The following is a 51,450-nucleotide window of genomic DNA, read 5'->3' on the forward strand; positions in this document are numbered from 1 at the left end:
TGTGGCCCCCCCGCTGTGGGTGGGGCCCGCGGGTTCCGGGGGGGGGGGGGGGGGGGGGCCCCCCCGCCCCCCCCCGGGCCCCCCGGGGGGCGCGCCCCCCCCCCGGGGGCCCCCCCCCCCGCCGGAACTCCAGGACCTGCCGCTTCGCGGTGTAGATCCGCTCCGCGGTGTTCGACGCGGTGCCGCCGGTCGGCGCGAACACGTCCGCCTCCAGCTCCTCCAGGTCCACCTGGAGCTCGCCCGCCACGTCGAGGTAGTGGTCCACGACCGCGTCGCTCACCGCGTACAGCACCGCCGTCGGCCCGTGCCTCAGCACCGCCGGCTCCGCCTCCAGCCGGGTGCGCACCGCCGCCAGCGCGGCTCCCTCGCCGTGCCGGACCGTCACGACGAAGGAGTCGCCGACGAACAGCATCAGCTCGCCGGAGGAGACCCGGTCGCTCTCCGGCTCGTAGACGACCGGCTTGAGCACCACGAACAGCGAGTCGTCGTAGACCTCCAGCTTGGGCCGCTGATGGGCCTTCAGGGCGTCCTCGACGGCCAGCGGGTGCAGCGCGAACTCCGAGGCGACATGGGCGAACTCGGCCTCCGACGGCTCGTGCAGTCCCACCCAGAGAAAGGCGTCCCCCGTCGCCCGTGCCTCGTCCAGCGCGTCGGACAGGTCGGCGGGCCCGGGGGTCCGGCGCCCGTCCCGGTAGATGGCTGAGTCGACGATCACGCGCCGTATTCTCCCCCGCCGTCCCCGACCACGCACGCGCGCGTGCCCGCACCACCCTCTCCCCGCCGTCCACGCGCGCGTGGACGGCGCCGCGAGCCCGGCCTGATCGCCAGGACACCCCCTAGGCTGGCCGGCATGGCCACGTTGATCCTCGTCCGGCACGGACGCTCCACCGCCAACACCTCCGGAGTCCTCGCCGGGCGCATGCCCGGGGTCGCGCTCGACGAGCGCGGTGCGGCGCAGGCCGCCGCGCTCCCCGGGCGGCTCGCGGGCGTTCCGCTCGCCGCCGCCGTCTCCAGTCCCCTCCAGCGCTGCCGCGAAACCCTGCGGCCGCTCCTCGACGCCCGCCCCGAGCTCCCGCTCCACGTCGAGGAGCGGATCAGCGAGTGCGACTACGGCGACTGGTCCGGCCGCAAGCTGGCCGAGCTGAGCGACGAACCCCTCATGGAGATCGTCCAGGCCCACGCCTCCGCGGCCGCGTTCCCCGGCGGCGAGTCCATGCGCGCCATGCAGGCCCGCGCCGTCGAGGCCGTACGGGACTGGAACGCCCGGATCGAGGCCGAGCACGGCGAGGACGCGACGTACGTCATGTGCTCCCACGGGGACATCGTCAAGTCGATCGTGGCGGACGCCCTCGGCCTTCACCTCGACCTCTTCCAGCGCATCCACGTCGACCCCTGCTCGGTCACCGTCATCCGCTACACGCGTCTGCGGCCCTTCCTCCTCCGGCTCGGCGACACCGGCGACTTCGCCGGGCTCGTCCCCCGAGAGGCTCCCGACAGCAGTGGTGCGGCGGAGGTCGGGGGTGGTGCGGGCGCACCGTGATCCCTTCGCGCAGTAGGGTGGACGCGCCGCTGTCGTACGACTGTCGAGACCTTAGGGAGCCGGGAACGTGTCGCGTCAGGTGTTCCTCTACGACCCACCGGAGCGTTTCGTGGCCGGTACGGTCGGATTGCCTGGCCGTCGTACGTTCTTCCTCCAGGCGTCCGCGAGCGGCCGGGTCACGAGCGTCGCCCTGGAGAAGGCGCAGGTCGCCGCGCTCGCCGAGCGCATCGACGAGCTGCTGGACGAGGTCGTGCGCCGTACCGGCGGCAACGCCCCGGTCCCCTCGATCGCGCCCGCCGAGATCGCGGACACCGCCCCGCTCGACGCCCCCGTCGAGGAGGAGTTCCGGGTCGGCACCATGGCGCTCGCCTGGGACGGCGAGGAGCAGCGCCTGATCGTCGAGGCGCAGGCGCTCGTCGAGCTCGACGTGGAATCCGAGGAGGACCTCGCCGAGGCCGAGGAGCGGCTGCTCCAGGACGAGGAGAACGGCCCGCCGATGCTCCGCGTCCGGCTCAGCGGCGCCCAGGCCCGGTCCTTCGCCAAGCGGGCCCTGGACGTCGTCAACGCCGGCCGGCCGCCGTGCCCGCTCTGCAGCCTGCCGCTCGACCCCGAGGGGCACGTCTGCCCCCGCCAGAACGGATACCGCCGCGGAGCATGAGCAGCAGCCCCGAGACCCTGTCGGCCGCCGAGCTGCTCGCCCACGGTGAGCTGACCGTGCGCGGCCGGGTCGGCGAGGCGTCCAACGCCGTGCTCTACTGCTCCGTCGCGTACGAGGGCCGTGAGGCCGCCTGCGTGTACAAGCCGGTCGCGGGGGAGCAGCCCCTGTGGGACTTCCCGGACGGCACCCTCGCGCAGCGCGAGGTCGCCGCGTACGAGATCTCCGAGGCCACCGGCTGGGGCCTGATCCCGCCGACGGTGCTCCGCGAGGGCCCCTACGGGGAGGGCATGGTCCAGCTGTGGATCGAGGCCGACCCCGAGGCGCGGCTCCTCGCCCTCACCGAGGACGACGAGGCCGGGGAGGGCTGGAAGGCCGTCGGGCCCGCCCAGATCGCCGAGGACCGCACCGCGCTCCTCGTCCACGCCGACACCCCGGAGCTCCGCCGCCTCGCCGTCCTGGACGCCGTCATCAACAACGGCGACCGCAAGGGCGGACACCTGCTGCCGGCCCCCGACGGGCGCCTGTACGGCATCGACCACGGGGTCAGCTTCCACGTGGACGACAAGCTGCGGACGCTCCTCTGGGGCTGGGCCGGCGAGGAGCTGCCCGCCGAGTCGGCCGCCGTCCTCGACGGCCTCGACCGCTCCCTGGCGCCCGGAGGGCCGCTCGCGACCCGTCTGGCGGAACTGCTGACCGGGGCCGAGGTGGCGGCGGTACGCGTCCGCGTGGCCGCGCTGCGGGCGAGCGGGCGGCACCCGGAGCCCTCGGGGCTGTGGCCGCCGATCCCCTGGCCGCCGGTCTGAGGCCGAGGTTCCGGCCCCGGCCCCGGCCTTCCGGTTGGCGCGAACAGACCGAAAAGATTCGGCCATCACACGCCGGGCGGGTCTGGACCCCTGGGGGGTATGCACGCACGCCTCCGACCCGCAAGAGCGCCTAATCGGTCAAGATCCCGGATCCGGTTCGTATCCGGAACACCTGTCCGGTTACGCTCGGGTCATGCATGCCTGGCCCGCTTCTGAGGTCCCCGCCCTTCCTGGCAAGGGCCGCGACCTCCGGATCCACGACACCGCGACCGGCGGACGAGTCACCCTCGCCCCCGGCCCCGTCGCCCGTATCTACGTCTGCGGCATCACGCCGTACGACGCGACCCATATGGGTCACGCGGCGACCTACAACGCGTTCGACCTCGTTCAGCGCGTGTGGCTCGACACCAAGCGGCAGGTGCACTACGTCCAGAACGTGACGGACGTGGACGACCCGCTGCTGGAGCGCGCCATCCGTGACGGCATCGACTGGGTCGGCCTCGCCGAGCGGGAGACCGCCCTCTTCCGCGAGGACATGACCGCCCTGCGGATGCTGCCCCCGCAGCACTACATCGGCGCGGTCGAGGCCATACCGGGCATCGTCCCGCTCGTCGAGCGGCTCCGTGACTCCGGCGCCGCGTACGAACTCGAAGGCGACGTCTACTTCTCCGTCGACGCCGACCCGCACTTCGGTCAGGTCTCGAACTACTCCACCGAGCTGATGCGCCACCTCTCCGCCGAGCGCGGCGGAGACCCGGAGCGCCCCGGCAAGAAGAACCCGCTCGACCCGATGCTGTGGATGGCCGCCCGCGAGGGCGAGCCGAGCTGGGACGGCGCCAGCCTCGGCGCCGGGCGCCCCGGCTGGCACATCGAGTGCGTCGCCATCGCCCTCGACCACCTCGGCATGGGCTTCGACGTGCAGGGCGGCGGCTCCGACCTGATCTTCCCGCACCACGAGATGGGCGCCTCCCACGCCCAGGCCCTCACCGGCGAGTTCCCCATGGCCAAGGCGTACGTCCACGCCGGCATGGTCGCCCTGGACGGCGAGAAGATGTCCAAGTCCCGGGGCAACCTCGTCTTCGTCTCGCGCCTGCGCCGGGACGGCGTCGACCCGGCCGCCATCCGGCTCGCGCTCCTCTCCCACCACTACCGCGCCGACTGGGAGTGGACCGACCAGGTCCTCCAGGACGCCGTGGAGCGCCTCGACCGCTGGCGCGCCGCGGTCTCCCGCCCCGACGGCCCGTCCGCCGACGCGCTCGTCGAGGAGCTCCGCGAGGCCCTCTCCGACGACCTCGACGCCCCGGCCGCCCTGGCCGCCGTCGACCGCTGGGCCGCGCTCCAGACGGCCGAGGGCGGCACCGACGAGTCCGCCCCCGGTCTCGTCTCGCGCGCCGTCGACGCGCTCCTGGGTGTCGCCCTGTAGCGAGCCCTGCGGGGTGACTCGCTCGTGCGCAACCGCCCCCGGACTTCCTGACGAAGTCCGGGGGCGGTCGCTTTTTCGCCCCGGAGGCCCGGCGGCCCCGGCCGCCCCGGCTGACGGGCGACTCCGCGACCCTGACGCCCTGACGCCCCGACACGCGAACGGGAGGGGCGCCCCCGGGCACCCCTCCCGTACCGCTGTCTACTTCTCGGAGTCGCCGCTCCCGCTCTCGTCGGACGAGTCGTCGGCGGATCCCTCGGCGGTCCCTCCGGGACCCGGCTCCGCACCGGGCTCGGCACCGGGCTCCGGTACGGAGTCCGGCGGTGTCGACTCCGGACCCGGAGCCGGAGCCTGAGCCGGTCGCTCCGGCTTCGGCGGCCTCGGCCGGCCGCTCCCGGGGTCCCGCAGGAACGGCGAGTCGCCGCCCTCCGTCGCCACCCCGGGGCCGCCCCCGGGCCCGGTGCCCGGTTCACGCCGCCGCAGATAGCGCTCGAACTCGCGGGCGATCGCCTCGCCCGAGGCCTCCGGCAGCTCCGCCGTGTCCCGCGCCTCCTCCAGGGTCTGCACGTACTCGGCGACCTCGCTGTCCTCGGCGGCCAGCTGGTCCACGCCCAGCTGCCACGCCCGCGCGTCCTCGGGCAGCTCGCCCAGCGGGATGCGCAGACCGATCAGGTCCTCCAGGCGGTTGAGGAGCGCCAGCGTCGCCTTCGGGTTCGGCGGCTGCGACACGTAGTGCGGCACCGCCGCCCAGAGGCTCACCGCCGGCACGCCCGCGTGCGTGCACGCCTCCTGGAGGATGCCGACGATGCCCGTCGGACCCTCGTACCGGGTCTCCTCCAGATCCATCGTCCGCGCCAGGTCCGGATCGGACGTCACCCCGCTGACGGGGACCGGCCGGGTGTGCGGGGTGTCCCCGAGCAGCGCGCCCAGGATCACGACCATCTCCACCCCCAGCTCGTGGGCGAAGGCGAGCAGCTCGTTGCAGAAGGAGCGCCAGCGCATCGACGGCTCGATCCCGCGCACGAGCACCAGGTCACGCGGCTTGTCGCCGCCGATCCGGACCACGGAGAGCCGGGTCGTCGGCCAGGTGATCTTCCGGACGCCGTTGTCCAGGAAGACCGTCGGCCGGTTGACCTGGAAGTCGTAGTAGTCCTCGGCGTCGAGGGCCGCGAACACCTCGCCCTTCCATTCCCGGTCCAGATGGGCGACCGCGGTGGAGGCGGCGTCGCCGGCGTCGTTCCAGCCCTCGAACGCGGCCACCATGACCGGGTCGATCAGCTCGGGTACCCCCTCGAGCTCGATCACCCAGCGCCTCCTTTTCGAAGTTCCTGTCGTACGGACCAACCTTACGGCTTTCCGGCGGTCCGTCCGCAGCCCCCGGACGTCCCCGAAAACCCGTGCGGCCTTGATCGACTACCCAGGAACTCGCCTCCGCACACGGCGGTCTCACTCCTCCCAGAGCGTGCTCGGCGCCTCCCTCCGCACGACCGGCGCGATCTCCTCGGCGAAGCGCTGGAGCGTCTCGGTCTGCTCGGCCGTGGACTGGCCGAACGCGTCGACCGTGATGGACTGGAGGTCGTGCCCGTAGTGCTCGTGGTAGCCGAGGATCTTGTCGATGATCCGCTGCGGCGAACCGATCAACTGGGGTCCGCCCGCGATCGCGTCCTCGATCGTGCGGAACGGGGTGTTGTAGCCGGCCTTCCCCTCCAGATGCGGTCGGAAGCTCTGCCGGACCTTCGCCTCGTACAGGTCCCGGTAGCGGGTGACCGCCTGCTCGGTGGTGTCGGCGATGAGCAGCCCGCCCGAACCGGCCGCCACGCGCGCGTGGGCCGGGTCGTGCCCGTACTCCTCGAACTTCTCGCGGTAGTGGGCGATGAGCCGCGCGTACGCCTCCCTCGGCTGGATCGCGTTGGCGGTGAACAGCGGATCGCCGTGCTTCGCCGCGAGCTCGGGGGAGTTGAGGCTGGTCGCCGAGCCGTGCCAGATCCGGGGCGGACCGGCGTACGGGCGCGGCACCGTGGTGACGTTCTTCAGCGGAGGCCGGAACTCGCCCTCCCAGTCGACGCCCTCCTCCGACCAGAGGCGGCGCAGCAGCTCGTACTTCTCCTTCTGGAGGTCCCACTGCCGCTCCTCGTCCAGGCCGAAGAGGTCGAAGTGACCGGCCTCCGCGCCCTTGCCGACGACGAGTTCGAGCCGGCCGCGCGAGAGCTGGTCGAGGGTGGCGTAGTCCTCGGCGACCCGGACGGGGTCGAGGATCGCGACGACGGTGACGCCGGTGAGCAGACGGATCCGGGTCGTACGGGCCGCCAGCGCGGCGAGCAGCACGGTCGGCGCCGAGGAGAGGAACGGGCCCGCGTGGCGCTCGCCGATCGCGTACGCGTCGAAGCCGAGGCGCTCGGCGGTCTCGCCGAGCGTGACGACCTGCTCCAACCGGTCTGCGGCGGAGGGCAGTTCGCCGGTGAGCGGGTGCGGGGAGTGGGGGACGATCGAGAGGACCTGGAATTTCATGCGTCCACTCTGCGCGCGGAGTGTTGCGGCCGTGTGGACGGAGCATGGCACGCCTCGGGGGCGGCCCCTCCAAGAGGAACCGCCCCCGAGAACCGCGGAGTTACTTCCGCAGCATGGACTCGACCCCGGCGCGGACCTCGTCCGTGGCCAGGCCTCGTATCGTCAGCGTCGTGCGGCGGCGCAGGACGTCGTCCGCCGTCTCGGCCCACTCGTGGTCGCGGGCGTAGGCGACCTGCGCCCAGATCTCCGGCGCGTCCGGGTGGATCCGCCGGGCGAGCTCCGGGTTCTCGTTCGCCATGCGGGCGATGTCGAAGGAGAGCGAGCCGTAGTGCGTCGCCAGGTGCTTGGCGGTGTCGGCGGCCATCCGCGGGCCGGGCGCCGGGCCGTCGGAGAGCAGCCGGTGCGCGACCGCGTTCGGGTTGGCGATGCCGGGCAGCGGGAGCCGCTTCGGCAGCGTGGAGACCGACTCGTAGTCGTCGCCCAGCGGGTGGCCCGGGAGGGCCTCCAGCTTCTTCATCACCGTACGGCCGATGTGACGGAAGGTCGTCCACTTGCCGCCGGCCACCGACAGCATGCCGCCGCGGCCCTCGGTGACGACCGTCTCGCGCTTGGCCTTCGAGGTGTCGCCGGGACCGCCCGGGAGCACCCGCAGACCGGCGAAGGAGTAGGTGATCAGATCGCGGGAGAGCTGCTGGTCGCGGATGGAGAAGGCGGCCTCGTCCAGGATCTGGGCGGTGTCCTTCTCGGTGACCTCGACCTGGCCGGGGTCGCCCTCGTACTCCTCGTCGGTGGTGCCGAGGAGCAGCATGTCCTCCCAGGGGAGGGCGAAGGTGATGCGGTACTTGTCGATCGGGGTGGCCAGCGCGGCCTTCCACGGCGAGGTCCGCTTGAGGACCAGGTGCGCGCCCTTGGAGAGCCGGATGGAGGGGGCCGCGTTCGGGTCCTCCATCTTGCGCAGGTGGTCGACCCACGGGCCGGTCGCGTTCAGCACGAGGCGGGCGGTGACGCCGAACTCGTCGCCGCTGGTGCGGTCCTTCAGCTCGGCGCCCGTGACCCGGCCGCGGGTGAAGCGCAGGCCGGTGACCTCGGCGTGGTTGAGGACGGTGGCCCCGGCGTCGACCGCGGCGCGGACCGTCATCAGCGCCATGCGGGCGTCGTTCATCTGGTCGTCGCCGTAGACGGCCACGGCCTTCAGGTTGTCCGTCCGCAGCTCCGGCACGTCCTGCGCGGCCTTGGCGGGGGAGAGCAGGTGCCCGACGCCGTCGCCGAAGGCGGACAGGGCGGAGTACGCGAAGACGCCGGCGCCCAGCTTGGCCGCGCCGTGCGGGCCGCCCTTGTAGACGGGCAGGTAGAAGGTGAGCGGGTTGGCGAGGTGCGGTGCCACCTGGCGGGAGACCGCACGCCGCTCGAAGTGGTTCTCCGCCACCAGCTTCACCGCGCCGGTCTGCAGGTAGCGCAGACCGCCGTGGAGGAGCTTGGAGGAGGCGGAGGAGGTGGCGCCGGCGAAGTCGCCGGCGTCCACCAGGGCCACCCGCAGGCCCGACTGCGCGGCGTGCCAGGCGGTGGAGATGCCCAGGATGCCGCCGCCGATCACCAGGAGGTCGTACGTCGCCTTGGAAAGCTGTTCCCGGGTCTCGGCGCGGCTCGGGAGGGAGCCGGACGCCGGGTGCGTCCCAAGGGCAGGGACGCTCTGCAGGGTGGTCATGTCGATCTACTCCTCGGATGCGTCTTCGAGCCAGCCCATGGAACGTTCCACGGCCTTGAGCCAGCTCTTGTACTCGCGGTCGCGCTTGTCGGCGTCCATGCGAGGGGTCCATTCCGCCGCGCGGCGCCAGTTGGCGCGCAGGGCGTCGGTGTCCGGCCAGAAGCCGACGGCCAGGCCGGCGGCGTAGGCGGCACCGAGGCAGGTGGTCTCGGCGACCATCGGACGCACGACCGGCGCGTCGAGGAAGTCCGAGAGCGTCTGCATGAGCAGGTTGTTGGAGGTCATGCCGCCGTCGACCTTGAGCGCGGTCAGCTCGACGCCGGAGTCCTTCGTCATGGCGTCGGTGATCTCGCGGGTCTGCCAGGCGGTGGCCTCCAGGACGGCGCGGGCGATGTGCGCCTTGGTGACGTACCGGGTGAGGCCGGCGATGACACCGCGGGCGTCGGAGCGCCAGTAGGGGGCGAAGAGGCCGGAGAAGGCCGGCACGAAGTAGGCGCCGCCGTTGTCCTCGACCGAGGACGCGAGGGTCTCGATCTCGGCGGCGGACTTGATGAGGCCCATCTGGTCGCGCATCCACTGCACCAGCGAACCCGTGACGGCGATCGAGCCCTCCAGGGCGTAGACCGGCTTCGCGTCGCCGATCTGGTAGCCGACCGTGGTCAGCAGGCCGCTGTAGGAGTTGATGATCTTGTCACCGGTGTTCATCAGCATGAAGGTGCCGGTGCCGTACGTGGACTTGGCCTCGCCCTCGGCGAAACAGGTCTGGCCGAACAGGGCGGCCTGCTGGTCGCCGAGCGCGGAGGCGACCGGGACGCCGTCGAGGACGCCGCCCCTGACCGTGCCGTACACCTCGGCGGAGGAGCGGATCTCGGGGAGGACGTTGAGGGGGACCCCCATCGACTCGGCGATCTTCTCGTCCCAGGCCAGCGTGTGCAGGTTCATCAGCATGGTGCGCGAGGCGTTGGTGACGTCGGTGACGTGCACACCGCCGTCGGCGCCGCCCGTGAGGTTCCAGATGACCCACGAGTCCATCGTGCCGAAGAGGATGTCGCCGGCCTCGGCGCGCTCGCGCAGGCCCTCGACGTTGTCGAGCATCCAGCGGATCTTCGGACCGGCGAAGTAGCTCGCCAGGGGCAGTCCGGTCTCGCGGCGGAAGCGGTCCTGGCCGACGTTGCGGCCGAGCTCCTTGCAGAGGGCGTCGGTGCGGGTGTCCTGCCAGACGAGGGCGTTGTGGACGGGCTCACCGGTGTTCTTGTCCCAGAGCAGCGTGGTCTCGCGCTGGTTGGTGATGCCCACGGCCTTGACGTCGGAGGCGGCGATGCCGCCCTTCGTCAGGGCGCCGGCGACGACCTCCTGGACGTTGGTCCAGATCTCGGCGGCGTCGTGCTCGACCCAGCCCGGCTTCGGGAAGATCTGCTCGTGCTCCTTCTGGTCGACCGAGACGATCCGGCCGTCCTTGTCGAAGACGATGCAGCGCGAGGAGGTGGTGCCCTGGTCGATGGCCGCGATGAAGGGGCCGGACGTGTGTGCGTCGGTCACGGTGTGCTCCAAGGGGGTCTGGAAGAAGGACGGCTCAGGCGAACGCGATGTTGTAGATACCCGCGGCGATGGCGCCACCGATCAGCGGACCGGCGACCGGGATCCAGGCGTAGCTCCAGTCGGAGCCGCCCTTGTTCGGCAGCGGGAGCAGGGCGTGCACGATGCGCGGGCCGAGGTCACGGGCCGGGTTGATCGCGTAGCCCGTCGGACCGCCGAGCGAGAGGCCGATGGAGACGACGACGAAGGCGGTGATGAGCGCGCCTATGACGCCGAGGCCCTTGCCGCTGTCGTTGAGGCCCTGGGTGAGCACGGCCAGGACCAGCACGACGGTGCCGATGATCTCGGTGGCCAGGTTCTGCCAGGTGTTCCGGATCTCGGGGCCGGTGGAGAAGATGCCGAGCACCGGGCCGGGGCCCTCGACCGGCTTCTCGCCGACCGTCTCCGGGTCCCTGAGGTGGGCCTGGAACTGTCCGTAGTAGGCCACCCAGACCAGCGCCGCGCCGATCATCGCGCCGAGCATCTGGCCGGCGATGTAGACGGGGACGTTGTCCCACTCCCCGTCCTTGATCGCGATTCCGACCGTGACGGCGGGGTTCAGATGGGCGCCGGAGAGGGAAGCCGTCATGTAGACGGCCGTCATGACGGCGAAGCCCCACCCGAAGGTGATCGCGAGCCAGCCCGCGTTGCGGGCCTTCGAGCTCTTGAGCGTGACGGCGGCACAGACGCCACCGCCGAGCAGGATGAGTACGGCGGTACCGATGGTCTCGCCGAGGAAGATGTCGGAGCTGGACACCCGCGACTCCTTTGTCCTTCGTCCAGGGGAAGGCGAACCCCGGGTCCCACCGGTGGTCCGCGCCCTCGTGTGAGGGCGTTACCGGCCCTTGGCACTGCCACACTCTAGCGTGTGATTGCCGTTAGGTGTTCGGCAATGCCGACCGGTGAACGGAAGTTTTGCCCCCGGGTTAACAGCGCGTCAAGGGTCCGGGATGCGAAAAACCCGCCGATAACGGGATCGTTACCGACGGGTTCGGTCGTACGGGTTCAGTTGTGGAGGGACGGGTGCCCGGCCGGGTCGGAAGCGCCGGGTCGCGTCAGAAGCGGCCGGCCCCCAGGTCCCGGGAGACCGCGCGGGCGCAGTCCCGTACCGCCGCCACCAGTTCGGGCCGCAGCTCCCCGCCCGGACAGAGCCGCTCCACCGCGCCCGTGACAGCCACCGCGCCCACCGGCATCCGCCGCCGGTCGTGGATCGGCGCGGCCACCGAGGCCACGCCCTCCCAGGTCTCCTCCACGTCCGCCGCCCAGCCCTTGGCCCGGGTGAGGTCGAGCAGGGACTCGAAGGCGGGGAGCTCCGTCGTCGTCCGGGGCGTGAACGCCTCCCGGTCGACCTCCAGCACCTCGCTGTGCGCCACCGGGTCGTAGGCCGAGAGGACCTTCCCGAGCGCGGTGGAGTGCAGCGGCTGCATGGCCCCCACCTCCAGGACCTGACGGCTGTCGTCGGGCCGGAAGACGTGGTGCACGATCAGGACGCCCCGCTGGTGCAGCACCCCCAGGTGCACGCTCTCGCCGCTCGACCGCGCGAGGTCGTCCGTCCAGACGAGGGCCCGGGCCCGCAGCTCGTGCACGTCCAGATAGCTGTTGCCGAGCCGCAGGAGCTCCGCCCCCAGCTGGTAGCGGCCCGAGGTCGGCTCCTGCTCCACGAAGCCCTCCGCCTGGAGGGTGCGCAGGATCCCGTGGGCCGTGCCCTTCGCGAGCCCCAGCGAGGACGCGATGTCGGACAGGCCGAGCCGGCGCTCGCCGCCCGCGAGCAGTCGCAGCATCGCAGCCGCCCGTTCAAGCGACTGGATGTTCTTCGCCATCGCCCGGCCCTCTCCCTCTTAACGCTGTTCGACAATGCTGAACACTATCGGTCGATGCCGACCTTGGCTCACACATGACAGTGTCGGTCAAGAACGGGCCTTACCGGGAGTCCCCGCACACAGGATGCCGTCCGCCCCGTGGGACACCATGTCCACCCCGGGGTAAGCACGGTTACGCTGGCCCCGTGCACCCTCCACCGAGAGTGCAAAGCCGACAGCCGTCGCATCCCAGGGAGCTCATCCATGGCCTCGTTGCCGACCCCTTCCGCTGACAGCCGGAACCGCGCCGCAGCCCTCCGTGAGGCACTCGCCACCCGAGTGGTCGTCGCCGACGGAGCCATGGGCACCATGCTCCAGGCCCAGGACCCCACCCTCGAGGACTTCCAGGACCTCGAAGGCTGCAACGAGATCCTGAACGTGACCCGGCCCGACATCGTCCGTTCGGTCCACGAGGCGTACTTCGAGGTCGGCGTCGACTGCGTCGAGACGAACACCTTCGGCTCCAACCACTCGGCGGCCGGCGAGTACGAGATCGCCGACCGCATCTTCGAGCTCTCCGAGGCCGGCGCCCGGATCGCCCGCGAGGTCGCCGACGAGTACGGCGCCAAGGACGGCCGCCAGCGCTGGGTGCTGGGCTCCATCGGCCCCGGCACCAAGCTGCCCTCCCTCGGCCACACCACGTACGACGTGCTGCGCGACGGCTACCAGCAGAACGCCGAGGGCCTGCTGGCCGGCGGCGCCGACGCCCTGATCGTCGAGACGACCCAGGACCTGCTCCAGACCAAGTCGAGCCTGATCGGCGCGCGCCGGGCGATGAACGCCCTGGGCGTGGACGTCCCGCTGATCTGTTCGCTCGCCTTCGAGACCACGGGCGTCATGCTGCTCGGCTCGGAGATCGGTGCGGCGCTGACCGCCCTGGAGCCGCTCGGCATCGACATGATCGGCCTGAACTGCTCCACCGGTCCGGCCGAGATGAGCGAGCACCTGCGCTACCTCGCCCGTCACTCGCGTACGCCCCTGATGTGCATGCCCAACGCCGGCCTGCCCGTGCTGACCAAGGACGGCGCGTACTTCCCGCTGACGCCGCCGGAGATGGCCGACGCCCAGGAGAACTTCGTCCGCGACTACGGCCTGTCGCTGATCGGCGGCTGCTGCGGCTCGACGCCCGAGCACCTGCGCCACGTCGTCGAGCGCGTGCAGGGCGTCACGCCCCCCGAGCGCACTCCCCACCCCGAGCCCGGCGCCGCCTCGCTCTACCAGACCGTGCCGTTCCGCCAGGACACCGCGTACATGGCGATCGGCGAGCGGACGAACGCCAACGGCTCGAAGAAGTTCCGCGATGCCATGCTCGAAGCCCGCTGGGACGACTGCGTCGAGATGGCCCGCGACCAGATCCGCGAGGGCGCGCACATGCTCGACCTCTGCGTGGACTACGTCGGCCGCGACGGCGTCGCCGACATGGAGGAGCTGGCCGGCCGCTTCGCCACCGCCTCCACCCTGCCGATCGTCCTCGACTCCACCGAGGTCGACGTCATCCAGGCCGGCCTGGAGAAGCTCGGCGGCCGGGCCGTCATCAACTCGGTGAACTACGAGGACGGCGACGGCCCCGAGTCCCGCTTCGCCAAGGTCACCCGCCTGGCGCAGGAGCACGGTGCCGCGCTCATCGCGCTCACCATCGACGAGGAGGGCCAGGCCCGTACCGTCGAGCACAAGGTCGCCATCGCCGAGCGGCTCATCGACGACCTCACCGGCAACTGGGGCATCCACGAGTCGGACATCCTCATCGACACCCTGACCTTCACCATCTGCACCGGTCAGGAGGAGTCGCGCAAGGACGGCATCGCCACGATCGGGGCGATCCGCGAGCTGAAGCGGCGCCACCCGGACGTCCAGACCACGCTCGGCCTGTCGAACATCTCCTTCGGCCTCAACCCGGCCGCGCGCATCCTCCTCAACTCGGTCTTCCTCGACGAGTGCGTGAAGGCCGGTCTCGACTCGGCGATCGTGCACGCCTCGAAGATCCTGCCGATCGCCCGCTTCGACGACGAGCAGGTCACGACCGCTCTCGACCTGATCTACGACCGGCGACGCCCCCAGCAGGGGGACGAACCCGCCTACGACCCGCTGCAGAAGCTGATGGCGCTCTTCGAGGGCGTCAACACCAAGTCGATGAAGGCCGGCAAGACCGAGGAGCTCCTCGCGCTGCCGCTCGACGAGCGGCTCAAGCGCCGGATCATCGACGGCGAGAAGAACGGCCTGGAGGCGGACCTCGACGAGGCCCTCACCTCGCGGCCGGCCCTCGACATCGTCAACGAGACCCTCCTCGACGGCATGAAGACCGTGGGCGAGCTCTTCGGCTCCGGCCAGATGCAGCTGCCGTTCGTGCTCCAGTCGGCCGAGGTCATGAAGACCGCGGTCGCCCACCTCGAACCGCACATGGAGAAGTCGGACGCCGAGGGCAAGGGCACCATCGTCCTCGCCACCGTCCGCGGCGACGTCCACGACATCGGCAAGAACCTCGTCGACATCATCCTCTCCAACAACGGCTACAACGTCGTCAACATCGGCATCAAGCAGCCCGTCTCCGCGATCCTGGAGGCCGCCGAGGAGCACCGGGCCGACGTCATCGGCATGTCGGGTCTCCTGGTGAAGTCCACCGTGATCATGAAGGAGAACCTCCAGGAGCTGAACCAGCGCGAGCTGGCGGCCAAGTACCCCGTGATCCTCGGCGGCGCGGCCCTCACCCGGGCCTACGTCGAGCAGGACCTCCACGAGATCTACCAGGGCGAGGTGCGGTACGCCCGCGACGCCTTCGAGGGCCTGCGCCTCATGGACGCCCTCATCTCCGTCAAGCGCGGCGTCCCCGGAGCCGCCCTGCCCGAGCTCAAGCCGCGCCGCGTCGCCAAGCGCGACACGCCGGCCCTCCAGGTGGAGGAGCCGGAGGAGCCCGGCGGCCGCTCCGACGTGGCCGTCGACAACCCCGTCCCCACCCCGCCGTTCTGGGGCACCCGCGTGGTCAAGGGCATCCCGCTCAAGGACTACGCCTCCTGGCTCGACGAGGGCGCCCTCTTCAAGGGGCAGTGGGGCCTCAAGCAGGCCCGCGCGGGCGGAGCCACGTACGAGGAGCTCGTCGAGAGCGAGGGCCGGCCGCGGCTGCGGGGCCTCCTGGAGAAGCTGCACACCGAGAACCTGCTCGAAGCGGCCGTGGTCTACGGGTACTTCCCCTGCGTCTCCAAGGGCGACGACCTGATCATCCTCGACGAGGCGGGCAACGAGCGGACCCGCTTCACCTTCCCGCGCCAGCGCCGGGGCCGCCGCCTGTGCCTCGCGGACTTCTTCCGCCCGGAGGAGTCCGGCGAGACCGACGTCGTCGGCCTCCAGGTCGTCACCGTCGGCTCGAAGATCGGCGAGGCCACGGCCAAGCTCTTCGCGTCCGACTCCTACCGCGACTACCTGGAGCTCCACGGCCTGTCCGTCCAGCTCGCCGAGGCCATGGCCGAGTACTGGCACGCCCGGGTCCGCGCCGAGCTCGGGTTCGGCGGCGAGGACCCGGCCAAGGTCGAGGACATGTTCGACCTCAAGTACCGGGGCGCGCGCTTCTCCCTCGGGTACGGGGCCTGCCCCGACCTGGAGGACCGCGCGAAGATCGCGGACCTGCTGCAGCCGGAGCGGATCGGTGTGCACCTGTCGGAGGAGTTCCAGCTCCACCCCGAGCAGTCGACCGACGCCATCGTGATCCATCACCCCGAGGCGAAGTACTTCAACGCACGGTGACCGTCTCCGGAGGCGGCGACGCCGACCGGCGAGGCGACTACGCCTACCGGTGTGGCGACGACGACCGGCGAGGCGACTACGCCCACCGGTGTGGCGACGACAGCGACCGTCGCGGCGACGACCGGGCGTAAATCTCGGCGTCGCCGCTGATCGAGACGTACACTTGTCGGTCCAGTGCAGGCCGGTCCTCCTCCCCGTACCGGGGAGGGAGGCCGGCCTTCTCGTCCCTCCAAGGAAGGTGTGCCGGATGACCAGTACGGTCCCCGCGTCCCTGTTCCGCACGAACGGAAGCTCCGCGCTGCAGGCGGTCTTCCTCGACATGGACGGGACCCTCGTCGACACGGAGGGGTTCTGGTGGGACGCCGAGGTGGAGGTCTTCGCCGATCTCGGGCACCGGCTGGACGAGGCCTGGCGCGACATCGTCGTCGGCGGCCCGATGACCCGCAGCGCGGGCTACCTCATCGAGTCCACCGGCGCCGACATCACCATCGAGGAGCTGACGGTCCTGCTCAACGAGAAGTTCGAGCAGCGCATCGGGCGGGGCGTCCCGCTCATGCCCGGCGCCGAGCGTCTCCTCGCCGAGCTGGCCCGGCACAACATCCCCACCGCCCTGGTCTCCGCCTCGCACCGGCGGATCATCGACCGGATCCTCGCCTCGCTCGGCCGGGACCGCTTCGCGCTCACCGTCGCCGGGGACGAGGTCGTCCGCACCAAGCCGCACCCCGAGCCCTACCTGACGGCCGCGCGCGGCGTGGGCGCCGACCCGACCCTGTGCGCCGTCATCGAGGACACGGCGACCGGTGTGGCGGCTGCGGAAGCGGCGGGCTGCCGGGTCGTCGCGGTGCCCTCCGTCGCCCCGATCGCGCCCTCTCCCGGCCGGGTCGTCGTGCGTTCGCTGGAGGAAGTCGACGTGCCCTTCCTGCGCACTCTGATCACCGGAATCTGAGCTTCTTCTGAGCTTTCTCCGTTGAATGCGCTTTCACGCGCAGAAATCACCCAGGCCATTCACCGATAAAGCCTCCACGTGACCTTCGTCACCCAGAGTGCTCGACGGTGGGTGGCCTGGTCGCGTTTCGCGCCCGGAATCGCCTGGTTTCGCCGATCCCATGTGTCCCGGTTCGAGGGTCCCCGTCCGCATCACGGCGCCGCATGACTATCGAGCCTCCCGCATTCCGATCACCGTGCGATTACCCCCGAGCCTGCCCGCGGTCGGGCAATAGCGGCGGCGCCCACTAATCTTTTCCGAGTACTTCGCCGCATAACCGCGTGCACCGGCGCATACCCAAGTCGCCGTGAACACAGGACCGATCGCAACACCCGGCCCGATCGCTCCCGCCCCGACCGGGCGGCCGGCGGCGGAGTGTCCACAGACCACTGCATCCCAGTGCCGGATGAGGAGAACGTCCCTGATGAACCGCAAGACCCTGGTGCTGCCCGCCGCGGCCGTACTGCTGACCCCCCTGCTCGCCGCCTGTGGCGGAGCCGAGGACGGCAGAGCCATCGTTGTCGGCACCACGGACCAGTTCATCGCGACCGGGGACGCCCCCGCCCCCCTCGACCCGGCCTTCGCCTACGACACCGGCACCTGGAACATCCTGCGGCAGACCGTCCAGACCCTGCTGCACGTGCCCCGCGGCGGCGGCGAGCCCGTCCCCGAGGCCGCCCAGACCTGCGGCTTCTCCGACAAGGCCAGCGAGAGCTACCGCTGCAAGCTCCGCTCCGGCCTCACCTTCGCCGACGGCACGCCGGTCACCGCCGAGGACGTCAAGTACTCCATCGAGCGCGTCCTGCGGATCAAGTCGGACAACGGAACGGCCGCGCTGCTCTCCAACGTCGACACCGTCGAGACCAAGGGCGCCGACGAGGTCGTCTTCCACCTCAAGGCGCCGGACGCCACCTTCCCGTACAAGCTGGCCACCCCGGTCGCCGGCATCCTCAGCAAGGACAAGTACGCCGCAGGGAAGCTCCGTGACGGCTTCGACGTCGACGGCTCGGGCCCGTACACCATGAAGGTCGAGCGTGAGGGCGAGAAGGCCGCCCGCTTCGTCTTCACCAAGAACCCGAAGTACAAGGGCGACATCGTCCCGCGCAACGACAAGGTCGAACTGCGCGCCTTCGCCGACGCCGGCGCCATGGGCAAGGCCCTGGAGAGCGACGACATCGACATGATGGCCCGCTCCCTGTCGCAGAAGCAGATCAAGGACCTCACCGAGACCCCCAAGGAGAGCATCCGGGTCACCGAGGTCCCCGGTCTGGAGATCCGCTACCTCGGCTTCAACACCAAGGCCCCCTCCGTCAAGGAGAAGGCCGTGCGCCAGGCCATGGCCGCCGTCGTCGACCGGGGCGCTCTCGTCAACGGCGTCTACGGCCCCACCGCCCAGCCGCTCTACTCGCTGATCCCCTCCAGCATCACCGGCCACGCGACCCCCTTCTACGACGCGTACGGCGACCCCGACACCCAGCGCGCCGCCAAGATCCTCAAGGACGCCGGCGTCACGACCCCGGTCAAGGTGACCCTCAACTACACCACCGACCACTACGGTGCCGAGACGGCCCAGGAGTTCGAGGCGCTCAAGAAGCAGCTCGTCGCCAGCGGCCTCTTCGACGCCACCACCCGCGGCGCGGAGTGGTCCACCTTCCGACCGGCCCAGAAGCGCGGCGACTACGCCGTCTACGGCCTCGGCTGGTTCCCGGACTACCCGGACCCGGACAACTACATCGCTCCGTTCCTCGACAGCGACAACTTCCTCAACACCCCGTACGTCAACAAGGTCGTCCGCGACCAGCTCATCCCGCGGTCGCGCCGCCAGGCCGACCGCACCGCCGCCAGCCCCGTCTACGAGCAGATCCAGAAGATCGTCGCCGAGGACGTACCCGTCCTGCCGCTGTGGCAGGGCAAGCAGTACGTGGCCGCGCGCGACGACCTCACCGGAGTCGAGTACGCGCTCAACACCTCGTCCGACCTGCTGCTCTGGGAACTGGGCCGCGGCACCGCATAACCCCCTCGACTGGATCGGTTACACCGGCCGCGCACCAGCGCGCGGCCGGCCTGGCAAGAGATCAAGAGGCAAGTTCTGTGAAGGCACACAACAAGTGGCTGACCGCCCCGCTCGCCGCGGGACTGTCCGCCGCCCTCCTCAGCGGTTGCGGCACCGAGCAGGGCGGGGGCGCCGGCTCGGGCGGCGGCATACGCGTCGGCATGTCCGACGAGATCCTCGCCACCGACCCGGCGGCCGGCTACGACCCCGGCTCCTGGCTGCTGTTCAACAACGTCTTCCAGTCCCTGCTGGCCTTCCCCAAGGGCAGCTCCGCGCCCGAGCCCGAGGCCGCCGACAAGTGCGGCTTCGCCGCCGGCAGCAAGGTCTACACCTGCACCCTCAGGGACGGCCTCACCTTCTCCAACGGCAACCCGCTCACCTCGAAGGACGTCAAGTTCTCCTTCGAGCGGGCCCTCAGGATCGCCGACCCGTCCGGTCCCGCGCCGCTGCTCTCCACGATCGACTCCATCGAGACCCCCGACGAGCGGACCGTCGTCTTCCGCCTCAAGGTCCCGGACGCCACCTTCCCCAGCAAGATCGCCTCCGGCGCCGGCTCCATCGTCGACCACCGGGACTACCCCGCCGACGCCCTGCGCACCGACGGCAAGGCGACCGGCTCCGGCCCCTACAAGCTGGACTCCATCAGCGAGACCGAGGCCACCTTCTCCGCCAACGGCGGCTACCGGGGCTCCGCCAAGCCCAAGAACGACGCCGTCACCCTCAAGCTCTACGGCGGGGACCGCGCGGCCCTCTCCAAGGCCCTCGCCGACGGCGACCTCGACGTCGCCTACCGAGGCCTCTCCGCCGACGACATCGCCGCCCTCGAAGCCTCCGACACCACCGACGACCGGGGCTTCGAGGTCACGCAGGGCAGCAGCGCCGAGGTCCAGCACCTCGTCTTCAACATGAAGGACCCCGTCGTCGGCAAGCTCGGCGTCCGCCGGGCCATCGCCCAGCTCGTCAACCGCGAGGCCCTCGTCGAGGACGTCTACAAGTCGACGGCCACGCCGCTCTACTCGATCGTCCCGGCAGGCGTCGCCGGCCACAACACCGCCTTCTTCGACGCCTACGGCAGCCCCGACAAGGCCAAGGCGAAGAAGGCCCTGCGCGACGCCGGCATCACCGACAAGGTGAAGCTCACCCTCTGGTCCACGCCCAGCCGCTACGGCCCGGCCACCGACCAGGAGCTCAAGGCCATCGCCGGCCAGCTCAACGCCAGCGGCCTCTTCGACGCCGACGTCAAGTCCGTCGCCTTCGACCAGTACGAGAAGGACATCGCGGCCGGCAAGTACGGCGTCTACGTCAAGGGCTGGGTCCCCGACTACCCCGACGCCGACAACTTCACCGCCCCCTTCTTCGGCGAGGGCAACGTCCTCGGCAACCACTACGAGAACACCGCCATCACCGGCGGCATCCTCCCGAAGACCGCCGCGCTCGCCGATCGCGCCGCCACCGCCGACGAGTACGGGCAGCTCCAGGACATCGTCGCCGAGCAGGTCCCGATCCTCCCGCTCTGGCAGGGCAAGCAGTACGCGGTCGCCCGCGACGACGTCACCGGCCTCGAATGGACCCTCGACGCCTCGACCGTGTTCCGCTTCTGGGAGCTCAAGAAGGGCTGAGCCGGCTCCCAGGAAGCCCGGAGACGGCCCTGAGGCAGCCCTGGCACAGGTGAAACGACGAGGGGCCCGGCGCGCGACACGCGCACCGGGCCCCTCGCCGCACCTCGTCGGCGGCGCGACCGCGCTACTGGTTGCCGCCGGGCCGCACCAGACCGCTCTCGTACGCGTACACCGCGGCCTGCACCCGGTCCCGCAGGCTCAGCTTCGTCAGCACATGGCCCACGTGCGTCTTCACCGTCGTCTCGCTGACGAACAGATCCGCCGCGATCTCCGCGTTCGACAGGCCCCGCGCCACCAGCTTCAGCACCTCGACCTCGCGATCGGTCAAGGTGCTCAGCGTGTCCGGGACCTGCTCCTCGCCCGTCGGCAGATGCGCCGAGTACTTGTCGAGCAGCCGGCGCGTGATCGACGGCGCCAGCATCGCCTCGCCCGCCGCCACCACGCGGATCGCCTGCACCAGCTCGTTCGCCGGGGCGTCCTTCAGCAGGAAGCCGCTCGCCCCCGCCCGCAGCGCCTCCACCACGTACTCGTCCAGATCGAACGTGGTCAGCACGAGCACCTTCGCCGGACCGTCCCGACCCGGACCGGTGATCTGCCGGGTCGCCTCCACGCCGTCCATCCGCGGCATGCGGATGTCCATCAGCACCACGTCCGGCTGGAGCGCGCGCACCTGCTCCTGCGCCTGGAGACCGTCACCGGCCTCGCCCACCACCGCGATGTCCTGCTCCGCCTCCAGAATCATCCGGAAGCCGGTGCGCAGCAGCGGCTGATCGTCGACCAGGAGGACGCGGATCGTCACAAGGGCTCCTTCAGAGGGCGGGCCGGGCTCACGAGGTGCGCCGCCGTCACGGGGCCGGCGGCGCCGGGTCCATTCTGCCCTGCCCGGATTCGCCCGACTCCGGCGGGCGCGCGGAAACGATCTTCAGTGGATACACCGGGGGAGTCCCGCCGAACTCCGGACAGACCTCCTGATGGTCGCACCAGCCGCACAGCTTCGTCGGCCGCGGCCGCCAGTCGCCCGTCTCGGTCGCCAGCCGGATCGCGTCCCACAGTGCCAGGAGCTTCCGCTCCACCCGCAGCAGGTCCGCCTCCACCGGGTCGTACGTCAGCACGTCCCCACTGCCCAGGTAGACCAGCTGCAACCGCCGCGGCAGCACCTGCCGCAGGCGCCACACCACCAGCGCGTAGAACGTCATCTGGAACAGCGCGCCCTCGCGGTACTCGGGCCGGGGCGCCTTGCCCGTCTTGTAGTCGACGATCCGCACGTCACCCGACGGCGCCACGTCGACCCGGTCGATCACTCCGCGCAGCCGCAGCCCCGAGTCCAGCTCCGTCTCCACGAACAGCTCGCGCTCGGCCGGTTCGAGCCGCGTCGGATCCTCCAGCGTGAACCACCGCTCGACCAGCCGCTCCGCCTCGCCGAGCCAGCCCGCGAGCCGCTCGCCCTCCGGGTCCTCCGCGAACAGCTCGCCCAGCTCCGGCTTCGACTCCAGGAGTCGCTCCCACTGCCCCGGAACCATCGCCTTCGCCCGCGGCGCCGTCCGCTCCGCCGCCTCGTCGTCGAAGAGCCGCTCGAGCACCGCGTGCACCAGAGTGCCCCGCGTCGCCGCCGCACTCGGCTTCTCCGGCAGCCGGTCGATCACCCGGAACCGGTACAGCAGCGGACACTGCATGAAATCGCTCGCCCGCGACGGCGACAACGACATGGGCGCCCGGGGCTCCGCCGGCACCTGCTCGCTCGTACTCATGCCACAGACCCTACGACCCGCCACCGACAGCGAGCGGAATACCATCGACCTGGGACCCCGTCGCACTGCATGATCGAACCGTGACGCACCGACGTGGGTCACCCGTCGCGACGAAAGGAACCCGTGAACCAGGACGAGCGCAAGCCGCAGCGGACCGAGGAGCCCGGCGGCGGGATCCTCATGGGCCGCCCCTTCGGCGTGCCCGTCTACGTCGCACCCAGCTGGTTCCTGGTCGCCGCCCTCATCACCTGGGTCTTCGGCGACCAGATCGAACGGGTCCTGCCCGAGCTCGGCGCCGCCCGCTATCTCGTCTCCCTCTTCTTCGCCGTCGCCTTCTACGCCTCCGTCTTCGTCCACGAACTGGCCCACACGATCGCCGCGCTCCGCTTCAAGCTGCCCGTGCGCCGCATCCAGCTCCAGTTCTTCGGCGGCGTCTCCGAGATCGAGAAGGAGACCGAGACCCCCGGCCGCGAGTTCGTCCTCGCCTTCGTCGGCCCGCTCTTCTCCCTCGTCCTCGCCGGCGTGTTCTACCTCTCCCTGTACGCCGTCGAGCCCGGAACCGTCCCCGGCGTCCTCCTCGCCGGCCTGATGATCTCCAACCTGATCGTCGCCGCCTTCAACCTGCTCCCCGGCCTCCCCCTCGACGGCGGCCGCATGCTCCGCGCCGTCGTCTGGAAGATCACCGGCAAGCCCATGAGCGGCACCGTCGCCGCCGCCTGGGCCGGCCGCGCCCTCGCCGTCCTCGTCCTCGTCGGCCTGCCCCTGCTCACCCGCACCGGCATCCTCGGCAACACCACCGACGACATCAGCGGCCTCAACACCGTCACCGACGCCCTCCTCGCCGCCATCCTGGCCGCGATCATCTGGACCGGCGCCGGCAACAGCCTCCGCATGGCGCGGCTCCGCGAGCACCTCCCCGAGCTCCGCGCCCGCACCCTCACCCGGCGCGCCATCCCCGTCGAACCCGCCACCCCCCTCTCCGAGGCCCTCCGCCGCGCCAACGACTCCGGCGCCCGCGCCCTCGTCGTCGTCGACGGCGTCGGCGACCCCACCGGCATCGTCCGCGAGGCGGCCATCGCCGCCGTCCCCGAGCACCGCCGCCCCTGGGTCGCCGTCAGCACCCTCGCCCAGGACCTCGCCGACGGCATGCGCGTCCCCGCCGAGCTCGCCGGACAGCCCCTCCTCGACCACCTCCGCGCCAGCCCCGCCACGGAGTACCTGGTCGTCGAGGAGACCGGCGAGATCTACGGCGTCCTCGCCACCACCGACGTCGAGCGCGCCTTCGTCAAGGCCATGGCGCGACCGTCTTCGTAACCCTGGGCCCTTGATAAGGTGCTCACATGTCCGAACCGACCGGTGCCGCCCGCCGACGCGGGCCCTTCAAGGTCGGGGACCAGGTTCAGCTGACCGACCCCAAGGGCCGTCACTACACGTTCACGCTCGAAGAGGGAAAGAACTTCCACACCCACAAGGGTTCTTTCCCGCACGACGAACTGATCGGCGCCCCCGAGGGCAGCGTTGTCCGCACCACCGGAAACGTCGCCTACCTCGCGCTGCGCCCCCTGCTCCCCGACTACGTCCTGTCCATGCCCCGCGGCGCCGCCGTGGTCTACCCGAAGGACGCGGGACAGATCCTCGCCTTCGCCGACATCTTCCCCGGCGCACGCGTCGTCGAGGCGGGTGTGGGCTCCGGCTCGCTCAGCAGCTTCCTGCTCCGCGCCATCGGCGACAGCGGCATGCTGCACTCCTACGAGCGCCGCGAGGACTTCGCCGAGATCGCGAAGGGCAACGTCGAGCGTTACTTCGGCGGCCCCCACCCGGCCTGGCAGCTGACCGTCGGCGACCTCCAGGACAACCTGTCCGACACGGACGTCGACCGCGTCATCCTGGACATGCTGGCCCCCTGGGAGTGCCTGGAGGCCGTCTCCAAGGCCCTCGTCCCCGGCGGCATCCTGTGCTGCTACGTGGCGACCACCACCCAGCTCGCGCGCACCGTGGAGTCCATCCGCGAGTTCGGCTGCTACGCCGAGCCGCAGCCGTGGGAGTCCATGATCCGCAACTGGCACGTCGAGGGCCTCGCCGTCCGGCCCGATCACCGCATGATCGGCCACACCGGCTTCCTCGTCACCGCCCGCCGACTCGCGGACGGCGTCGAGCCCCCGATGCGCCGCCGCCGCCCCGCCAAGGGCGCGTACGGCGAGGACTACGAAGGCCCCAACAAGGGCTGAGTCCTGAAACGGGGCCCGCCCCAGTACCGATGCCGACGTCCAGACGCAGGGCTCACGCCCCGCACGAGGGCTGACGTCCCGACATTTGTTCCGCGCCGCCGCCGATTTTTCTGCCCACGGGTGGGAACTCGGCGGCGGCGTCCTCATGTTCGGGCTCCGGCGCGCGCGACGACCGCCCGCTCCGCGCGGTGAGACCCCGACTGTTCCGTCCCCCTGTGACGTATGGCACGATGCCCGAAACCCTCCGCCCAGCCCTACAGGAGACGTCTCGCGTGCAGCCTTCCGCCGTCCCGGATTCCGCGGATCTGCCTGACCTCGCGCACACCCACGCCAGGCCGGCGCACTGGCTGGCGACCGCCACCGCGACCGCCGCGGTCGTCGCCCTCGCCGGACTGCTCCAGCCCGGTCCCGCGGGAGCCACCGCGGCCCCCGCCGCCCCGCGCCCCGCGCCCGCTCCGGAGGCCGCCACGGCCGACTACCCCCTGGAGTGCGGGGGAGGCCCCCACAAGATCGCGAAGCGCGTCTCCGGGGACCTCGACGGCGACGGAAACCCGGAGACCGTTGCGGTCGTGCACTGCGAAGCCGGCTCCGGCACCCCGCCGAGCGGGATCTACGTCCTCACCCGCGGCAAGGGCGCGAGCGCCCCCGCGCGCGTGGTGGCCACGCTCCTGGATCCCGGCCGGCACCAGAACGTCACCGCGCTCGCCGTACGCGACGGAGCGGTGCGCGCCACGCTGGTCGGCTACTCGTCCCTCGACGTGCCCAGGTGCTGCCCCGACGAGAAGGAGCAGGTCAGCTGGGCGTGGCAGGGCGGTGCCTTCGTCCGCTCCGCCCCTGCCGAGGCGCGGAGCGTCTGACCCGTCACTCCGCGTCGGGGCCGTACACCTCGACCTTGTCGGCGACCCTGCGCACGTGAATGCAGTCGCCCGGGCACTCCTTCGCGGAGTCCACGACGTCCTGGAGCAGCGGCAGCGGCACCGGGGTCGTCGCCCCGCCGTGCTGGAGCAGCTCGTCGTCGGCGCTCTTCACATACGCGAGCCCGTCGATGTCCAGCTCGAAGACCTCGGGAGCGTACTGCGCGCAGATCCCGTCCCCGGTGCACAGGTCCTGGTCGATCCAGACCTCCAGGGCCTCTTCGACGCCCGTCGCCGGGGCCTCGTTCTGCACGGTCATTTCTCCTGCCGTTTCTGCTTCGCGCGGGTAAGTCGGGCCACCTCTGAAGGGTGTTGGCCCATGACGACGATACAACCGCCCGCTTTCAGACGGCGAAAGGGTGGGTATTCCCCTGGCGAGAGGGGAACCGCAAGGGTGAAGATCGGACACGGCCCGGAGTCTTTTTGATCTAGGGGTTTCAATCACCACCCACGCAGGTAGGGTCAGGAAGCGTCCAGCTCCCCTTGGAGGAGGTGAGGACCGTGGCAGCCCACGACGACGACATCAACCGCGGCATCCGGCCCGGACGGGGGTCTGAAGACCCCGCCGGACAGGTTGCCTATCTCGAGCAGGAAATCGCCGTCCTGCGCCGCAAGCTCGCCGACTCTCCGCGACACACGAGGATTCTCGAAGAGCGGATCGTCGAGCTGCAGACGAACCTGGCCGGCGTGTCCGCGCAGAACGAGCGGCTCGCCAATACGCTCCGTGAGGCCCGCGACCAGATCGTGGCCCTCAAGGAGGAGGTCGACCGGCTCGCACAGCCGCCGGCCGGCTTCGGTGTCTTCCTGCAGGCCAATGAGGACGGCACGTGCGACATCTTCACCGGGGGCCGCAAGCTCCGGGTGAACGTGAGCCCCAGCGTCGAGCTCGAAGAGCTCAGGCGTGGCCAGGAAGTCATGCTCAACGAAGCGCTCAACGTGGTCGAGGCCATGGAGTACGAGCGCGCCGGCGACATCGTCACCCTCAAGGAGATCCTCGAGGACGGCGAGCGCGCTCTGGTGGTCGGGCACACCGACGAGGAACGGGTGGTGAGGCTCGCCGAGCCTCTGCTGGACGTCACCATCCGCCCCGGCGACGCCCTGCTGCTCGACGCGAGGTCGGGCTACGTCTACGAGGTCATCCCCAAGAGCGAGGTCGAAGAGCTCGTTCTGGAAGAGGTCCCGGACGTCGACTACGACAAGATCGGCGGTCTGGGCAACCAGATCGAGCTGATCCGCGACGCGGTCGAGCTCCCGTACCTCTACCCCGACCTCTTCAAGGAGCACGAACTCCGACCGCCCAAGGGCATCCTGCTCTACGGGCCGCCGGGCTGCGGCAAGACGCTGATCGCGAAGGCCGTGGCCAACTCGCTGGCCAAGAAGGTCGCCGAGGTGACCGGTCAGCCCGCGGGGAAGTCCTACTTCCTCAACATCAAGGGGCCCGAGCTCCTCAACAAGTACGTCGGCGAGACCGAGCGGCACATCCGCCTCGTCTTCCAGCGTGCGAGGGAGAAGGCGAGCGAGGGCACCCCCGTCATCGTCTTCTTCGACGAGATGGAATCCCTCTTCCGCACCCGCGGATCCGGTGTCAGCTCGGACGTGGAGAACACCATCGTCCCGCAGCTGCTCGCCGAGATCGACGGTGTGGAGGGCCTGGAGAACGTCATCGTCATCGGCGCCTCCAACCGCGAGGACATGATCGACCCCGCGATCCTGCGGCCCGGCCGGCTCGACGTCAAGATCAAGATCGAGCGTCCGGACGCGGAGGCCGCGAAGGACATCTTCGCGAAGTACCTCACGGCCACCCTGCCGCTCCACACGGACGACATCTCCGAGCACAGCGGCTCCAAGGCCGCCGCCGCCCACGGAATGATCCAGTCGGTCGTCGAGCAGATGTACGCGGAATCCGAGGAGAACCGCTTCCTCGAAGTCACGTACGCCAACGGCGACAAGGAAGTCCTCTACTTCAAGGACTTCAACTCCGGCGCGATGATCCAGAACATCGTCGACCGGGCCAAGAAGATGGCCATCAAGGCCTTCCTCGACCACAACCAGAAGGGCATCCGGGTCTCCCACCTCCTCCAGGCGTGCGTGGACGAGTTCAAGGAGAACGAGGACCTGCCCAACACCACCAACCCCGACGACTGGGCCAGGATCTCCGGAAAGAAGGGCGAGCGGATCGTCTTCATCCGCACCCTTGTCACCGGAAAGCAGGGCGCGGACACGGGACGCTCCATCGACACGGTGGCCAACACCGGTCAGTACCTGTAAAACGCACACCGGCTGCGGATGTCCGGAAACCGGGCATCCGCAGCCGGCGCATTCCGTCCGGTATTTCTCCCGGCGGCACGGGTTTCTCCCGGCGGCACAGGAAATACCGCAAGTGATCTCCCCACCAGCGCTGAGCCGCTCTAGGCTCTTCGGTAACGCCGAGTCGCGCACTGTGAGCGACGCCGGGCAAGGAGGGCCGCATGACCGTACGGCGAGTAATGGGCATCGAGACGGAGTACGGGATCTCCGTCCCGGGACACCCGAACGCCAATGCCATGCTCACCTCGTCCCAGATCGTCAACGCCTACGCGGCGGCGATGCACCGGGCGCGCCGCGCCCGCTGGGATTTCGAGGAGGAGAATCCGCTGCGGGACGCCCGCGGCTTCGACCTCGCCCGCGAGGTCGCGGACTCCAGCCAGCTCACCGACGAGGACATCGGCCTCGCGAACGTGATCCTCACCAACGGGGCACGCCTCTACGTGGACCACGCCCACCCCGAGTACAGCTCGCCGGAGGTCACCAATCCGCGCGACGCCGTCCTCTGGGACAAGGCCGGCGAGCGGATCATGGCGGAGGCGGCCGTCCGTGCCGCCCAGCTCCCCGGGGCCCAGCCGATCCACCTCTACAAGAACAACACCGACAACAAGGGCGCCTCCTACGGCACGCACGAGAACTACCTGATGAAGCGGGAGACCCCCTTCTCGGACATCGTGCGCCACCTGACCCCCTTCTTCGTCTCCCGCCAGGTCGTGACCGGTGCGGGCCGGGTCGGCATCGGCCAGGACGGCCGGGAGAACGGCTTCCAGATCAGTCAGCGCGCCGACTACTTCGAGGTCGAGGTGGGTCTGGAGACCACCCTCAAGCGCCCCATCATCAACACGCGCGACGAGCCGCACGCGGACGCCGAGAGGTACCGCCGCCTGCACGTGATCATCGGTGACGCGAACCTTTCGGAGATCTCGACCTACCTCAAGCTCGGCACGACCGCGCTGGTCCTGTCGATGATCGAGGACGGGTTCATCACCGTGGACCTCGCCGTCGACCAGCCGGTCAGGACGCTCCACCAGGTCTCGCACGACCCGACCCTCCAGTACCTGGTCACGCTCCGCAGCGGCCGGACGCTCACCGCGGTCCAGCTGCAGATGGAGTACTTCGAGCTGGCCAGGAAGTACGTGGAGGAGCGGTACGGCTCGGACGCGGACGAGCAGACGAAGGACGTCCTCACGCGCTGGGAGGACACCCTCAACCGGCTCGAGAACGACCCGATGAGCCTCGCCGGCGAGCTCGACTGGATCGCCAAGCGGGAGCTCATGGAGGGCTACCGGCGCCGGGACAACCTGGAGTGGGACGCGGCCCGCCTGCACCTCGTGGACCTCCAGTACGCGGACGTGCGGCCCGAGAAGGGCCTGTACAACCGTCTGGTGGCCCGCGGACGCATGAAGCGGCTCCTGGACGAGACCGAGGTGCGGCAGGCCGAGACGGCGCCTCCGGAGGACACCAGGGCCTACTTCCGGGGCCGCTGCCTGGAGCAGTACGCCGACGACGTCGCCGCGGCCTCCTGGGACTCGGTGATCTTCGACCTGCCGGGCCGGGACTCGCTCCAGCGCGTCCCGACCATGGAGCCGCTGCGCGGCACGAAGGCCCATGTGAAGGCGCTCCTGGACCGCTGCCGCACGGCGGAGGAACTCGTCCGCGTGCTGTCCGGCGGATGATCGGGGGCCCGACGAGGGCCTGAAATACCCCGGCGCTGGGAATCATGGAAACAGTGCCCGGGCGTTGTGGAAACCACGGGGCCGAAGTCGGACCCGACCTATAGGGTCTGATCTTGTACGGACTCAACCGAGCGGGCCGATTCGAGCGGGGTGAGGGATATGGCGACCAAGGACACCGGCGGCGGACAGCAGAAGGCGACGCGTTCCACGGAGGAGGTCGAGGAGACCACCACGGAGGCGAACTCCGACCTCCAGGAGCGCCAGGAGAAGCTGAGCGACGACGTGGACTCCGTGCTGGACGAGATCGACGACGTCCTCGAGTCCAACGCCGAGGAGTTCGTTCGTAGCTTCGTCCAGAAGGGCGGCGAGTAGCCGCCTCTCGTGCCTTTACTCCTCCGTCCCCGGAGCCCCGGAGAAAGCCGTGGGTCCGGGGACGGATGACAGGCACCGGCACGGGTATGGTCCGTGCACAGCAACCAAGATCGACCCGTGCGTCCCACGGCGGGCCGACTCTCCCACCCGGAAGGAATCGCGTGGAAGCCAACCCTCGTAGCACCGGGCGTCTGCCGGCGGCCTTCCTGACGCCGGGATCGTCCTCGTTCCTGGACTTCCTGGCGGACCACTCGCCGGAGCTGCTGCCGAGCCGCCGGAGGCTGCCGGAGGGCGTCCTCGACGCCCCGCACGGCACGACCATCGTGGCGGTCACGTTCCCCGGCGGGGTCGTCCTCGCCGGCGACCGGCGCGCCACCATGGGCAACATGATCGCGCAGCGCGACATGGAGAAGGTCTTCCCGGCCGACGAGTACTCCGCGGTCGCCATCGCCGGCACCGCCGGTCTCGCCGTGGAGATGGTCAAGCTGTTCCAGCTGGAGCTGGAGCACTTCGAGAAGGTGGAGGGCGCCACGCTCTCCCTGGAGGGCAAGGCGAACCGCCTGTCCACCATGATCCGTGGCAACCTCTCCATGGCCATGCAGGGGCTCGCCGTCGTGCCGCTCTTCGCAGGCTGGGACGAGGCCAAGGGGAAGGGCCGGATCTTCTCCTACGACGTCACCGGCGGCCGCTCCGAGGAGCAGGGATACGCCGCCACCGGCTCCGGCTCGATCTTCGCGCGCGGGTCGATGAAGAAGCTCTACCGCGCCGACCTCACCGAGCAGCAGGCCACGACCCTGGTCGTGCAGGCGCTCTACGACGCGGCGGACGACGACTCGGCGACCGGTGGCCCCGACATGGCCCGCCGGATCTTCCCGCTCGTCACCGTCATCACCGAGGAGGGTTTCCGCAGGCTCACCGAGGCCGAGTCCTCCGAGCTGGCCAGGTCGGTCACCGAGCGGCGTCTCGAGCAGCCCGACGGGCCGCGCGCCGCCCTGCTCTGACCACTCGTCGCTCTGTAGAAGCCCAGAAGAAAGGGACGGACCGCCGGTGTCCACTCCGTTCTACGTCTCACCCCAGCAGGCCATGGCCGACCGGGCGGAGTACGCCCGCAAGGGCATCGCCCGAGGCCGCAGCCTGGTCGTCCTCCAGTACACCGACGGCATCGTCTTCGTCGGCGAGAACCCGTCGCGCGCCCTGCACAAGTTCAGCGAGATCTACGACCGGATCGGCTTCGCCGCCGCCGGCAAGTACAACGAGTACGAGAACCTCCGCATCGGCGGCGTGCGCTACGCCGACCTGCGCGGCTACACCTATGACCGGGAGGACGTCACCGCGCGCGGCCTGGCCAACGTCTACGCCCAGACCCTGGGCACGATCTTCTCCAGCGCGGGGGAGAAGCCGTACGAGGTGGAGCTGGTCGTCGCCGAGGTCGGCACCGAGCCGGAGGGCGACCAGATCTACCGGCTGCCCCACGACGGCTCGATCGTGGACGAGCACGGCTCGGTAGCGGTCGGCGGGAACGCGGAGCAGATCAGCTCCTTCCTGGACCAGCGCCACCGGGACGGCATGTCCCTGGCCGAGGCCCTGAAGCTGGCCGTGCAGGCGCTCTCGCGGGACACCAACGGCAGCGAGCGGGAGATCCCCGCGGAGCGCCTGGAGGTGGCGGTCCTGGACCGTACGCGCCCGCAGCAGCGGAAGTTCAAGCGGATCGTCGGCCGCCAGCTGTCCCGCCTCCTGGAGGCGGACAACGCGGCCATCGCGAAGACGGACGAGCCCTCGGACGAGGCTCCCGAGGACTAGGACCTGCCCGAGGGGCCCCGGTGCGCGCGAGCGGACCGGGGCCCCTCGGCGTTTCCGGGGTTCGTGGCTCAGGCGGCCGGTGCTGGCCCCGAGGAGCCGCGGGGGACCAGGGTGACCGGGAGGTCGTCCGGCCGCGGCGGTTCGCCGGCGAGGACGGCCAGGAGGGCCGCCATGCCCTGCTCGCCGATGCGCTCCGCGGGCAGCGAGACGGTCGTCAGCTCCGGTTCGACGGCGGTCGCGAGCGCGAGGTCGTCGAAGCCGGTGACCGAGACGTCCTCGGGGACTCGCAGTCCCAGGCGCCGCAGGGCCTTGCAGGCGCCCGCGGCGAGGATGTCGTCGTCGCACACGAGGGCGGTGGGGCGCGGTCCTGGCGCCGCGAGGGCGCGCTCGGTGGCGGCCATGGCGCCGTGCACGTCCAGGGGCGCGCGGACGGTCCGTACCGACACGCCGGCGAGGGCCTCGCCGAGCGCGGCGGCGCGGACGTCGAAGGTCCAGGACGGCACGGCCGAGGCGAGGTGCACGAAGCGCCGGTGGCCGAGGGCGAGCAGGTGGCCCGTGACCTGGCGCATGCCGTCCGCGATGTCGAGGTTGACGTGGGCCGCGGCGCCGGTGTCGGCGGGGTCGCTGTCGAGCATGACCAGGGGCAGGTCGGTGCCCCGGAAGGCCTTGAGGGCGTCCGAGGCCATCGAGGAGGCGATGATCCCGTCGAGGGCCGCCCGGGCCGAGGCGAAGGGATCCCTGGCGGGGCCGACGCCGTCGGGCGAGGGGTACAGGACGACGCCGAAGCCGTGCCGGGCGGCGACGGTCGCCGCACCCGTGTAGACGCGGGCGAAGAACTCGTTGGTCAGCGCCGGGACGACGAGCAGGGCCGTCCGCGTGTGGCCGAGGCGGAGGTTGCGGGCGGCGAGGTTGGGGCGGTAGCCGAGGCTCCGCGCCGCCTCCCGTACGGCGTCGGCCGTGCGCTCCGAGACGCGCCCGCGCCACTTGTCGCCGAGGACGAGCGACACGGTGGCCTGCGAGACGCCGGCCTCCCGGGCGACGTCCCGGCTGGTCGGGCGCGTGCCGCCGAGCGGCTCCGGGGTCTGCACACAAGCCTCCGCGTCGGACGGTTCTCGTCCGCACCGCCGTGCTCGGGCGCTGCGGTACGTCGGGTGGAATCCGGACAGTACCCGGTCGCTCCCCGGGCGCGGGGTGGACCCGCGTACCACCGCCATGGTACGTATAACGCCTGACGTTATACGTAAAACCTCGGCGGGGTCCGAGGGCGAGGGGAGACCGACATGGCCACCGAGGCCACGGCACACGGCGGCTATCTCGACATACTCCGGGCACCGCACGCCGCCCGGCTGCTCACCGGCACGCTCGTCGGGCGCCTGCCCAACGGCGTCGGACCCATCGCCCTGACCCTGTTCGTCCGCGACCAGGGCGGCAGCTACACCCTCGCCGGCGGCCTCATCGCGGCCTACGGCGTCGCCACCGCCGTAGGCCAGCCCCTCCTCGGCCGCGCCGTCGACCTCAAGGGCCAGCCGCGCGTCCAGCTGCCCGCCGCGGTCCTCTCCGCCCTCGGCATGGTCCTGCTGGCCCTCACCGGCATCGGCAACCTCGCCGTCGCCTACGCGGCCGTCGTCCTCGCGGGTCTCTTCACCCCGCCCCTGGAGGGCGGACTGCGCGCCCTCTGGCCGAGCGTCCTCGGCCGCGAGGACCGGGTCCACCGCGCCTACGCCCTCGACGCGGTCGCCCAGGAGGTCATGTTCACCGTCGGGCCGCTCCTGCTGACCCTCCTCGTCTCGCTCTGGTCGCCCGCCGCCGCGCTCCTCGTCATCAACGTCCTCGGCGTCCTCGGCGCCCTCGCCGTGGTCCTCTCCGAGCCCTCCCGCACCTGGCGCTCCGCGCCCCGCGAGGCCCACTGGCTGGGCGCCCTGCGCTCGCCCGGCCTCCTCGCCCTCCTCGGCTCCTTCTTCTTCGTCGGCATCGCCCTCGGCTCCATCACCGTCGCCGCCCTCTCCTACGCCGACGACGCGGGCACCCCCTCCGTCTACGGCTGGCTGATGGCCGCCCTCGGCCTCGGCGCGCTCCTCGGCGGCGTCGCCTACGGCGCCCGCCCGTGGGCCGGGGCGCCCGAGAAGCGGCTGCGGGTCCTCGTCCTGTTCCTCGCGGTCTGCTACCTGCCGCTCACCCTGACCCCCGGTCCGGCCGCCATGACCGGCCTCTCGGTCCTCTCGGGCGTCTTCCTCGCCCCCGCCCTCGCCTGTGCGTTCATCGTCGTCGACCGGCACGCCCCGGCCGGCACCGTCACCGAGGCCTTCTCCTGGCTCGTCACCACGTTCGGCGTCGGCTCCGCCCTCGGCTCCGCGGTCGCGGGTCCCGCCGTCGAACTCGCCGGGACCGTCGCCGGATTCGCCGTGGCCGGAGTGGGCGGCCTCATCGCCTTCCTCGTCCTCCTCGCCACCGGCCGTGTCCTCGACGCGCCCGTGTCCCCGGCGGGGCCCGCCGCGCGACACGCCGTCAGCGCGGGCGACCCCACCCCCGTACACACCGAAAAGAACACGCACTGATCGGAAAATGATCGAAACGGGAACGCCCAACCCGGTTTCATCACACGCCGTCAGGCGTAATGTTCAGACATGGACCGCCGCATTTTCGGGCTGGAGAACGAGTACGGCGTCACGTGCACGTTCAGGGGACAGCGCCGACTGTCTCCTGACGAAGTGGCGCGCTACCTCTTCCGCCGTGTCGTGTCATGGGGCCGCAGCAGCAATGTCTTCCTGCGGAACGGCGCCCGCCTGTACCTGGACGTGGGTTCGCATCCGGAATATGCCACACCGGAATGCGACGACGTGACCGAACTGGTCACCCACGACAAGGCAGGCGAGCGCATTCTCGAGGGCCTGCTCGTCGACGCCGAACGCCGCCTGCACGAGGAGGGAATCGCGGGCGACGTCTATCTCTTCAAGAACAACACCGACTCGGCCGGAAACTCCTACGGCTGCCACGAGAACTATCTCGTCGCCCGCCACGGGGAGTTCTCCCGGCTCGCGGACATTCTCATTCCCTTCCTCGTCACCCGGCAGCTGATCTGCGGCGCGGGAAAGGTCCTCCAGACCCCGCGTGGTGCGGTCTTCTGCGTCTCCCAGCGTGCCGAGCACATCTGGGAGGGCGTCAGCTCCGCCACGACCCGCTCGCGGCCCATCATCAACACCCGGGACGAGCCGCACGCCGACGCCGAGCGCTACCGCCGCCTCCACGTCATCGTCGGCGACTCGAACATGTCCGAGACGACCATGCTGCTCAAGGTCGGCGCCACCGACCTGGTGCTCCGCATGATCGAGGCCGGCACCGTGATGCGCGACCTGACCCTGGAGAACCCGATCCGGGCGATCCGCGAGGTCAGCCACGACATCACGGGCCAGCGCAAGGTCCGGCTCGCCAGCGGCCGCGAGGCCTCCGCCCTGGAGGTCCAGCGCGAGTACTACGACAAGGCCGTCGACTTCGTCGACCGGCGCGGCATCCGCACCGGCACCGTCGCCCAGGTCCTGGAACTGTGGGGCCGCACGCTCGACGCCATCGAGAGCGAGCGGCTCGACCGCATCGAGACCGAGATCGACTGGGTCATGAAGCACCGGCTCATCGAGCGGTACCGGGCCAAGCACAACATGACCATGTCGAACCCGCGAGTCGCTCAGATAGACCTCGCGTACCACGACATCCACCGCCGCCGCGGGCTCTACTACCTCCTGCAGAAGAACGGGCAGGCGGCCCGGATCTGCAACGACATGAAGATCTTCGAGGGCAAGTCGGTGCCCCCGCAGACCACCCGGGCGCGACTCCGCGGCGACTTCATCCGCCGCGCGCAGGAGCAGCGCCGGGACTTCACCGTCGACTGGGTCCACCTCAAGCTCAACGACCAGGCACAGCGCACCGTGTTGTGCAAGGACCCGTTCCGCTCCGTCGACGACCGGGTGGAAAAGCTGATCGCCGGAATGTAGGACCGGCGCACACGAGCCGCAGGGCCCCGCACGGTTTGGCGTGCGGGGCCCTCGACGTGACAGGAGGACCGCCTAGAGTGTCGGCACAACTACTGTGCCGTCTGAGATCTGAGGAACACGTGCGCCGACTTGCCGGCCTTCTCGTCGTCCCGCTGCTGCTGCTCTCGACAGCGGCGTGCGGCAGCGACGACAAGGGCTCCGATTCCGCCTCGATGAAGAACGGGCTGCCCGCCATCACCGCGGGGGTCAAGTTCGGCGAGAAGCCGACCCTCTCCAAGGGCGAGGGCGACCCGCCCAAGGAACTGAAGGTCAACGTCATCAGCGAGGGCGACGGCCCGGTGACGAAGAAGGGCGACGCGCTCCAGGTGAACTACCTGGGCCAGGCCTGGGACTCCACCACCCCCTTCGACAACAGCTTCGACCGCGGTCAGCCGTTCGACGTCACGCTGGGCGCCGGACAGGTCATCAAGGGCTGGGAGCAGGCCCTCGAAGGGCAGAAGGTCGGCAGCCGCATCGAGGTGGGCATCCCGCCGGAGCTCGGATACGGCGAGGCCGGCTCGCCGCCGAGCATCAAGCCCAACGCCACCCTCGTCTTCGTCGTGGACATCCTGAAGTCGGTCACCATTCCGAAGTCCGCCACCGGCACGCCGGTCGCGCAGGACAACAAGGACCTGCCGAAGGTCGGGACGAACACCGACGGCAAGGCGCCCTCGCTGACCGTCCCCAAGGTCGCCCCGCCGACCAAGCTCGTCTCGAACTACGTGCTCGAGTCCAAGGGCGAGGTCGTCAAGGCCACCGACACGGTCGTCGTGAACTACGTCGCCGCCCTCTGGAAGGACGGCAAGGTCTTCGACTCGACCTACACCACCGGCAAGCCCACGAACTTCCCGCTCGCGCAGCTCACGCTGAAGGGCCTCAAGGACGGTCTCGTCGGCAAGAAGGTCGGCAGCCGCGTCCTCATCGTCGCCCCGCCGTCCGAGGCGTTCGGCAACGAGGAGAAGCAGGGCATCCCGAAGAACTCCACGCTGGTGTTCGCCGTCGACATCCTGACGAAGATGTAAGACTGTCCCGATCACGCAGTTCATCAGTATGAGGAGCAGTTCAGTGAGCATCGAGAAGCCCGAGGTCGACTTCCCGGGCGGCGAGCCGCCGGCGGACCTGAAGATCAGGGACATCTGGGAGGGCGACGGCGCCGAGGCCAAGGCCGGCGCCACCGTCTCCGTCCACTACGTGGGCGTCGCCTTCTCCACCGGTGAGGAGTTCGACTCCTCCTGGAACCGCGGCGAGCCGCTTCAGTTCCGGCTCGGTGTCGGCCAGGTCATCTCGGGCTGGGACCAGGGTGTCCAGGGCATGAAGGTCGGCGGCCGTCGCGAGCTGATCATTCCCGCGCACCTCGCCTACGGCGACCGTGGTGCCGGTGCCAAGATCGCTCCGGGCGAGACGCTGATCTTCGTCTGCGACCTGATGGGCGTCTGACCGGTCATGTCCGGCCGATGACGGCCTCCGAGGGCCCCCGCCATCCGTGGCGGGGGCCCTCGGCTTTTGTCCCGAGACTCCGGGGCGGTACGGTCGGACGTCCGACAAGTGGATCCGGTAAAAGGGGTGCGGGGCGTCGATGGCGATTGCCAAGTCCGAGCGGCTGATGAATCTCGCGCTGTGCCTGCTCGGGACGCGCCGCCCGCTGAGCAAGCGCGAACTCCGCGGCTCCATCGAGGCCTACCTCGAAGCGAGCGGGGACGACGCCTTCAACCGGATGTTCGAGCGTGACAAGGACGACCTGCGCGAGCTGGGCCTCGTCATCGAGACCGTCGAGAACCTGGAGGGCGAGACCGGCTACCTCGCCCGTCGCGACTCCAACCGTCTGCCGCCCATCACCCTCGACGCCGAGGAGGCCGCCGCGCTCGGCCTCGCCGCCAGGGTCTGGCAGCAGGCCCGGCTCGCGGGAGCCGCCAGCGGCGCCCTCCAGAAGCTGCGCGCCGCCGGCATGCCCGAGGCGGAGGACTCGTACGACGTCCAGCCCAGCGCCCTCGAACCCCGCATCCCGGTCCACGAGGCCGCCTTCGAGCCCCTCATGCTGGCCTGCCGCGACCGCCGGCCCGTCGTCTTCGACTACCGCAAGGCCAACGCCGCCCGCCCCGAGACCCGCCACGTCGAGCCCTGGACCCTCGAATGCTGGCGCGGCCACTGGTACCTCGCGGGCTGGGACCGCGACCGGGGCGCCGAGCGCGTCTTCCGCCTCTCCCGGATCACCGGCAAGGTCCGCTCCCGGGCCGGCGCCTTCACCGCGCCCGTGCCCGACGTCGTCACCGTCCGCGAGACCGTCGAGAGCTGGGCGGGGGAGACCGCGACCCGCTCCGCCCGGATCCGGCTGCGCGCGGGCTGCGGCTACCCGCTGCGGGCCCGCGCCCAGTCCGTACAGGTCGGCGACGACGGCTGGGACGAGCTGGAGATCCCGTACGGGCACGGGCTCGACGCCTGGCTCGTCGAGTTCGGCCCGGACGTCGTCGTGAGGGAACCCGCCGACCTGCGGGCGGATGTACTGGACCGGCTGCGCGCCGTGGCCAAGGACTGAGGGGGAGACGTACCGCATGGCTGCCAACGCGATCGACCAGACGAGGCGGATGCTGTCCCTCGTCACCTATCTCCGTGAGCGCCCCGGCGCCCACGTCGCCGACGTCGCGCGCGCCTTCGGCATCACCGAGGACGAGCTGATCTCCGACCTGGACGTGCTGCCCATGTGCGGCACCAGCTTCCGCGGCGGCGATCTGCTCGACATCGACACCGACGGCGACCGGATCTGGTGGCACAACCCCGACGACGTCGCGGAGCCGCTGCGGCTCGCCGCCGACGAGGCGACCGCCCTCCTGGTCGCCGCCCGCGCCGTCGCCACCCTGCCGGGGCTCCGCGAGAGCGACCGGGACGCGCTGGTCCGCGCCACCGCCAAGCTGGAGGCCGCGGCCGGCGAGGCCGCCGGGGCCAGCTCCCGGCTCTCGGTCACCTTCGAGTCCGAGGGCGGCGTCTTCGCCGAGGTCGACCGGGCGATCTCCGAGCGCAGGCGGCTGTGGGTGCGCTACTACTCGCCCGCGCGCGACGAGCTCACCGAGCGCGAGGTCGACCCGATCCGGCTCTTCGCCGTCGGCCACACCTACATGGAGGCGTGGTGCCGGCTCTCCGAGGCGCGCCGCACCTTCCGCCTCGACCGGGTCGTGGAGATCCGGCTCCTCGACGAGCACGCCGCGCCGCCGGAGCTGGAGCTGCGCGACCTCTCCGAGGGTCTTGTCCAGCCCTCCGCCGACGACCCCGAGGTCGTGGTCGAGGTCGGTCCCGGCGGCCGGTGGGTCGCCGAGTACTACCCGCACGACCGGGCGGACGAGCTGCCCGACGGCGGCCTGCGGATCACCCTGCGGACGCCGGACCCCGCCTCGCTGCGGAGGCTCGCCCTCCGGCTGGGCAGCGACGGGCGGATCGTCGCGCCGCGCGAGCTCGCCGACAGTGCCCGGGAGGCGGCGACCGCCGCACTCGCCGCGTACGAGGGCGTGTGACGTTCTCCGCTTCGCGGGCGCTGGTAGGGGTGTAGTCGTAGATGCAGGCGTTGACGTAGCGGTTGCCGTAGAGAGATGAGGGAAATGTCCGTGATGCACGGTCTTGCGGCGACGATGGCCCCGGTCCTCTTCAAAGCGGCCTGCCCCGACTGCCGCTCCCGCTTCGAACTCTCCGCGAGCGCCCTGCGCCTCGCCATCGGGGCCAGTCGGCGCACCACCTTCTACTCCTTCACCTGCCCCGAGTGCGGCAGCTCCGTCCGCAAGCCCGCGGGCGAGCGCATCGTCGAGCTCCTCACCGGCGGCGGCGTCCGCACGCTGCGCCTCCACACCACCGTCTGACCGACCCGTACCCGCTCAAGGTCTAGGCTCTGCCCATGTTCTGGCCCATGCTCGCCATCGCCCTCGGATTCCTCGGCATCGCCGTCCTCGGCGTCCTCGGCATCAAGGTCTTCCTGGAGGTCCAGCGCCTCGGCCGTCAAGTGGCCCGCACCACAGAACGGATCACCCAGGCCGCCGAAGAGCTCGAAACGGCCGCCGTGGGACTGGCCCGAACCGGCGAGACACTGCCCTGAGTCGGTGCCGTACGCTGCACGAAGCGGCCTCGGTCCGGGCTCGTGGGACGCAATCCGGAGTATGCAAGGGCATTGCCTCACGTTTACTCCTGCGGGTTACGATCGCAGGCAGCGCGGTGGCCGGACGCATGTCCGACCCGCCGGGCACCGCACTCCATGTCGCCTCGGTGAAGAAGGTAAACAGCTATGGGTAGGCTCGGCCCCACCGAGATCATTCTCATCCTCGTCGTCATCATTCTCCTGTTCGGCGCCAAGAAGCTCCCTGACATGGCCCGCTCGCTGGGCAAGTCGGCTCGCATCCTCAAGAGCGAGGCCAAGGCGATGAAGTCGGACGACCAGCAGAGCGCCCCCGCCGACCCGCCGCAGGCCGGAACCGGAGCGCAGGACGCGCAGCCCGCGCCGCGCACGATCCAGGCCGCTCCCGGCGACGTGACCAGCTCGCGTCCCGTGACCGAGCCTTCGGACACCACCAAGCGCTGACCCGGTCCGCCGCGGCCGCCGCACCGTGCGGCGGCTGCCGCACGAGATGAGGACGTGGGTTGCCCAAGTCTGCCCGCAAGCAGGAGAAGGATCCCGAGGGCCGGATGCCCCTCGTGGAGCACCTGCGTGAACTCCGCAACCGCCTGGCGAAGGGTCTCCTCGCCATCACCGCGGTGACGATCGTGGCCCTCGTGTACAGCGAGGAGCTGATGCAGTTCCTGTCGGATCCGGTGCCCAAGTGCCCACCGGGCGTCACCAGTGACGGCGGCAACTGCGCGCAGGTCGTCTTCAGCTCGCTGATGGCCCCCTTCAGCACGACGATCCAGCTGTCGCTGACCGCGGGCCTCGTCATCGCCAGCCCCGTCTGGCTCTACCAGCTGTGGGCCTTCGTCGCGCCCGGACTGCACAAGAGCGAGAAGAAGTACACGTACGCCTTCGTCGCCGCGGCCGTGCCGCTGTTCTCCGCCGGCGCCTACCTCGCGTACCTGATCCTCCCCATCAGCGTGAAGGTGCTCATCAGCCTCACGCCCGCCGGCTCGGCGAACCTCCTCTCGCTCGGCGACGTCCTCGACTTCACCCTGCGCATGGTGCTCGTCTTCGGCCTCGCCTTCGAGCTCCCGCTCGTCCTGGTGATGCTCAACCTGACCGGTGTCCTCACCGGTCGCCGCATGGCCGGCTGGTGGCGCGGCGTGATCATGGGCGTCTTCGTCTTCGGCGCCGTCATCACCCCCACCACCGACCCCGTCGGCATGATCGCCCTCGCGGGACCCATCACGATCCTGTACTTCGGGGCCGTCGGCTTCTCGCTCCTGAACGACCGGCGACGCAAGCGCAACAACCCCGACGCCGCTCTCGACGACGACGAGGCCTCCGAACTCGACCTCACCCCCGAGGCCGTCGGCGCCATCGAACCCGTCGGCGCCACGCGGGCCCTGCCCGAGCAGGCCACCGGGCCGGGGGAGACCGGGGCTTCCGCCGCCCACCGGGTCAACGGTTACGACGACATCACCTGATCTTGTAGGGTCCCCCCAGACTCCGTCCGGGGGGACCCCCACATGACCAGCGACATCACTCTCTTCGTCAACCCCACCGCCGGCCGCGGCCGCGGCGCCCACGCCGCGCAACCCGCCGCCCAGGCGCTCAGGGACGCCGGATTCTCCGTCCGTACCCTCCTCGGGCACGACGCCGAGGACGCCCTGCGGCGCGCCCGCGAGGCCGTCGAGACCGGGACCGGCGCCCTCGTCGCCGTCGGCGGCGACGGCATGATCTCCCTCGCGCTGCAGGCGGTCGCGGGGACCCGAACACCCCTCGGGGTCATCGCCGTCGGCACGGGGAACGACTTCGCCCGCACCCTCGGCCTGCCGGTCCGCGACCCGGCCGCCGCCGCCCGCGTCACCGCCGAGCTCCTCAAGGACACCGGCGGGCACGCGATGGACCTCGGGCGGATCACCGCGGCCACCACCACCCGCTGGTTCGGCACCGTCCTCGCCTCCGGCTTCGACTCCCGCGTCAACGACCGCGGCAACCGCATGCGCATCCCCGCCGGACGCTTCAAGTACGACCTCGCCATCCTCGCCGAGCTCGCGGCCTTCCGGCCCGCCCCCTACCGGCTGACCCTCGACGACGGGCGGGTCGTCGAGACGGACGCGACCCTGGTCGCCGTCGGCAACGGCACGTCCTACGGCGGCGGCATGCGGATCTGCGCCGACGCCCGTACCGACGACGGACTCCTCGACGTCACCGTCGTCGGCGACTGTTCCCGCGCCACCCTGATCAAGGTGTTCCCCCGCGTCTACCGCGGCACCCACCTCGACCACCCGAAGGTCACGACGTACCGGGTCCGGTCCCTCACGCTCGACGCCCCCGGAATCACGGGCTACGCCGACGGCGAGCCCCTCGGTCCGCTGCCCCTCGCGGTGGAGTGCGTGCCCGGCGCGCTGCGCGTCCTGGCGCCTCCCGTGGCCCCGGGAGCATTGCCCCGATAAAGATCGCGTCACTGTCAGAGGCGGCGGGTAGGCTCGACAACAAGATGACAGAGGACCTCACACCAGCCGAAGCGTACGCAGCCGCTCTCGCCCGAAACGCCGAGCAGCGGACCGCGCTGGCCCCCTTCCGCGAGATGTACGAATTCGATCTGGACCCCTTCCAGATCGAGGCGTGCCGGGCCCTCGAATCGGGCAAGGGCGTGCTCGTCGCCGCACCGACGGGATCCGGCAAGACCATCGTCGGCGAGTTCGCCGTCCACCTCGCCCTCAGCGAGGGCCGCAAGTGCTTCTACACGACGCCCATCAAGGCGCTGTCGAACCAGAAGTACGCCGACCTCGTCAAGCGGTACGGCGCCGACAAGGTCGGCCTGCTCACCGGCGACAACAGTGTCAACGGTGACGCGCCGATCGTCGTCATGACCACCGAAGTCCTCCGCAACATGCTGTACGCGGGGTCCCAGGCCCTCTCCGGCCTCGGCTACGTCGTCATGGACGAGGTGCACTACCTCTCCGACCGCTTCCGTGGCGCCGTCTGGGAGGAAGTGATCATCCACCTCCCCGAATCCGTCACGCTCGTGTCGCTCTCCGCGACCGTGTCCAACGCCGAGGAGTTCGGCGACTGGCTGGACACCGTCCGCGGCGACACCGAGGTCATCGTCTCCGAGAGCCGTCCCGTCCCCCTCTGGCAGCACGTCCTGGCCGGACGCCGGATGTACGACCTCTTCGAGGAGGAGACCGACCACGGCGGCCGCGGCTCCGCCCGCCGCGAGGTCAACCCCGACCTCGTCCGCCTCGCCCGCTCCGAGAACTCGACGTACAACCCGCGTGACCGGCGCCGCGGCAAGATGATCCGCGAGGCCGACCGCGAGCGCGAGCGCCGCCAGCGGTCCCGCATCTGGACCCCCGGCCGCCCCGAGGTCATCGAGCGCCTCGACGCCGAAGGGCTCCTGCCCGCCATCACCTTCATCTTCAGCCGTGCCGGCTGCGAGGCCGCCGTCCAGCAGTGCCTCTACGCGGGACTCCGCCTCAACAACGAAGAGGGACGTCAGCGCGTCCGCGAGATCGTCGAGGAGCGGACCGCCTCCATCCCCAGCGAGGACCTCCACGTCCTCGGCTACTACGAGTGGCTCGAAGCGCTGGAGCGGGGCATCGCCGCCCACCACGCCGGCATGCTCCCCACCTTCAAGGAGGTCGTCGAAGAGCTCTTCGTCCGCGGCCTCGTGAAGGCCGTCTTCGCCACCGAGACCCTCGCCCTCGGCATCAACATGCCCGCGCGGTCCGTCGTCCTGGAAAAGCTCGTCAAGTGGAACGGCGAGCAGCACGCCGACATCACGCCCGGCGAGTACACCCAGCTCACCGGCCGCGCCGGCCGCCGCGGCATCGACGTCGAAGGCCACGCCGTGGTCCTCTGGCAGCGCGGCTTCGACCCCGGGCACCTCGCCGGACTCGCGGGCACGCGGACGTACCCGCTGCGCTCCAGCTTCCGGCCCTCGTACAACATGGCGGTCAACCTCGTCGACCAGTTCGGCCGCCACCGCTCCCGCGAGCTCCTCGAAACCTCCTTCGCCCAGTTCCAGGCCGACCGCTCCGTCGTGGGCATCTCGCGCCAGGTACAGAAGAACGAGGAGGGCCTGGAGGGCTACCGCGAGGGCATGACCTGCCACCTCGGCGACTTCGAGGAGTACGCGCGGCTCCGCCGCGACCTCAAGGACCGCGAGACGGAGCTGGCCCGGCAGGGCGCCGCACAGCGGCGCGCCCAGGCCGCCGGCTCGCTGGAGAAGCTCAAGCCGGGCGACGTCATCCACGTCCCCACCGGCAAGTTCGCGGGCCTCGCCCTCGTCCTCGACCCGGGCATCCCCGCGGGACGGACCAACGGCCACCGCGGCTTCGATTACCACGACGGGCCCCGGCCCCTCGTCCTCACCGCCGAGCGGCAGGTGAAGAGGCTCGCCTCCATCGACTTCCCGGTCCCCGTCGAGGCGCTCGACCGCATGCGGATCCCCAAGTCCTTCAACCCCCGCTCCCCGCAGTCCCGCAGGGACCTCGCCACCGCGCTGCGCACCAAGGCCGGGCACATCAACCCCGAGCGGCACCACAAGCAGCGCTCCGCCGCCGCCGACGACCGCGAGATCGCCCGGCTGCGCACGGAGCTCCGCGCCCATCCCTGCCACGGCTGCGACGAGCGCGAGGACCACGCCCGCTGGGCCGAGCGCTACCACCGCCTCCAGCGCGACACGCACCAGCTGGAGCGGCGCATCGAGGGCCGTACCAACACGATCGCCCGGACCTTCGACCGGATCGTCGCGCTCCTCACGGAACTCGACTACCTGCGGGGCGACGAGGTCACCGACAACGGCAAGCGGCTGGCCAGGCTCTACGGCGAGCTCGACCTGCTCGCGAGCGAATGCCTCAGGGACCGCGTCTGGGAAGGCCTCACGCCCGCCGAACTCGCCGCCTGCGTCTCGGCGTTGGTGTTCGAGTCGCGCCAGGCCGACGACGCCGTCGCGCCGAAGCTGCCCACGGGCAACGCCAAGGCGGCGCTCGGTGAGATGGTCCGGATCTGGGGGCGTCTCGACGCCCTTGAGGAGGAGTTCAAGATCAACCAGGCGGAGGGCGTCGGCCAGCGCGAGCCCGACCTCGGCTTCGCCTGGGCCGCCTACCAGTGGGCCTCCGACAAGAGCCTCGACGAGGTGCTCCGCGAGGCGGAGATGCCTGCCGGTGACTTCGTCCGCTGGTGCAAGCAGGTCATCGACGTCCTCGGACAGATCGCCGCCGCGGCGCCCAAGGAGAACAGCACGGTCTCCAAGAACGCCCGCAAGGCCGTCGAGTCGCTGCTGCGGGGTGTCGTCGCCTACAGCTCGGTGGGCTGACGACTCCGGTTCCCTTCAGGCCGGTGCCCGTGGCGATCACGCCACGGGCACCGGGCGTTCCGCCCCCTGTGCGCAGGGTTGTCCACAGGGCGTCGTCCACAGGGGTGGCGCCCGGGTCGGCCCTTCCGCTTGCATGGACTCGCACACGGGGAAGGCCAGTTGGGGAGGGGACGCGCATGACCATGCAAGCCGGTCCGGACGCCGGGACACGCGGTGACGCGGCACAGCCGACACCGGGCATCGTCGAAGGCCCCCGAGGGGTGCCCCTCCTCGGGAACCTGCCCGCCTTCGGCAAAGACCCCCTGGCCTTCTTCGAACAGCTGCGGGAGCGCGGCGACTTCGTCCGCTGGCGCTTCGGCCGCGGCCCCGCCCTCTTCATCGCCCACCCCGACACCATCGGCGAACTCCTCACCGAGGTCGAGCGCACCTTCGACCAGCCCGACCTCGGCATCGCCTTCCGCACGCTCCTGGGCAACGGGGTCGTCGTCGCCAAGGGCGCCGACTGGCGGCGCAAGCGCTCCCTCGTCCAGCCCTCCGTCCGCCCCAAGCAGGTCCGCTCGTACGCGACGACCATGACGGAATGCGCCGTCGCACTCGCCGACCGGTGGACCGACGGGCAGCACATCGACATCAAGAAGGAGATGGCCGCCCTCACCCAACTCGTCGCCGTCCGCACCATCTTCGGCGTCGACACCGCCGCAGACGCCGAGGCCATCGGCAAGGCCATGGACATCGCCCAGCAGGAGATCGGCGCCGAGTTCAGCGGCATCGGAGCACTCCTGCCCGACTGGGTCCCGACGCCCGGGCGCGCCCGCATCAAGCGCGCCACCGCCGTCATCGACGCCGAGGTCTCCCGCGTCGTCTCCCGCCACCGCGACGGCGACACCGAGCGCCCGGACCTCCTCAGCCGGCTCCTCGCCGCCCGGGACGAGACCGGCGCGCGCCTCTCCGACCAGGAGATCCGGGACGAGACGGTCACCCTCTACATCGGGGGCCACGAGACGACCAGTTCGACCCTCGTCTGGGCCTGGCACCTGCTCTCCCGCAACCCGCGGGTCCGCGAGGCCCTCACGGAGGAGCTCGACCGGGTCCTCGCCGACCACGAGCCCGGCTACGACGACTACGCCTCCCTCACCTACACCCAGGCCGTCGTCAAGGAGACCCTTCGTCTCTACCCGACGATCTGGCTCCTCACCGGCATCGCCAAGGAAGGCGCCACGCTCGGCGGCACGCCCGTGCCCGCCGGCACCCGCGTCTGGTCCAGCCAGTGGGCCACGCAGCGCGACCCCCGCTGGTACGGCGACGCCGAGGCCTTCCGCCCCGAGCGGTGGCTCACCACGGAGGACGGCGAACCCGCCGAGCACATCCCGGAGTACGCCTGGTTCCCCTTCGGCGGCGGCCCCCGCGTCTGCCTCGGCACCCGCTTCGCCCTCGTCGAGGCCGTCCTGGTGCTCGCCGTCCTGGCCCGCCGCTATCACCTGGACCTCACAACCGACGACATACGCCCGGTCCCGAGCCTCACGCTCCAGCCGGACCGCGAGGTCCTGGCCACGGTCCGCGCGCGGAGCTGACGTACCGGAGCCGACGTAGCGGGGCCGACGTACCTGGGCCGGCGTTCCGAAGGGGCCGGGGCGGGGTGCCGCTATCGTCACCGGATGCCTGAGGATCCCGAGAAGTTCGACACCGCGATGGCCGCCTGGCAGGAGTGGCAGGAGGCCCCCTGGGGCCGCATCCGCTACACGGTCGCCGAGGCGAACCTGTTGCGGCACCTCGACGGCCCCGACGTTCCCGAGGGCGGACGGCCCCTACGGGTCCTCGACCTCGCGGGCGGCGACGGCGGCGACGCGCTGCGCCTCGCCGCCCGTGGCCACCGCGTCACGCTGGTCGACTACGCACCGGCCATGCTGGCCGCCGCGGCCGAACGCGCGGCGGCGGCCGGGGTGTCGGCGCGGATGACCTGCGTCCGCGCCGATGTGACGGCCCTGCCGGCCGACCTCGCGGCCGGGGAGTTCGACGTGGTGCTGTGCCACAACCTCCTGCAGTACGTGGACGACGTGCCGGCCACCCTGGCCGGGGCGCTCGCGCCGCTGAAGGACGGCGGGCTGTTCTCCCTGATGGCGGTCAACCGGCACTCGGCTCCCCTGAACATCGCCGTCCGCGAGATGGACCCCGCGGCGGCACTGGCCGCACTGGACAGCGACACGTTCCGGACCGCGATGTTCGACTCGGAACTGACGCTCCACACGGCGGAGGAGCTCGCCCCGGTCCTCCGGGACCTCGGGTGCCGGGACGTGCGGCACTACGGCATCCGCGGCTTCTGCGACTACATCACCGACGACGCGCGCAAGTACGACAAGGACTACTACGACGCCCTGGAGCGCCTGGAACTCGCCACCACCGCACGACACCCGTACCCCCACACGGCCCGCCTCTTCCAACTGACGGCCCGGAAGGGGACCGTCTGAACCCGGCTAGTCAGGTCCGGTCCAGTCGAAGGTGATGTGCTTGCTGGACCGGCCTTCGCGGCTCCACAGGAAGCCGTGGGCGTCGGCGTGGTCCATCGTCGAGCGGCCCCAGGTCGCGACCTGGCCCGGTCCGGTCTCGGCACCCGGCAGGTTGGTCGACTGGACGCGCGCGCCCTCCGGGGTCGTGGGTCCCGTGAGCGCGACCGCGCTCGCCTCGACCCGGCCCGGTACCACGGCCCGCCAGTTCGCGAGGTCGTCGGCGACCTCGATCTCGATGGGGGCGAACTCCATGCCGCGCATTTCGGCGCCCATCATGCTCACCATCTCGGCGGGCCAACTGCCCGCCTGCCCGCCGAAGATCATCTGAAGTGCCTCGCGCTGGGGGTCGTCGGCGCGCTCGTCGACGAAGACCGCGGCGTACGCGTCCGTGTGCTCGGCCCAGATGTTGCCGACGAACGAGGCCACCATCAGCACGTTCAGGCCGTCCAGCCGTACGTCACCGTAACGGCCCTCGCGAATGTGCCAGGCCAGGATGCCGTCGCAGTCTCCGTAGGTGGGCAGCTGTGCGAACGAGCAGGGGCAGGGCACGTTGCACTTGCAGGTGTCGAACCAGTCGCCCGCCGCGTGCCACCGGGGAACTGCCGCCGTCGTCTCGGACATCTCCCTGCCTCCTCGTGACCGTGCCGGGACGTCGGTCTCGGGAGGACGGCGGAGCCCCCGGGAACCATCGCCGGCCCACGCCCGGGTCGTACAGGTATTCATCCCGATTGTCCCACCGGAAGGGTTGCCCGGAGGAGGTGTGTGCCGCGTACACACGTTCCCGCGCGCATGTGCAGGTCCGCCGTGATGTGCTGGAGGTGTGCGCCTCGACCGGAAGGCCCTGTCACCGCCTCTGCGTCCGGCGAATCTCCTGTCGGCCCGGCAGCTCGCGTTCGCCTGGTCCGTGATGGCGTCGATCGCCGTCCTCGCCTGGGTGCTGGTGGTCGACCAGGCCCGTGACATGGGGGTCGAGCCGGGAACCATGGGCATGGATCTCCCGCTGTTCCTGCTGCTGTGGCTGGTCATGATGATCGCCATGATGTTCCCGTCGGTGGCCCCGGTCGCCCTCACCTGGGCGCGGGCCATCGGGCGCCAGTCGGCCACGGGCGTCGTGCGGGTGGCTCGTACCGCCCAGTTCGCCGCCGGGTACCTGCTGGCCTGGACGGCCTTCGGTCTGATCGCCTACGGGCTCCTCGCCGGGACCGGCGCCCTGGTGGACGAGCACCCGGGCGCCGGGCGCTGGATCGGCGCCGGGGCCTTCCTGGTCGCCGGGCTGTACCAGTTCGGCCCGTGGAAGGACCTCTGCCTGCGGCACTGCCGGAGCCCGATGGGGCAGCTCGTGCGCTACGCGGGCTTCCGGCCCCGGGCCCGCGATCTGCGGGTCGGGGCGCACCACGGGGCGTACTGCGTGGGCTGCTGCTGGGGGCTGATGGTCGTGCTCGTCCCGCTGGGCGTCATGAACGTCCTGGCGATGGCCGCGGTGGCCGTGGTGATCTTCGTGGAGAAGCTCTGGCGGCTCGGCCCCGTCTTCTCGCAGGTCGTCGGGGCCGCCTTCCTCGTCCTCGCGGTCCTGAGCCTCTTCCAGCCCTGGCTGCTGCCGGGCCTGATCCCGCCGCAGTCGCCCATGACGGAGATGCTCCGCACCTAGCCGAATCCTTCGGGCCGCCACGGGCCCTAGTCCGCACGCCGTGTCTTCCAGGCCCGCAGCGCCAGGAACGGGGGGAGGGCGACGGGGGAGAGGAGGATCGTCAGGAGGAGCAAGGGGGCCATCAGGAACGGGGAGAGGGCGAGGCGGCGGGCCTCGCGGTACATCCACTGGCCGAGGAGCAGGTCCCAGGCGATGACCTGCGCCCAGACCGCGGCGGCGCCGTTCGCGAGGGCCGTCAGTTCGCGGAACGTGTCGAGGTCGGGGCTGCTGACCGCCGTCCACAGCTCCGGCAGGACGGGGGCGGCCAGGACGGCCCAGACCGCGAGGAGCGGGAGGACGGTCAGGGGTGAGGCGGCGACGCGCTCGGTGACCCGCCATGCCGGCGCGACGATCATCAGGAACCAGACGGGTGCCGCGAGGAGGAACGTCAGCTCGAAGAGGAAGCCGGTCACGCCGGGACCTCCTCGGTACGGGCAGGGGCAGGGGCGGGGGTGCGGAGGGAGAGCGCCGTGGCGGCCGCGCCGAGCAGGACGATCGCTCCCGCCGCGGCGAGCGTCACGCCGTCGGGCGAGAACAGGGCCTGGCCGCGCAGCGCCTGCCAGGTCAGCAGGGCGAAGGTCGCCGCGTACACCCCCGCGGCCGTGAGCGTGAGCCGCAGCTTCACCCGCTCGTCGGCGAGCCGGGCGACGCGCGGCGCGAGAGCGGCCAGGACGAGCAGGAGCAGCGGGAGCAACTGGAGCGCGTGCATGCCGAAGAAGTGAGGGATGCGCAGGTCGCCGCCGGTGGTCGACCAGCCGGTCAGCGGCATCGAGGGGCCGCCGTCCGGGACCCCGACGCTGTGGGCGCCGGTGATCGGGGAGTCGTCGACCGCCAGCTGTTCCGGGGTCGGGGACGTCATCAGGAAGCCCACGGCGGCGCCCGCGAGGGCGAGGAACGAGGAGAGGCGGACGGCCCACGCCGTGGCACGGTCGAGGATCCGGGCGCGCAGCAGGAGAACCGCGATGACCAGGGCACTCAGCCACAGGATGACGATGCTGGCTCCCATGATCTGGAACACGGCGTTGTCGAAGGGCGTCGCGTGGTTGAAGTGGCTCTGGGTGCCGCGGACCGCCTGGAGGGTGATGAACACCATCTCGATCAGCAAGGCGACGGCGACGACGGTTCCGGCCCACCAGCCGACGCGGTGGGCGCGGGCGGGCGGGGCGAGCAGGGAGAGCATCCAGGCGAGCGAGAGCGTGTAGGCGATCAACGCGATCGAGAACTTGAGCGGCTTGGTCCAGATCGGCACGCCGACCAGGATCCGGTCGTCGACGACCAGGCCGACGGCGGAGACGAGGGCGAGGACGGCCATCGAGCCGGCGAACCAGACCAGCGGTCGGTGCAGCCGGGCGAGCGGCCGGAGCATGGACGTGCCGAGCGAGGGCCTGCTGGGAGAGGGCCTGCTGAGTGAGGACATACGGATCCCCCCGTGGGAATTATGGATAGTGGCACTCGCCGCTATCTGATAGCGCCACTATCTATGATGGAGGTGTCGGTCGGCAAGGCCGTTGAAGGACGGGAGAGGTGAACACGCGGTGCGCATCGGAGAATTGAGCCGCAGGACCGGGGTATCCGTACCGACGATCAAGTTCTACGTACGGGAAGGGCTGCTGCCGGCAGGTGAGCTGACGAGCCCGAACCAAGCCTCGTACGGGGAGACGCACGTCCAGCGCCTGCGCCTGATCAGGGCGCTCCTCGACGTGGGCGGCCTGTCGGTCGCGGGGATCCGTGACGTGATCGTGGCGGTCGACGACCCCGAGCGGCCGTTGCACAAGGTGCTGGGCGCCGCGGCGAACCGGATCGTGCCGCGCTACGACCGCGAGCAGGACGCCGGGATCGAGGAGGCGCGGAAGAGCGTCGCGGAGCTGATCGCCGCGCGCGGTTGGCGTGCCTATCCGGACAACCCGGCGGGGGAGGCGCTGGCGACGGCCCTCGCGGCACTGGAAGACGTCGGCCACGGCGGCTTCGCCGAGGTCCTGGACGTCTACGCGGACGCGGCGGAGCAGGTGGCGCGGGCCGACCTGGAGTACGTGGCGCACCATGTGGCGCGCGAGGAGCTCGTGGAGAGCGTCGTCGTCGGCACGGTCCTCGGCGACGCGATCTTCGCGGCGATGCGGCGGCTGGCCCACGTGGACGCCTCGGGCCGCGTCTTCGGCCGCGCGACGTAACGCGGAGGGGAGGCGCGGAGGGGGAAACGCGGAGGGGGAAACGCGGAGGGGGGTGGGGGGGGGGGGCCCCCCCCCCCCCCCCCGGGGGGGGGGGCGGGCGGGGGGGGGGGCGGCGGCCCCCCCGGCGGGGGAAAAGGGCGCGGGAAGAGGAAGA

Annotated in this window: 46 protein-coding genes; 32 read left to right on the forward strand and 14 right to left on the reverse strand. The window is 71.0% G+C overall.

What is annotated here, in order from left to right; all coding sequences use genetic code 11:
- A partial coding sequence (locus ACFC0G_RS26855; protein WP_376407532.1) for a CorA family divalent cation transporter occupies nt 1–715 on the reverse strand: 715 nt, incomplete at its 3' end.
- Nucleotides 716–850: 135 nt separating this feature from the next.
- On the opposite strand from ACFC0G_RS26855, the gene ACFC0G_RS26860 reads away from it, so the two are divergent.
- The 4 genes from ACFC0G_RS26860 (at nt 851) to mshC (ending at nt 4,424) form a co-directional block, all read left to right on the forward strand.
- A complete protein-coding gene (locus tag ACFC0G_RS26860; RefSeq protein WP_376407535.1) occupies nt 851–1,540 on the forward strand; it encodes a histidine phosphatase family protein in 690 nt (229 codons plus the stop codon).
- Between the two features lie 67 nt (nt 1,541–1,607).
- Nucleotides 1,608–2,198: a DUF3090 domain-containing protein gene (locus tag ACFC0G_RS26865; protein ID WP_376407537.1), complete on the forward strand. Its 591-nt coding sequence runs from the start codon at nt 1,608–1,610 to the stop codon at nt 2,196–2,198.
- Complete coding sequence (locus tag ACFC0G_RS26870) at nt 2,195–3,001, forward strand: SCO1664 family protein (RefSeq protein ID WP_376407539.1); 807 nt, start codon at nt 2,195–2,197, stop codon at nt 2,999–3,001. The genes ACFC0G_RS26865 and ACFC0G_RS26870 overlap by 4 nt, the downstream gene beginning before the upstream one ends.
- 193 nt (nt 3,002–3,194) lie before the next feature.
- Nucleotides 3,195–4,424, forward strand: a complete 1,230-nt coding sequence (gene mshC, locus ACFC0G_RS26875) for a cysteine--1-D-myo-inosityl 2-amino-2-deoxy-alpha-D-glucopyranoside ligase (protein ID WP_376407541.1) — start codon at nt 3,195–3,197, stop codon at nt 4,422–4,424.
- Nucleotides 4,425–4,622: 198 nt separating this feature from the next.
- Here mshC and ACFC0G_RS26880 read toward each other — a convergent pair whose 3' ends face one another.
- From ACFC0G_RS26880 to ACFC0G_RS26905, 6 genes are all read right to left on the reverse strand, one after another.
- The gene (locus tag ACFC0G_RS26880; protein WP_376407543.1) at nt 4,623–5,726 is read right to left on the reverse strand and encodes a PAC2 family protein; all 1,104 of its coding nucleotides are present in this window, start codon (nt 5,724–5,726) and stop codon (nt 4,623–4,625) included.
- Between the two features lie 141 nt (nt 5,727–5,867).
- Nucleotides 5,868–6,929, reverse strand: a complete 1,062-nt coding sequence (locus ACFC0G_RS26885) for an LLM class flavin-dependent oxidoreductase (RefSeq protein ID WP_376407545.1) — start codon at nt 6,927–6,929, stop codon at nt 5,868–5,870.
- A 100-nt stretch (nt 6,930–7,029) separates the two neighbouring features.
- Nucleotides 7,030–8,634, reverse strand: coding sequence for an FAD-dependent oxidoreductase (locus ACFC0G_RS26890; RefSeq protein WP_376407547.1), 1,605 nt, complete (start codon nt 8,632–8,634; stop codon nt 7,030–7,032).
- Between the two features lie 6 nt (nt 8,635–8,640).
- Nucleotides 8,641–10,173 (reverse strand): glycerol kinase GlpK, encoded by a 1,533-nt coding sequence (gene glpK / locus ACFC0G_RS26895; RefSeq protein ID WP_376407549.1) that lies wholly within the window; start codon nt 10,171–10,173, stop codon nt 8,641–8,643.
- A gap of 34 nt (nt 10,174–10,207) precedes the next feature.
- Nucleotides 10,208–10,966 (reverse strand): MIP/aquaporin family protein, encoded by a 759-nt coding sequence (locus tag ACFC0G_RS26900; protein ID WP_376407551.1) that lies wholly within the window; start codon nt 10,964–10,966, stop codon nt 10,208–10,210.
- 298 nt (nt 10,967–11,264) lie between these two features.
- Nucleotides 11,265–12,029, reverse strand: coding sequence for an IclR family transcriptional regulator (locus ACFC0G_RS26905; protein WP_376407553.1), 765 nt, complete (start codon nt 12,027–12,029; stop codon nt 11,265–11,267).
- Nucleotides 12,030–12,272: 243 nt separating this feature from the next.
- Here ACFC0G_RS26905 and metH point away from each other — a divergent pair, with 243 nt between their 5' ends.
- The 4 genes from metH (at nt 12,273) to ACFC0G_RS26925 (ending at nt 20,460) form a co-directional block, all read left to right on the forward strand.
- Nucleotides 12,273–15,803, forward strand: a complete 3,531-nt coding sequence (gene metH / locus ACFC0G_RS26910) for a methionine synthase (protein ID WP_376407555.1) — start codon at nt 12,273–12,275, stop codon at nt 15,801–15,803.
- Between the two features lie 247 nt (nt 15,804–16,050).
- Nucleotides 16,051–16,749 carry an HAD family hydrolase gene (locus tag ACFC0G_RS26915; RefSeq protein ID WP_376407557.1) on the forward strand — a complete coding sequence of 233 codons (699 nt, stop codon included), beginning with the start codon at nt 16,051–16,053 and terminating at the stop codon, nt 16,747–16,749.
- Between the two features lie 463 nt (nt 16,750–17,212).
- Nucleotides 17,213–18,802, forward strand: coding sequence for an ABC transporter substrate-binding protein (locus ACFC0G_RS26920; protein ID WP_376407559.1), 1,590 nt, complete (start codon nt 17,213–17,215; stop codon nt 18,800–18,802).
- Between the two features lie 77 nt (nt 18,803–18,879).
- Nucleotides 18,880–20,460 (forward strand): ABC transporter substrate-binding protein, encoded by a 1,581-nt coding sequence (locus ACFC0G_RS26925; protein ID WP_376407561.1) that lies wholly within the window; start codon nt 18,880–18,882, stop codon nt 20,458–20,460.
- A gap of 124 nt (nt 20,461–20,584) precedes the next feature.
- Here ACFC0G_RS26925 and ACFC0G_RS26930 read toward each other — a convergent pair whose 3' ends face one another.
- The gene (locus tag ACFC0G_RS26930; protein ID WP_376407563.1) at nt 20,585–21,259 is read right to left on the reverse strand and encodes a response regulator; all 675 of its coding nucleotides are present in this window, start codon (nt 21,257–21,259) and stop codon (nt 20,585–20,587) included.
- Nucleotides 21,260–21,305: 46 nt separating this feature from the next.
- The gene (locus ACFC0G_RS26935) at nt 21,306–22,208 is read right to left on the reverse strand and encodes a RecB family exonuclease (protein WP_376407565.1); all 903 of its coding nucleotides are present in this window, start codon (nt 22,206–22,208) and stop codon (nt 21,306–21,308) included.
- A 180-nt stretch (nt 22,209–22,388) separates the two neighbouring features.
- Between ACFC0G_RS26935 and ACFC0G_RS26940 the strand changes: the two genes are divergently transcribed.
- From ACFC0G_RS26940 to ACFC0G_RS26950, 3 genes are all read left to right on the forward strand, one after another.
- Nucleotides 22,389–23,522 (forward strand): site-2 protease family protein, encoded by a 1,134-nt coding sequence (locus ACFC0G_RS26940; protein ID WP_376407627.1) that lies wholly within the window; start codon nt 22,389–22,391, stop codon nt 23,520–23,522.
- Between the two features lie 26 nt (nt 23,523–23,548).
- Complete coding sequence (locus tag ACFC0G_RS26945; RefSeq protein WP_015032448.1) at nt 23,549–24,436, forward strand: tRNA (adenine-N1)-methyltransferase; 888 nt, start codon at nt 23,549–23,551, stop codon at nt 24,434–24,436.
- Nucleotides 24,437–24,708: 272 nt separating this feature from the next.
- Nucleotides 24,709–25,293 (forward strand): hypothetical protein, encoded by a 585-nt coding sequence (locus tag ACFC0G_RS26950; RefSeq protein ID WP_376407567.1) that lies wholly within the window; start codon nt 24,709–24,711, stop codon nt 25,291–25,293.
- Nucleotides 25,294–25,297: 4 nt separating this feature from the next.
- Here ACFC0G_RS26950 and ACFC0G_RS26955 read toward each other — a convergent pair whose 3' ends face one another.
- Nucleotides 25,298–25,609, reverse strand: coding sequence for a ferredoxin (locus tag ACFC0G_RS26955; RefSeq protein ID WP_376407569.1), 312 nt, complete (start codon nt 25,607–25,609; stop codon nt 25,298–25,300).
- 242 nt (nt 25,610–25,851) lie between these two features.
- Between ACFC0G_RS26955 and arc the strand changes: the two genes are divergently transcribed.
- The 5 genes from arc to prcA all read left to right on the forward strand — a co-directional run bounded on the left by arc (nt 25,852) and on the right by prcA (nt 31,502).
- A complete protein-coding gene (arc, locus tag ACFC0G_RS26960; protein ID WP_141298694.1) occupies nt 25,852–27,618 on the forward strand; it encodes a proteasome ATPase in 1,767 nt (588 codons plus the stop codon).
- Between the two features lie 200 nt (nt 27,619–27,818).
- Complete coding sequence (gene dop / locus ACFC0G_RS26965; RefSeq protein ID WP_376407572.1) at nt 27,819–29,330, forward strand: depupylase/deamidase Dop; 1,512 nt, start codon at nt 27,819–27,821, stop codon at nt 29,328–29,330.
- Between the two features lie 159 nt (nt 29,331–29,489).
- On the forward strand, nt 29,490–29,702 hold the full coding sequence (locus ACFC0G_RS26970; RefSeq protein ID WP_024755474.1) for a ubiquitin-like protein Pup: 213 nt from the start codon (nt 29,490–29,492) through the stop codon (nt 29,700–29,702).
- Between the two features lie 161 nt (nt 29,703–29,863).
- On the forward strand, nt 29,864–30,703 hold the full coding sequence (gene prcB / locus ACFC0G_RS26975) for a proteasome subunit beta (RefSeq protein WP_376407574.1): 840 nt from the start codon (nt 29,864–29,866) through the stop codon (nt 30,701–30,703).
- Nucleotides 30,704–30,749: 46 nt separating this feature from the next.
- Nucleotides 30,750–31,502 carry a proteasome subunit alpha gene (gene prcA / locus ACFC0G_RS26980; RefSeq protein ID WP_376407576.1) on the forward strand — a complete coding sequence of 251 codons (753 nt, stop codon included), beginning with the start codon at nt 30,750–30,752 and terminating at the stop codon, nt 31,500–31,502.
- Nucleotides 31,503–31,570: 68 nt separating this feature from the next.
- Here the strand turns inward: prcA and ACFC0G_RS26985 are convergent, their stop codons facing one another.
- The gene (locus tag ACFC0G_RS26985) at nt 31,571–32,590 is read right to left on the reverse strand and encodes a LacI family DNA-binding transcriptional regulator (RefSeq protein ID WP_376407578.1); all 1,020 of its coding nucleotides are present in this window, start codon (nt 32,588–32,590) and stop codon (nt 31,571–31,573) included.
- 192 nt (nt 32,591–32,782) lie between these two features.
- On the opposite strand from ACFC0G_RS26985, the gene ACFC0G_RS26990 reads away from it, so the two are divergent.
- From ACFC0G_RS26990 to ACFC0G_RS27055, 14 genes are all read left to right on the forward strand, one after another.
- Nucleotides 32,783–34,057, forward strand: coding sequence for an MFS transporter (locus tag ACFC0G_RS26990; protein WP_376407580.1), 1,275 nt, complete (start codon nt 32,783–32,785; stop codon nt 34,055–34,057).
- 69 nt (nt 34,058–34,126) lie between these two features.
- On the forward strand, nt 34,127–35,488 hold the full coding sequence (pafA, locus tag ACFC0G_RS26995; protein ID WP_056650240.1) for a Pup--protein ligase: 1,362 nt from the start codon (nt 34,127–34,129) through the stop codon (nt 35,486–35,488).
- A gap of 119 nt (nt 35,489–35,607) precedes the next feature.
- A complete protein-coding gene (locus tag ACFC0G_RS27000; protein WP_376407583.1) occupies nt 35,608–36,549 on the forward strand; it encodes an FKBP-type peptidyl-prolyl cis-trans isomerase in 942 nt (313 codons plus the stop codon).
- A gap of 43 nt (nt 36,550–36,592) precedes the next feature.
- Nucleotides 36,593–36,964, forward strand: coding sequence for an FKBP-type peptidyl-prolyl cis-trans isomerase (locus ACFC0G_RS27005; RefSeq protein ID WP_376407585.1), 372 nt, complete (start codon nt 36,593–36,595; stop codon nt 36,962–36,964).
- A 139-nt stretch (nt 36,965–37,103) separates the two neighbouring features.
- On the forward strand, nt 37,104–38,060 hold the full coding sequence (locus ACFC0G_RS27010) for a helix-turn-helix transcriptional regulator (RefSeq protein ID WP_376407587.1): 957 nt from the start codon (nt 37,104–37,106) through the stop codon (nt 38,058–38,060).
- Nucleotides 38,061–38,076: 16 nt separating this feature from the next.
- Entirely contained in the window at nt 38,077–39,030 is a 954-nt protein-coding gene (locus ACFC0G_RS27015) for a helix-turn-helix transcriptional regulator (protein ID WP_376407589.1), read from the forward strand.
- A 75-nt stretch (nt 39,031–39,105) separates the two neighbouring features.
- A complete protein-coding gene (locus ACFC0G_RS27020) occupies nt 39,106–39,369 on the forward strand; it encodes a hypothetical protein (RefSeq protein WP_056650226.1) in 264 nt (87 codons plus the stop codon).
- Nucleotides 39,370–39,404: 35 nt separating this feature from the next.
- A complete protein-coding gene (locus ACFC0G_RS27025) occupies nt 39,405–39,602 on the forward strand; it encodes a hypothetical protein (RefSeq protein WP_376407591.1) in 198 nt (65 codons plus the stop codon).
- Between the two features lie 186 nt (nt 39,603–39,788).
- Nucleotides 39,789–40,082 (forward strand): Sec-independent protein translocase subunit TatA, encoded by a 294-nt coding sequence (tatA, locus tag ACFC0G_RS27030; protein ID WP_376407593.1) that lies wholly within the window; start codon nt 39,789–39,791, stop codon nt 40,080–40,082.
- 104 nt (nt 40,083–40,186) lie between these two features.
- Entirely contained in the window at nt 40,187–41,095 is a 909-nt protein-coding gene (gene tatC / locus ACFC0G_RS27035; RefSeq protein ID WP_376407629.1) for a twin-arginine translocase subunit TatC, read from the forward strand.
- Between the two features lie 42 nt (nt 41,096–41,137).
- Nucleotides 41,138–42,067: a diacylglycerol kinase gene (locus tag ACFC0G_RS27040; RefSeq protein WP_376407595.1), complete on the forward strand. Its 930-nt coding sequence runs from the start codon at nt 41,138–41,140 to the stop codon at nt 42,065–42,067.
- A gap of 44 nt (nt 42,068–42,111) precedes the next feature.
- Nucleotides 42,112–44,937, forward strand: a complete 2,826-nt coding sequence (locus ACFC0G_RS27045) for a DEAD/DEAH box helicase (RefSeq protein ID WP_376407597.1) — start codon at nt 42,112–42,114, stop codon at nt 44,935–44,937.
- 176 nt (nt 44,938–45,113) lie between these two features.
- Nucleotides 45,114–46,508 (forward strand): cytochrome P450, encoded by a 1,395-nt coding sequence (locus tag ACFC0G_RS27050; RefSeq protein WP_376407599.1) that lies wholly within the window; start codon nt 45,114–45,116, stop codon nt 46,506–46,508.
- Between the two features lie 84 nt (nt 46,509–46,592).
- Nucleotides 46,593–47,402 carry a class I SAM-dependent methyltransferase gene (locus ACFC0G_RS27055; protein WP_376407601.1) on the forward strand — a complete coding sequence of 270 codons (810 nt, stop codon included), beginning with the start codon at nt 46,593–46,595 and terminating at the stop codon, nt 47,400–47,402.
- A gap of 6 nt (nt 47,403–47,408) precedes the next feature.
- Here the strand turns inward: ACFC0G_RS27055 and ACFC0G_RS27060 are convergent, their stop codons facing one another.
- Nucleotides 47,409–48,062, reverse strand: a complete 654-nt coding sequence (locus ACFC0G_RS27060) for a DUF1326 domain-containing protein (RefSeq protein WP_376407603.1) — start codon at nt 48,060–48,062, stop codon at nt 47,409–47,411.
- A 199-nt stretch (nt 48,063–48,261) separates the two neighbouring features.
- Between ACFC0G_RS27060 and ACFC0G_RS27065 the strand changes: the two genes are divergently transcribed.
- Nucleotides 48,262–49,089 carry a DUF2182 domain-containing protein gene (locus ACFC0G_RS27065; RefSeq protein ID WP_376407605.1) on the forward strand — a complete coding sequence of 276 codons (828 nt, stop codon included), beginning with the start codon at nt 48,262–48,264 and terminating at the stop codon, nt 49,087–49,089.
- A gap of 26 nt (nt 49,090–49,115) precedes the next feature.
- Here ACFC0G_RS27065 and ACFC0G_RS27070 read toward each other — a convergent pair whose 3' ends face one another.
- Nucleotides 49,116–49,541 carry an ABA4-like family protein gene (locus ACFC0G_RS27070; protein WP_376407607.1) on the reverse strand — a complete coding sequence of 142 codons (426 nt, stop codon included), beginning with the start codon at nt 49,539–49,541 and terminating at the stop codon, nt 49,116–49,118.
- Nucleotides 49,538–50,440, reverse strand: a complete 903-nt coding sequence (locus ACFC0G_RS27075; protein WP_376407631.1) for a hypothetical protein — start codon at nt 50,438–50,440, stop codon at nt 49,538–49,540. The genes ACFC0G_RS27070 and ACFC0G_RS27075 overlap by 4 nt, the downstream gene beginning before the upstream one ends.
- A gap of 223 nt (nt 50,441–50,663) precedes the next feature.
- On the opposite strand from ACFC0G_RS27075, the gene ACFC0G_RS27080 reads away from it, so the two are divergent.
- Nucleotides 50,664–51,296 (forward strand): MerR family transcriptional regulator, encoded by a 633-nt coding sequence (locus ACFC0G_RS27080; RefSeq protein WP_376407609.1) that lies wholly within the window; start codon nt 50,664–50,666, stop codon nt 51,294–51,296.
- Nucleotides 51,297–51,450 lie beyond the last annotated feature (154 nt).

This window comes from Streptomyces sp. NPDC056169, assembly GCF_042268445.1.
In the GTDB taxonomy this organism is placed as follows: domain Bacteria; phylum Actinomycetota; class Actinomycetes; order Streptomycetales; family Streptomycetaceae; genus Streptomyces.

What these genes read in the sequence shown, in the direction of transcription:
- ACFC0G_RS27075 (WP_376407631.1), bottom strand. Translation starts at nt 50,440, where the DNA reads ATGGCCGTCCTCGCCCTCGTCTCCGCCGTCGGCCTGGTCGTCGACGAC.
- ACFC0G_RS27060 (WP_376407603.1), bottom strand. Translation starts at nt 48,062, where the DNA reads ATGTCCGAGACGACGGCGGCAGTTCCCCGGTGGCACGCGGCGGGCGAC.
- ACFC0G_RS26970 (WP_024755474.1), top strand. Translation starts at nt 29,490, where the DNA reads ATGGCGACCAAGGACACCGGCGGCGGACAGCAGAAGGCGACGCGTTCC.
- ACFC0G_RS26885 (WP_376407545.1), bottom strand. Translation starts at nt 6,929, where the DNA reads ATGAAATTCCAGGTCCTCTCGATCGTCCCCCACTCCCCGCACCCGCTC.
- mshC (WP_376407541.1), top strand. Translation starts at nt 3,195, where the DNA reads ATGCATGCCTGGCCCGCTTCTGAGGTCCCCGCCCTTCCTGGCAAGGGC.
- pafA (WP_056650240.1), top strand. Translation starts at nt 34,127, where the DNA reads ATGGACCGCCGCATTTTCGGGCTGGAGAACGAGTACGGCGTCACGTGC.
- ACFC0G_RS27050 (WP_376407599.1), top strand. Translation starts at nt 45,114, where the DNA reads ATGACCATGCAAGCCGGTCCGGACGCCGGGACACGCGGTGACGCGGCA.
- ACFC0G_RS26945 (WP_015032448.1), top strand. Translation starts at nt 23,549, where the DNA reads ATGTCCGAACCGACCGGTGCCGCCCGCCGACGCGGGCCCTTCAAGGTC.
- ACFC0G_RS27015 (WP_376407589.1), top strand. Translation starts at nt 38,077, where the DNA reads ATGGCTGCCAACGCGATCGACCAGACGAGGCGGATGCTGTCCCTCGTC.
- ACFC0G_RS26990 (WP_376407580.1), top strand. Translation starts at nt 32,783, where the DNA reads ATGGCCACCGAGGCCACGGCACACGGCGGCTATCTCGACATACTCCGG.
- ACFC0G_RS26870 (WP_376407539.1), top strand. Translation starts at nt 2,195, where the DNA reads ATGAGCAGCAGCCCCGAGACCCTGTCGGCCGCCGAGCTGCTCGCCCAC.
- ACFC0G_RS26890 (WP_376407547.1), bottom strand. Translation starts at nt 8,634, where the DNA reads ATGACCACCCTGCAGAGCGTCCCTGCCCTTGGGACGCACCCGGCGTCC.
- ACFC0G_RS27040 (WP_376407595.1), top strand. Translation starts at nt 41,138, where the DNA reads ATGACCAGCGACATCACTCTCTTCGTCAACCCCACCGCCGGCCGCGGC.
- ACFC0G_RS27045 (WP_376407597.1), top strand. Translation starts at nt 42,112, where the DNA reads ATGACAGAGGACCTCACACCAGCCGAAGCGTACGCAGCCGCTCTCGCC.
- tatC (WP_376407629.1), top strand. Translation starts at nt 40,187, where the DNA reads ATGCCCCTCGTGGAGCACCTGCGTGAACTCCGCAACCGCCTGGCGAAG.
- dop (WP_376407572.1), top strand. Translation starts at nt 27,819, where the DNA reads ATGACCGTACGGCGAGTAATGGGCATCGAGACGGAGTACGGGATCTCC.
- ACFC0G_RS26940 (WP_376407627.1), top strand. Translation starts at nt 22,389, where the DNA reads ATGGGCCGCCCCTTCGGCGTGCCCGTCTACGTCGCACCCAGCTGGTTC.
- tatA (WP_376407593.1), top strand. Translation starts at nt 39,789, where the DNA reads ATGGGTAGGCTCGGCCCCACCGAGATCATTCTCATCCTCGTCGTCATC.
- ACFC0G_RS26915 (WP_376407557.1), top strand. Translation starts at nt 16,051, where the DNA reads ATGACCAGTACGGTCCCCGCGTCCCTGTTCCGCACGAACGGAAGCTCC.
- ACFC0G_RS26905 (WP_376407553.1), bottom strand. Translation starts at nt 12,029, where the DNA reads ATGGCGAAGAACATCCAGTCGCTTGAACGGGCGGCTGCGATGCTGCGA.
- ACFC0G_RS27025 (WP_376407591.1), top strand. Translation starts at nt 39,405, where the DNA reads ATGTTCTGGCCCATGCTCGCCATCGCCCTCGGATTCCTCGGCATCGCC.
- ACFC0G_RS26935 (WP_376407565.1), bottom strand. Translation starts at nt 22,208, where the DNA reads ATGAGTACGAGCGAGCAGGTGCCGGCGGAGCCCCGGGCGCCCATGTCG.
- ACFC0G_RS26955 (WP_376407569.1), bottom strand. Translation starts at nt 25,609, where the DNA reads ATGACCGTGCAGAACGAGGCCCCGGCGACGGGCGTCGAAGAGGCCCTG.
- ACFC0G_RS27010 (WP_376407587.1), top strand. Translation starts at nt 37,104, where the DNA reads ATGGCGATTGCCAAGTCCGAGCGGCTGATGAATCTCGCGCTGTGCCTG.
- metH (WP_376407555.1), top strand. Translation starts at nt 12,273, where the DNA reads ATGGCCTCGTTGCCGACCCCTTCCGCTGACAGCCGGAACCGCGCCGCA.
- ACFC0G_RS26860 (WP_376407535.1), top strand. Translation starts at nt 851, where the DNA reads ATGGCCACGTTGATCCTCGTCCGGCACGGACGCTCCACCGCCAACACC.
- ACFC0G_RS26920 (WP_376407559.1), top strand. Translation starts at nt 17,213, where the DNA reads ATGAACCGCAAGACCCTGGTGCTGCCCGCCGCGGCCGTACTGCTGACC.
- ACFC0G_RS27055 (WP_376407601.1), top strand. Translation starts at nt 46,593, where the DNA reads ATGCCTGAGGATCCCGAGAAGTTCGACACCGCGATGGCCGCCTGGCAG.
- ACFC0G_RS27020 (WP_056650226.1), top strand. Translation starts at nt 39,106, where the DNA reads ATGAGGGAAATGTCCGTGATGCACGGTCTTGCGGCGACGATGGCCCCG.